The sequence below is a fragment of the Archangium sp. Cb G35 genome, assembly GCF_001896145.1.
GTDB lineage: Bacteria > Myxococcota > Myxococcia > Myxococcales > Myxococcaceae > Archangium > Archangium violaceum.
The window spans coordinates 57554-115224 of record NZ_MPOI01000020.1; the positions used below are offsets into that span (position 1 = coordinate 57554).

At 70.0% G+C, this 57671-nt stretch carries 48 protein-coding genes (2 of these 48 running past the window's edge); 26 read left to right on the plus strand and 22 right to left on the minus strand.

Annotated features, from left to right (window positions below; translation table 11 throughout):
* Positions 1-97, minus strand: partial view of a molybdenum cofactor guanylyltransferase gene (locus BO221_RS46045; protein ID WP_073567298.1) — the 5' end (the start) only. It extends 563 nt beyond the left edge of the window; only the first 97 of its 660 coding nucleotides appear in the window; the start codon lies at positions 95-97; its stop codon lies off the left edge, out of view.
* A 109-nt stretch (positions 98-206) separates the two neighbouring features.
* Between BO221_RS46045 and glp the strand changes: the two genes are divergently transcribed.
* From glp to fdhD, 3 genes are read left to right on the plus strand one after another with little or no spacing between them, the layout of a single operon-like run.
* Positions 207-1448: a gephyrin-like molybdotransferase Glp gene (glp, locus tag BO221_RS46050; protein WP_073567299.1), complete on the plus strand. Its 1242-nt coding sequence runs from the start codon at positions 207-209 to the stop codon at positions 1446-1448.
* Positions 1448-1951: a molybdopterin-guanine dinucleotide biosynthesis protein B gene (gene mobB, locus BO221_RS56820; protein WP_073567300.1), complete on the plus strand. Its 504-nt coding sequence runs from the start codon at positions 1448-1450 to the stop codon at positions 1949-1951. Before glp ends, mobB begins: the two co-directional genes overlap by 1 nt.
* Positions 1948-2832: a formate dehydrogenase accessory sulfurtransferase FdhD gene (gene fdhD, locus BO221_RS56825; protein WP_073567301.1), complete on the plus strand. Its 885-nt coding sequence runs from the start codon at positions 1948-1950 to the stop codon at positions 2830-2832. Before mobB ends, fdhD begins: the two co-directional genes overlap by 4 nt.
* A gap of 3 nt (positions 2833-2835) precedes the next feature.
* Here fdhD and BO221_RS46065 read toward each other — a convergent pair whose 3' ends face one another.
* The 5 genes from BO221_RS46065 to BO221_RS46085 form a co-directional block, all read right to left on the minus strand.
* Positions 2836-3843: an Rpn family recombination-promoting nuclease/putative transposase gene (locus BO221_RS46065; RefSeq protein ID WP_073567456.1), complete on the minus strand. Its 1008-nt coding sequence runs from the start codon at positions 3841-3843 to the stop codon at positions 2836-2838.
* A gap of 196 nt (positions 3844-4039) precedes the next feature.
* Entirely contained in the window at positions 4040-6691 is a 2652-nt protein-coding gene (locus BO221_RS46070; protein WP_143196076.1) for a kelch repeat-containing protein, read from the minus strand.
* A gap of 145 nt (positions 6692-6836) precedes the next feature.
* Positions 6837-7262: a hypothetical protein gene (locus BO221_RS46075; RefSeq protein ID WP_073567302.1), complete on the minus strand. Its 426-nt coding sequence runs from the start codon at positions 7260-7262 to the stop codon at positions 6837-6839.
* A gap of 78 nt (positions 7263-7340) precedes the next feature.
* Complete coding sequence (gene pgm, locus BO221_RS46080; RefSeq protein ID WP_073567303.1) at positions 7341-8978, minus strand: phosphoglucomutase (alpha-D-glucose-1,6-bisphosphate-dependent); 1638 nt, start codon at positions 8976-8978, stop codon at positions 7341-7343.
* An 83-nt stretch (positions 8979-9061) separates the two neighbouring features.
* Complete coding sequence (locus tag BO221_RS46085; protein ID WP_073567304.1) at positions 9062-9655, minus strand: hypothetical protein; 594 nt, start codon at positions 9653-9655, stop codon at positions 9062-9064.
* Between the two features lie 271 nt (positions 9656-9926).
* Here BO221_RS46085 and glgC point away from each other — a divergent pair, with 271 nt between their 5' ends.
* From glgC to BO221_RS46115, 6 genes are all read left to right on the plus strand, one after another.
* Positions 9927-11180 carry a glucose-1-phosphate adenylyltransferase gene (glgC, locus tag BO221_RS46090; RefSeq protein ID WP_073567305.1) on the plus strand — a complete coding sequence of 418 codons (1254 nt, stop codon included), beginning with the start codon at positions 9927-9929 and terminating at the stop codon, positions 11178-11180.
* 55 nt (positions 11181-11235) lie between these two features.
* Positions 11236-12159 carry an energy transducer TonB gene (locus tag BO221_RS46095; protein ID WP_073567306.1) on the plus strand — a complete coding sequence of 308 codons (924 nt, stop codon included), beginning with the start codon at positions 11236-11238 and terminating at the stop codon, positions 12157-12159.
* 61 nt (positions 12160-12220) lie between these two features.
* Positions 12221-12847 carry a hypothetical protein gene (locus BO221_RS46100; protein ID WP_073567307.1) on the plus strand — a complete coding sequence of 209 codons (627 nt, stop codon included), beginning with the start codon at positions 12221-12223 and terminating at the stop codon, positions 12845-12847.
* Between the two features lie 117 nt (positions 12848-12964).
* The gene (locus BO221_RS46105; RefSeq protein WP_073567308.1) at positions 12965-13741 is read left to right on the plus strand and encodes an intradiol ring-cleavage dioxygenase; all 777 of its coding nucleotides are present in this window, start codon (positions 12965-12967) and stop codon (positions 13739-13741) included.
* A gap of 64 nt (positions 13742-13805) precedes the next feature.
* Entirely contained in the window at positions 13806-14255 is a 450-nt protein-coding gene (locus BO221_RS46110) for a hypothetical protein (protein WP_073567309.1), read from the plus strand.
* Positions 14256-14304: 49 nt separating this feature from the next.
* On the plus strand, positions 14305-15207 hold the full coding sequence (locus BO221_RS46115; RefSeq protein ID WP_198956317.1) for an alpha/beta fold hydrolase: 903 nt from the start codon (positions 14305-14307) through the stop codon (positions 15205-15207).
* Positions 15208-15215: 8 nt separating this feature from the next.
* On the opposite strand, the gene BO221_RS46120 is transcribed toward BO221_RS46115, so the two are convergent.
* The 3 genes from BO221_RS46120 to BO221_RS46130 form a co-directional block, all read right to left on the minus strand.
* Complete coding sequence (locus tag BO221_RS46120) at positions 15216-15878, minus strand: ankyrin repeat domain-containing protein (RefSeq protein ID WP_233166565.1); 663 nt, start codon at positions 15876-15878, stop codon at positions 15216-15218.
* Between the two features lie 211 nt (positions 15879-16089).
* Positions 16090-17619, minus strand: a complete 1530-nt coding sequence (locus tag BO221_RS46125; protein ID WP_073567311.1) for a catalase — start codon at positions 17617-17619, stop codon at positions 16090-16092.
* Positions 17620-17949: 330 nt separating this feature from the next.
* Positions 17950-19188: a trans-acting enoyl reductase family protein gene (locus BO221_RS46130; RefSeq protein ID WP_073567459.1), complete on the minus strand. Its 1239-nt coding sequence runs from the start codon at positions 19186-19188 to the stop codon at positions 17950-17952.
* 53 nt (positions 19189-19241) lie between these two features.
* On the opposite strand from BO221_RS46130, the gene BO221_RS46135 reads away from it, so the two are divergent.
* Positions 19242-20042 (plus strand): sterol desaturase family protein, encoded by an 801-nt coding sequence (locus BO221_RS46135; RefSeq protein WP_073567312.1) that lies wholly within the window; start codon positions 19242-19244, stop codon positions 20040-20042.
* A gap of 22 nt (positions 20043-20064) precedes the next feature.
* Here BO221_RS46135 and BO221_RS46140 read toward each other — a convergent pair whose 3' ends face one another.
* From BO221_RS46140 to BO221_RS46155, 4 genes are all read right to left on the minus strand, one after another.
* Positions 20065-21453 carry a styrene monooxygenase/indole monooxygenase family protein gene (locus tag BO221_RS46140; RefSeq protein WP_073567313.1) on the minus strand — a complete coding sequence of 463 codons (1389 nt, stop codon included), beginning with the start codon at positions 21451-21453 and terminating at the stop codon, positions 20065-20067.
* Positions 21454-21465: 12 nt separating this feature from the next.
* The gene (locus BO221_RS46145; protein ID WP_083682489.1) at positions 21466-22602 is read right to left on the minus strand and encodes an aminotransferase class V-fold PLP-dependent enzyme; all 1137 of its coding nucleotides are present in this window, start codon (positions 22600-22602) and stop codon (positions 21466-21468) included.
* Positions 22599-25247, minus strand: a complete 2649-nt coding sequence (locus BO221_RS46150; RefSeq protein WP_158080031.1) for an ATP-binding protein — start codon at positions 25245-25247, stop codon at positions 22599-22601. The genes BO221_RS46145 and BO221_RS46150 overlap by 4 nt, the downstream gene beginning before the upstream one ends.
* Positions 25248-25457: 210 nt before the next feature.
* Positions 25458-26177, minus strand: a complete 720-nt coding sequence (locus BO221_RS46155; RefSeq protein ID WP_233166566.1) for a CHAP domain-containing protein — start codon at positions 26175-26177, stop codon at positions 25458-25460.
* Positions 26178-26552: 375 nt separating this feature from the next.
* Here BO221_RS46155 and BO221_RS46160 point away from each other — a divergent pair, with 375 nt between their 5' ends.
* Together BO221_RS46160 and BO221_RS46165 are read left to right on the plus strand one after the other, a co-directional pair.
* Positions 26553-26885 carry a hypothetical protein gene (locus BO221_RS46160; RefSeq protein WP_143196077.1) on the plus strand — a complete coding sequence of 111 codons (333 nt, stop codon included), beginning with the start codon at positions 26553-26555 and terminating at the stop codon, positions 26883-26885.
* Positions 26882-27529: a hypothetical protein gene (locus BO221_RS46165; RefSeq protein ID WP_073567316.1), complete on the plus strand. Its 648-nt coding sequence runs from the start codon at positions 26882-26884 to the stop codon at positions 27527-27529. The genes BO221_RS46160 and BO221_RS46165 overlap by 4 nt, the downstream gene beginning before the upstream one ends.
* A gap of 151 nt (positions 27530-27680) precedes the next feature.
* Here BO221_RS46165 and BO221_RS46170 read toward each other — a convergent pair whose 3' ends face one another.
* Positions 27681-28109 (minus strand): hypothetical protein, encoded by a 429-nt coding sequence (locus BO221_RS46170; protein ID WP_073567317.1) that lies wholly within the window; start codon positions 28107-28109, stop codon positions 27681-27683.
* Between the two features lie 11 nt (positions 28110-28120).
* Positions 28121-29272 carry a zinc-dependent alcohol dehydrogenase gene (locus tag BO221_RS46175; RefSeq protein ID WP_073567318.1) on the minus strand — a complete coding sequence of 384 codons (1152 nt, stop codon included), beginning with the start codon at positions 29270-29272 and terminating at the stop codon, positions 28121-28123.
* 281 nt (positions 29273-29553) lie between these two features.
* Here BO221_RS46175 and BO221_RS46180 point away from each other — a divergent pair, with 281 nt between their 5' ends.
* The 7 genes from BO221_RS46180 (at position 29554) to BO221_RS46210 (ending at position 41877) form a co-directional block, all read left to right on the plus strand.
* Complete coding sequence (locus tag BO221_RS46180; protein ID WP_073567319.1) at positions 29554-30495, plus strand: DUF3445 domain-containing protein; 942 nt, start codon at positions 29554-29556, stop codon at positions 30493-30495.
* A 97-nt stretch (positions 30496-30592) separates the two neighbouring features.
* Positions 30593-31747, plus strand: coding sequence for a hypothetical protein (locus BO221_RS46185; protein WP_073567320.1), 1155 nt, complete (start codon positions 30593-30595; stop codon positions 31745-31747).
* Between the two features lie 18 nt (positions 31748-31765).
* Positions 31766-32935 carry an AAA family ATPase gene (locus BO221_RS54480; RefSeq protein ID WP_143196078.1) on the plus strand — a complete coding sequence of 390 codons (1170 nt, stop codon included), beginning with the start codon at positions 31766-31768 and terminating at the stop codon, positions 32933-32935.
* A gap of 9 nt (positions 32936-32944) precedes the next feature.
* A complete protein-coding gene (locus BO221_RS46195; protein ID WP_073567321.1) occupies positions 32945-34837 on the plus strand; it encodes a hypothetical protein in 1893 nt (630 codons plus the stop codon).
* A complete protein-coding gene (locus tag BO221_RS46200; protein WP_073567322.1) occupies positions 34834-36090 on the plus strand; it encodes a CHAT domain-containing protein in 1257 nt (418 codons plus the stop codon). Before BO221_RS46195 ends, BO221_RS46200 begins: the two co-directional genes overlap by 4 nt.
* Positions 36080-39655, plus strand: a complete 3576-nt coding sequence (locus BO221_RS46205; RefSeq protein WP_073567323.1) for a metallophosphoesterase — start codon at positions 36080-36082, stop codon at positions 39653-39655. Before BO221_RS46200 ends, BO221_RS46205 begins: the two co-directional genes overlap by 11 nt.
* Positions 39652-41877 carry a hypothetical protein gene (locus BO221_RS46210; RefSeq protein WP_073567324.1) on the plus strand — a complete coding sequence of 742 codons (2226 nt, stop codon included), beginning with the start codon at positions 39652-39654 and terminating at the stop codon, positions 41875-41877. The genes BO221_RS46205 and BO221_RS46210 overlap by 4 nt, the downstream gene beginning before the upstream one ends.
* Before the next feature lie 15 nt (positions 41878-41892).
* Here BO221_RS46210 and BO221_RS55195 read toward each other — a convergent pair whose 3' ends face one another.
* The gene (locus BO221_RS55195; RefSeq protein ID WP_158080032.1) at positions 41893-43122 is read right to left on the minus strand and encodes a hypothetical protein; all 1230 of its coding nucleotides are present in this window, start codon (positions 43120-43122) and stop codon (positions 41893-41895) included.
* A gap of 304 nt (positions 43123-43426) precedes the next feature.
* On the opposite strand from BO221_RS55195, the gene BO221_RS46220 reads away from it, so the two are divergent.
* Positions 43427-43897, plus strand: a complete 471-nt coding sequence (locus BO221_RS46220; protein ID WP_073567326.1) for a hypothetical protein — start codon at positions 43427-43429, stop codon at positions 43895-43897.
* Here the strand turns inward: BO221_RS46220 and BO221_RS46225 are convergent.
* Complete coding sequence (locus BO221_RS46225; protein ID WP_073567327.1) at positions 43848-44321, minus strand: hypothetical protein; 474 nt, start codon at positions 44319-44321, stop codon at positions 43848-43850. The genes BO221_RS46220 and BO221_RS46225 overlap by 50 nt on opposite strands.
* Positions 44322-44338: 17 nt before the next feature.
* On the minus strand, positions 44339-45730 hold the full coding sequence (locus BO221_RS46230) for a PLP-dependent aminotransferase family protein (RefSeq protein ID WP_233166567.1): 1392 nt from the start codon (positions 45728-45730) through the stop codon (positions 44339-44341).
* Between the two features lie 125 nt (positions 45731-45855).
* Here BO221_RS46230 and BO221_RS46235 point away from each other — a divergent pair, with 125 nt between their 5' ends.
* The 5 genes from BO221_RS46235 to BO221_RS46255 all read left to right on the plus strand — a co-directional run bounded on the left by BO221_RS46235 (position 45856) and on the right by BO221_RS46255 (position 50924).
* Positions 45856-46923, plus strand: a complete 1068-nt coding sequence (locus tag BO221_RS46235) for a branched-chain amino acid aminotransferase (RefSeq protein WP_198956318.1) — start codon at positions 45856-45858, stop codon at positions 46921-46923.
* Positions 46924-47021: 98 nt separating this feature from the next.
* Positions 47022-47456, plus strand: a complete 435-nt coding sequence (locus BO221_RS46240) for a PaaI family thioesterase (protein ID WP_073567329.1) — start codon at positions 47022-47024, stop codon at positions 47454-47456.
* Between the two features lie 107 nt (positions 47457-47563).
* Positions 47564-48637 (plus strand): enoyl-CoA hydratase/isomerase family protein, encoded by a 1074-nt coding sequence (locus BO221_RS46245; protein ID WP_073567330.1) that lies wholly within the window; start codon positions 47564-47566, stop codon positions 48635-48637.
* Between the two features lie 332 nt (positions 48638-48969).
* Positions 48970-49509 (plus strand): MarR family winged helix-turn-helix transcriptional regulator, encoded by a 540-nt coding sequence (locus BO221_RS46250; RefSeq protein ID WP_073567331.1) that lies wholly within the window; start codon positions 48970-48972, stop codon positions 49507-49509.
* 26 nt (positions 49510-49535) lie between these two features.
* A complete protein-coding gene (locus BO221_RS46255; RefSeq protein ID WP_073567332.1) occupies positions 49536-50924 on the plus strand; it encodes a cytochrome P450 in 1389 nt (462 codons plus the stop codon).
* Between the two features lie 36 nt (positions 50925-50960).
* Here BO221_RS46255 and BO221_RS46260 read toward each other — a convergent pair whose 3' ends face one another.
* The 4 genes from BO221_RS46260 to BO221_RS46275 form a co-directional block, all read right to left on the minus strand.
* Positions 50961-52019 (minus strand): NusA N-terminal domain-containing protein, encoded by a 1059-nt coding sequence (locus BO221_RS46260; protein ID WP_073567333.1) that lies wholly within the window; start codon positions 52017-52019, stop codon positions 50961-50963.
* Between the two features lie 9 nt (positions 52020-52028).
* Entirely contained in the window at positions 52029-53981 is a 1953-nt protein-coding gene (locus tag BO221_RS46265; RefSeq protein WP_073567334.1) for a transglutaminase domain-containing protein, read from the minus strand.
* On the minus strand, positions 53978-55189 hold the full coding sequence (locus BO221_RS57520; RefSeq protein WP_073567335.1) for a DUF58 domain-containing protein: 1212 nt from the start codon (positions 55187-55189) through the stop codon (positions 53978-53980). Before BO221_RS57520 ends, BO221_RS46265 begins: the two co-directional genes overlap by 4 nt.
* A 313-nt stretch (positions 55190-55502) precedes the next feature.
* Positions 55503-56450: a MoxR family ATPase gene (locus BO221_RS46275; RefSeq protein WP_233166568.1), complete on the minus strand. Its 948-nt coding sequence runs from the start codon at positions 56448-56450 to the stop codon at positions 55503-55505.
* Positions 56451-56528: 78 nt separating this feature from the next.
* On the opposite strand from BO221_RS46275, the gene BO221_RS46280 reads away from it, so the two are divergent.
* Positions 56529-57671 carry the 5' portion of an MFS transporter gene (locus BO221_RS46280; protein ID WP_073567337.1) on the plus strand. 126 nt of this gene lie beyond the right edge of the window, so 1143 of the gene's 1269 nt are visible here — the first part of the coding sequence; it begins with the start codon at positions 56529-56531; its stop codon lies off the right edge, out of view.

Below are 57671 nucleotides of genomic sequence, written 5' to 3' on the forward strand. Positions count from 1 at the left end.
CCTTCGCCACCCCGCCCAGCCGCTCGCCCTTGCCGCCCGCGATCACCGCCAGTGTCACGTCCGCGGACTCCGGCCCGCTTCGTTCCCTATCGCTCACGCCAGGCCTCCTCGCGCCCCGTGCTCCGTCCTCTGGTGAAGGCTACCTCCACTCCAGCCCCCGCTCGCCCCGCCCTTGCGCTAAAGCTCTCCGGACGACGTCTCCTCGTATGTCCCTCTCTCCGCTCGCCACCGCCCGGACGGCCTCCCTCGACGCGATCCAACCCGCGTCCCCCACCCGCGTTCCCCTCCTCGACGCCCTCGGCCGCTTCCTCGCCGAGGAGGTCGTCGCCTCGCGCTCCCTCCCCGGCTGCCCCGTGTCCGCCATGGATGGCTACGCCGTCCGCGCCGAGGACACCTCCGGCTCCAACCGCGATCGTCCCGCCCGTCTGCGCGTCGTCGACACCGTCTACGCCGGCCACCTCCCCTCGCGCCCCCTTCAGCCCGGCGAGGCCTCGCGCATCTTCACCGGCGCCCCCCTCCCCGAGGGCTCCGATGCCATCGTCCGCCAGGAGGCCACCGTCGTCCCCGGTGAGGGGCTCGTCGATGTCTGCGTCGCCGTTCCTCCCGGCAAGGACATCCGCCCCACCGGAGAGGACCTCCTCGCCGGCACGCCCCTGCTCCGCGCCGGTCAGCGCATCGATGCCTCCATGCTCGGCGTGCTCGCCTCCCTGGGCGATACCCACGTCCTCGTGCGTCCCCTCCCCCGCGTCGCCGTGCTCGCCACCGGGGATGAGCTCGTGCCTCCCGGCGCGCCCGCGCTGCCCCACCAGGTGTACGAGAGCAACCTCATCCTCGTCGCCGCCCTGGCTCGCGAGGCCGGTGCCCTCATCGTTGCCCAGGAGCGCGCCCGCGATGACGATGAGGTGTTGCGCTCCGCCCTGCGGCGTCTGGCCAGCGGTGCCGATGTGCTCGTCACCACCGGCGGCGCCTCCGTGGGCGACAAGGACCGCGTGAAGAGTCTCCTCGTCGGCCTGGGCGCTTCCTTCCTCGTGGATGGCGTGGCCCTCAAGCCCGGCAAGCCCGTGGCCGTCGCGAGGCTCGGCACCACCACCGTCGTCGTGCTCCCCGGCAACCCCGGCGCCGCCACCGTCGCCTTCGACCAGTTCGCCCGGCCCCTCCTCCTCCGCTTCCAAGGCGTCTCCGAGGAGCGTCAGCGCCTACGCGTCCGGCTCGACGACGCGCGGCACAAGCAGGCCGGCTTCACCTACCTCATCAGCGGCACCCTGGAGACCCGCGAGGACGGCCAGGTGTGGGCCCGCATCCGCTCGCAGGGCGCCGGGCAGCACCTGCAGAACATCGGCGCCGAGGGCCATGCCATCCTCCCCCCGGGCCGCGCCGACTTCGCCGTGGGCGACGAGGTGGACTTCGAGCGCTTCGACCGGCCCCGCTTCCTCCCCGTGGAGCCCTGATGCGTCCACCCGCGCTCTCCGTGGTGGGCTGGTCCGGCTCGGGGAAGACGACGCTCCTCACCCGGCTCGTGCCCGAGCTGCGCCAGCGCGGCCTGCGCGTGGGCGTGGTGAAGCACTCGTCCCATGCGCATCCGCTGCACCGCGAGGGCAGTGACACCGCGCGCTACGCGGAGTCCGGTGCCGCCTTCGTCGCCTTCGCCAACCCGGCCGGCGTGCAGCTCTCCTTCCCCGAGCCACCCGAACAGGTGCTGGCCCTGCTCGAGCGCTTCGCCGGCACCGTGGACCTGGTGCTCGTCGAGGGGTGGAAGCACGGGCCCCTGCCCAAGCTGGAGGTGTGGCGCGAGGGATTGGGGCCCCTGCTCGCGGCGGAGCGGCGGGACGTGCTCGCCGTGGTGGGCGAGGCCCCCGTGCCCGAGGGAATGCCACGCTTCGGCCCGGAGGAGGTGCAAGGGATTGCCGCCTTCCTCCAGCAGTGCCTGCGCGACGGAGTGCTCTCGCGATGAGCGAAGACAGACACCTGGCCCCCCTGCCTCCCGGCGTCACCCGGCGGCCCGTGCGGCGCTACACCGCGGACGGCCAGCTCGCGCCCGAGGAACAGGACACCGTGGCCCTCGAGGAGCCGCTCGACATCCGCATCAGCGGCGACACGGTGGCCGTCACCATGCGCACCCCGGGCGCGGACCGGTACCTCGTCACCGGCTTCCTCTTCGCCGAGGGCCTCATCCACTCGGCCGATGACCTGGGCGGACTCGCCCACTGCGGCAGGCCCGGCGAGGAGGGGTACGGCAACACCGTCGAGGTGACGCCCGCTCCCGGGCTCGTCATCGACCTGGAGCGCATGGGCGCCACGAAGCGCGGCACGCTCACCACCGCGGCCTGTGGCGTGTGCGGCCGGCGCAGCGTGGACGATTTGATGGCCACCTGCAGCCCCGTGCCCCCGGGCCCCGAGCTTCCCGCCTCCGTGCTCGCCCACGCCACCGAGCACCTGCGCTCCGTTCAGCCCAACTTCGCCCGTACCGGCGGAGTCCATGCCGCCGCCGCGCTCGATGAACGCGGCACGGTGCTCGCCGCCTTCGAGGACGTGGGCCGCCACAACGCCGTGGACAAGGTGGTGGGTGCGCTGGTGCTCGAGCAGGGGTTGCGCTCGGCGCGCGCCTCACGACCGGACGCGTTGCGCCCCACCGTGCTCGTGGTCAGCGGCCGCGTCAGCTTCGAGATCGTCCAGAAGGCCGCCATGGCCCGGTGCCCCTTCGTGGCCAGCGTCTCCGCCGCCAGCTCGCTCGCCATCGACCTGGCCGAGCGCGCGGGCATCACGCTCGCCACCTTCGTGCGCAACGGGCGATTCAACGTGTACACCCACCCCGAGCGCCTTCGCGAAGGCTGAGCGCTACTGGGGCAGGTCTTCCAACACGTCACGGAGCGTGGTGGCGTTCAAGGCACGCTCGAACCAGCGGTCCAGGATCGCCCCATCCATGCAGGAGAGGATGCGCTGCCGGGCCGACTCGTCCGTGGGCACGCCCCTCGCGGTGAGAATCCGGAGCACCACCTCGGCACGCTCCTGGAGCCGACCTTGCACCAGACCCTTCTGGACTCCCCTCTCCATCATGTCCTCGGCCCAGGTTCCCATCAGCTCCTCCGCTCGTTGCTCATCCAGCACTGAATGTAACACCTGCCTCGCCGCTGCGTGGACGGCCGCATCCTTCTCCACCCACAGCATGTAACGGATGACCACCAGCAGATGCTCGGCCCCCTCGGGTGCCGCCTGCACCTGCGCGAAGAGTACCATCCAGTCCGGTAGACGGTGAGCCAGCTCCCCGGTACGTGCATAGCGCAGCACCAGCCACGCCAACCGGGCCAGCGGCGGACCCGAGCGCGCTCGCAGCGCCTCTTCGCGCTCGGCCGTCAGGTCATCGAGCAGGTACTCGAAACGCGGCAACAACGCTCGCCAGCGCTCCCGCGCCTCTTCTTCCTCTGGCAAATCGAAGAGTTCCTCCATCCGGCGTGGCGCCGTCCAGGCTCCGTCCGGCCCGTGGTACATGACGAGCGGGATGATGACAGGCAGCAACGCGCTCTCCGGATGCTCCTGTCTCCAGCGCTCCACCTGCCGCACCACGTAGCGCAGCATGCGCAGCGCCATCCACGAATCCACCGACGACTGGTGTTCCAGCAACACGTACAGCAGCAGCGAGCGGCCCGAGTGCAAACGCGCCGTGAACAGCAGATCGCTCTCGGTCTCGCGCAACTCCGGGTCCACCACGCTCCCGGACTCCTGACGCAAGCTCGACCAGTCCACTTCCGAGACGACATGCGCGGGCAGCACGGCGCGCAGCTCGGCCGCGGCCCGCTCGGGATGGCCAAACGTGTAGCGAGCGAAGAGATCATGGGGTCCGGGCATCGTGAACGGTGCCCTACGCACGGAACGGGCCAGCGGCGCCGCACAGGGCACGCACGCACCCTTCACGTCCACTTCGCCTTCCACCATCCCGGATGCGAGACATCACGGCCCGGTGCCGAGGCGAGCGTCTCTCTCCGCGCCTCACGAGCGAGACCGGCCCGGAGCACTCCCGGACCGGCCCTCACCTGACGGCGGCTCAGGGGGTGTAGAGCATCGCCGGGGCGTAACCCTCGTAGAGGCCGCCCACCACCAGCGCCTGCCCCGAGGGCAGCGCCACCGCCCGGTGATTCACGCGCAACGAGCCGGTGTCCTTCAACTCGCTCCACGTCCCCGTCTCCGGGTCATACAGGTCCGCCCGCACCTCCACGGTCGATGTGCCCACCCAGGGCCATCCACCCACCACCAGCACCTTGCCCGAGGACAACAACGTCGCCGTATGGCCATGGCGAGCGGAGCGCAGTTCGCCCGTCAGCGACCAGGTGTCCGTCTCCGGGTCGTACAGCTCCGCCGCTTCACTCTCGGGGGAGCCGCCCACCACCAGCACCTTGCCCGACGGCAGCAGCGTCGCCGTGTGCTCCCAATGCTCGATCAGCGAGGGAGCCGCCGCGGACCACGTGTCCGTCACCGGGTCATACAGCTCCACCGACCTGGAGCCAGCCGAGAGCCCCCCGCCCACCACCAGCACCTTGCCCGAGGGCAGCAGCGTCGCCGTGTGGTTGACGCGGAGCGAGAAGAGCGGGGCCGCGGCCTCGGACCAGGTGTTCGCCGCCGGCTCGTACAGCTCCGCCGAGTCATTGCACCCCGAGCTGTTGCACCCGCCCACCACCAGCACCTTGCCCGAGGGCAGCAGCGTCGCCGTGTGGGCCGTGCGGTCCACCGCCATCGAGCCCGCCGGAGACCAGGTGCCCGCCTCCGGGTCGTACAGCTCCGCCGAGGCGAGGCTCCCCTCTCTGTCGGTCCCTCCCGCCACCAGCACATTGCCCGACGGCAGCAGCGTCGAGGTGTGCAGGAAGCGGGCGTGCGACAGCCGCCCCGTGGCCGACCAGGAGCGCGTCGCCGGGTCATACACCTCCGCCGAGTCGAGGACCGTGCTCCCCGACTCCCTGGAGCCTCCCGCCGCCAGCACCTTGCCCGAGGGCAACACCACCAACGTGTGATTGGCGCGGTTCTCGGCGCGGCCAGGGGCGGCCCAGGTCCCCGCCGCCGGGTCATACACCTCCGCGAAGAGGCGCTCCCTGCCGCCGCCGAGCAACACCCCCTTGCCCGAGGGCAGCGCCACCAGTGCGTTGTGCTCGCGAATCTCCGAGAGACTGGAGGTGGCGGCCCACGTGCCCGTCTCCGGCTCATACAGCTCCGCCTGGTCCGAGCGCCCACCGGCCACCAGCACCTTGCCCGACGGCAGCACCGCCAAGGGCGCGCTCTGGCGAGGCCACGCCATGCTGCCCGTCGGACTCCACGTGCCCGTCTCCGGGTCATACAGCTCCGCCGTCTGGGCGGCGTCGCTGGACAAGTAGGAGTCGCCCACCACCAACACCTTGCCCGAGCCCAGCAGGACCGCCGAGTGCCACGAGCGGTGGGCGCCCAACGAGCCCGTGAGCGACCAGGTACCCACCGCCGGGTCGTACAGCTCCGCCACGGCGCTGCCGCCGCCCGCCACCAGCACCTTGCCCGAGGGCAACAGCGTCGCCGTGTGGCCCAGGTGGCCCACGGACGTGGAGGCCACCGTGCTCCACGTCCCCGTCTCCGGGTCGTACAGCTCCGCCGAGCTCAGAGTACCGCCCCCCGTATGGCCGCCCACCACCAGCACCTTGCCCGAGGGCAACAGCGTCGCGCTGTGGTCCGAGCGCGACACGGACATCGAGCCCGTGAAGGTCCACGTGTCCGCCGCGGGGTCATACAGCTCCGCCGCGGCCGTCTCGCCTCCGGCCACCAGCACCTTGCCCGAGGGCAGCAACGTCGCGGTGTGAGAGCGATGCGTCCCCTTCAGGAAGTTCGCCGAGAAGGACAGCCCCGTCACCGGGTCATACACCTGCGCCAACCCTGGCCAGGAGAGTTCCCTGTCCAGCACCAGCACCCTGCCCGAGGGCAGCAACGTCGCGGTGACGCGGTCGGAACCCCGGACCAGGCCGCCGATGGCCGCCCACACGGCGGGCGGTGGAGTGCACTCGGACAGGTAGTCGGCGGCGAAGCTGACGGTGTGAGACGTGGACAGCCCCAGCGCGTTGCTCACCGTGACGGTCACGGTCGGCCGCTCCCCGGTGGAATGACACGGCGCCGTCCAGGACACCTGACTCGTCGTGGCGCCATCCACCGGCGTACCCAGCGTGCCCCTGCTCGCCGACCACGCGAAGCCGAGCGCGCTGCCCTGGGGGTCCTCCGCCCTCACGTACAGGCTGATGAGCCCGTACGGTGACACCAGGGTGTTGGTAGACACCACCTCGGGGGGCCGTGGCGACGGCGTGGAAGGCCGCAGGGTGATGGTCACCGGCACCGTCTCCCCGGCGATGATGGAGATGCCCGTGGCCTGACCCGCGTACAGCTTCGCGCCATCCGCGCCAAAGGCCTCCGCGGTGAAGGTGCGCTCCTCCCCCTCCGGAATGCCGTCCATCGTCCCGCCCCACGCCCCCTCCACCTTCTCCAGCGACAGGGTGCGCGAGTCATCCAGGCCCGGCGCCGTGAGCGCGACGGAGACGCGCGTCACCTCACTCCCGGCCAGCGCCGGCTCGAACTGGCCCACGAACCGGGCCGAGCCCTCGGAGCGCTCCTGCTGCTCCGGGCGGCAGCCCGAGACAATCCACACCAACCCCACCGCCAACCAGGGCAGCAGGGAAAAGCTTCGACGTTGCACGAACTCCCCCTAAACGAGGCCGCATGCCGGCCTCACGCGAACCGTCTCAGTCTATGGCTTCACGGGGACGTCATGCGTAGCGGAAACCCGGGAGAGGGATTGGCCCCGCGGACTCCAGGTACTGGCACGGCACACGGATGGTGAATCACGCCGCGTACGGCTGGAAATCCCACGAGAGCGCACGGCCCACGAAGTAGCAGGGGGACTCGTGGTCCGGCGAAGGCGGCTCGTTCCCGTTCGGTCCGTTCCGGTAGTCCGTCCCCGGCAGGAGGTCGAGCCTCACGGTCCCGTCTTCCTTCCACCCGATGTACATGCCGTCGTAGACAACCCCGAGATCCTTCCGCGGGGCCTGCATCACGCGGTAGTGCTGGAGGTCCACGACGGACAGGCGCAGCAGGCCCCACCGCCGGGACTCCTGGCCGTCCCGCGTCTCGATATCGATGTGCGCCTGGTCAAGGGGCTGCCCCCGCCGGGACAGCACGAGCTCGATGCGGTGGATGAGGCTGTCGTAGCAGTAGCCGAAACGCTCCAGCAGCGCATCGGTCTCCCCTGGGGTCAACGACTGAACCATGGCACCTCCGGCGCGGTCACCCGGTCCAAGCGGGGAAGACCCTCACCCTGACCCTCTCCCAAAGGGAGAGGGAATTCCTCAGCCTCGCGCGAAGGCGTCGCTGACGATCTGCCGCGCCTCGTCCACGATGGAGTCCAGGTGCTTCGCGTCCCGGAAGCTCTCCGCGTAGATTTTGTACACGTCCTCGGTCCCCGAGGGCCGCGCGGCGAACCAGCCATTCTCCGTCACCACCTTGAGCCCGCCGATGTCCGCGTTGTTGCCGGGCGCCTTCGTGAGCCGCTGGAGGATGGGCTCGCCCGCCAGCGTCGTGGCTCGCACCGCCTCCGGCGACAGCTTCTTGAGCGCCGACTTCTGCGCCGCCGTGGCCGGCTGGTCGATGCGCGTGTAGAGCGGCGCGCCGAACTTCCGCGTCAGCTCCTGGTAGTGCACGCCCGGATCCTTGCCCGTGCGCGCGAGAATCTCCGTGGCCAGCAGGTCCAGGATGATGCCGTCCTTGTCGGTGGACCACACGGTGCCGTCGCGGCGCAGGAACGAGGCGCCCGCGCTCTCCTCGCCACCAAAGCCGAGCGAGCCATCCAGCAGCCCGTCCACGAACCACTTGAAGCCCACGGGCACCTCGACCACGCGGCGGCCCAGGTCCTTCGCCACGCGGTCGATCATGCTGCTGCTCACCAGCGTCTTGCCCACGCCCGTGCCGGGCTTCCAGCCAGGACGATTCTGGTAGAGGTAGTGGATGGCCACCGCCAGGTAGTGGTTGGGATTCATCAACCCCACGCTCCGGGTGACGATGCCGTGCCGGTCCGAGTCCGTGTCGTTGCCGAAGGCGATGTCGTAGCGGTCCTTGAGCTCGACCAGGCCGGCCATGGCGTAGGGCGACGAGCAGTCCATGCGGATCTTCCCGTCATGGTCCACACGCATGAAGCGGAAGGTCGGGTCCACCGTCTTGTTCACCACCTGGATGGACAGGCCGTAACGCGCGGCGATGGGCTCCCAGTACGCGAGATTCGAGCCGCCCAGCGGATCCGCGCCAATGGACAGCTTCGCCCCTCGCACCACCTCCAGGTCCACCACGTTGCCGAGGTCCTCGACGTACGGGGTGATGAAGTCATACGTCTTCACGGTGGAGGACGTGCGCGCGCGCTCGTAGGGAATGCGCTGCACGCCGGTGTTGCCCGCGGCGAGCAATTCATTGGCGCGCTTCTCCACCAGCCCGGTGATGTTCGTGTCGGCGGGGCCGCCGTTGGGCGGGTTGTACTTGATGCCACCATCCTCGGGCGGGTTGTGCGAGGGCGTGATGACGATGCCATCGGCCAGCCCCTGCTTGCGCCCGCGGTTGTAGGTGAGGATGGCGTGCGAGATGACCGGCGTGGGCGTGGCACCATCGGTGAAACGCACCTCCACCCCGTGGGCGGCGAGCACCTCGAGCGCCGAGCGCTGCGCCGGCTCGGACAACGCATGCGTGTCCATGCCGAGGAAGAGCGGGCCGTCGATGCCCTGCTGCTTGCGGTACTCGCAGACGGCCTGCGTCACCGCGAGGATGTGCGCCTCGTTGAAGGCACGGCGCGCGGCCGAGCCACGGTGGCCGGAGGTGCCGAAGGCCACGCGCTGCTCGGCCACGTTCACGTCCGGACGCTCCGAGTAGTACTGGGAGCGCAGCGTCTCGGGGTTGATGAGGAGGGAGTCGGGAGGGAGCTTGCCAGCAAGAGGATGGGCCACGCGGCGAATCTACCGCCACGTGGCCCCGTCCCAGGCACTTGTTTGTTCCGATGTTGCCTCGTTCACGCCACTCGCGCGGCGCGTTACGGAGTCGGAACCGGAGCGCCCGCGGGCGGAGGCGCCACGGGCTCGTTCACCCGCTCGCTGTCACTCGGGAAGCTGTCCCCCTCGAAGCGCTGGTCGTCCTCGAGGCCCGAGCCGCCCGTGCCGCTCTTGTCCTTCGCCTTGTCCTGGGTGTCCTTGTCCGGGGGCTGCATGGCATCCGGGTCCATGGTGCCGGAGCCGCCCTGCGCCTCGTCGTCCTGCAGGCCGGAGCCACCCATGTTGTCGGGAAGGGTGACGTCATCCTGGATGACATCGTCCTGGATGATGTCGCCGGAGCCGCCCGTCCCCGGGTTCTCCGGGTTCATCGTGCCCGAGCCGCCGTAGTCCTCCGGAACCGTGACGCCCGTATCGGGAATGGGCGCGTCGATGCCGGGTTCCATACCGGCGCCACCCGTGCCGCCAGGAGGAGGCGTCGTGGTACCGCCCTGGTCCGTGGCCGGAGGAGGCGTGGTGCTCTCCGTGGTGGAGGGATCCGTCGGCGGCATCTCCGCCGCCTTGTCCGACTTGCACGCGGTACCGAACGCCATGGCTCCAGCGATGAGGCCCGCCAGGATGAACTTGCTCCGGGTCATGGATTGTCTCCCTTCGAGAAAGTCGCTGTTCGCCGGGAACGTGGGGAGCCATCGGCCTTCGCGCAGGGGGCGCCTTCCTGACCGGCCGCTCATCGGGGCGGCGCGTCAAAACCCTTGCCGCACACCGACTGTCATTTCGATGAACCCGAAAGCCACCCGCTTCATGGTTGGCTTCTCAACACTGCACCGCCATCGAGAGGCGGTCCGTCCGAAACCGCGCCTTTCCCGAGAAGCCTCCTATACTGGTTGCCGGCAGGGGGTTCTCCATCACATGAGCAGTCGTAAACGCGTCCTCGGCATGATTCTGGCGGGGGGTCAGGGCACTCGCCTGGCGCCCCTGACGTCCAAGCGCTCCAAACCGGCCGTCCCGTTCGGCTCCAAGTTCCGCATCATCGACTTCGCCCTCAGCAACTTCCTCAACTCGGGCGTCTACGCCACCTACGTGCTGACGCAGTTCAAGGCCCAGTCGCTCACCGAGCACATCCAGCGCGGCTGGCGCTTCGGCTCGGGCCTGCTGGCCGACTACTTCATCACGCTCGCGCCCGCGCAGATGTACCTCTACGAGCAGCTGGGCAACGTGTGGTACCGCGGCACGGCCGACGCCATCTACCAGAACCTCCATCTGGTGGAGAACTACCGCGCCGACGACGTGGCCATCTTCTCCGGCGACCACATCTACAAGATGAACGTGGCGCACATGCTGGAGCAGCACGAGGCCCACCGCGCCGACATCACCATCGCCGCCTACCCCACACCCCTGGCGGATGCCTCGCGCTTCGGCGTGATGCAGGTGGACGAGCGCGGCCGCGTCACCGAGTTCCAGGAGAAGCCCAAGGAGCCCAAGGCCATGCCGGGCAAGCCCACCATGGCCCTGTGCAGCATGGGCAACTACATCTTCAGCCGCCGCGTGCTCAGCGAGCTGTTGGAGGTGGACTCGCGCACCGACGGCTCGCAGCACGACTTCGGCAAGGACGTGCTGCCGCGCGCGCTGCGTGATGGCTACCACATCCACGCGTATGACTTTCACTCCAACCCCATCCCCGGGCAGACGCGCGCCAACACGTACTGGCGCGACGTGGGGACGCTCGAGGCGTACCACGAGGCCTCGATGGACCTGGTGTCGGTGGATCCGGAGTTCGACGTCTTCAACCCGGAGTGGCCGCTGCGCACCGCCGTGGAGTACAGCCCGCCGGCCAAGTTCGTCCACGAGTCGGGCGAGCGCGTGGGCCGGGCACTCAACTCCATGGTGGCCGGTGGCTGCATCATCTCGGGCGGCACGGTGCGCGAGAGCATCCTCTTCCGCCGGGTGCGGGTGAATTCGTACTCGACGGTGGAGCGCTCCGTCATCTTCGACGAGGTGGACATCGGCCGGCACGCCAAGGTGCGCAACGCCATCATCGACAAGGACGTGCGCGTGCCGCCCAACGCCCGGATTGGCTACGACCTGGCGGCCGACAAGGCGCGCGGCTTCACCGTCACCGACAACGGCATCGTCGTGGTGCCCAAGGGCTACAAGTTCGACTGAGGCGCGGAGCAGGCCGCGAGCGCCCGGCGTAGAATGCCGGGCGAGGCTCCATCGCATGCTCCGCTCTTCCTCGTGGCTGACCTGGCTCGTTCTGCTCCTCGGAGGGTGCACGGCTCCCTCCGCTTCCGTGGGAAGCACCACCGTCACCGGTAGCACCGAGAGCCTCCCGGCTCGGCCCCCGGAGCTGACGCTGTCCCAGATGGCGGAGATCCTCTGCCAGTACCAGCTGCTACCGGAGCCCGTGCTCTCGCGTCTCCCGGAGCACTACCGTCCCTCCGAGCTCATCCGGCAAGAGGACCTCGACTTCCTCCGGCGCCATCCCTCGTACCAGCCGGAGACGGACCTCGACAGGCCCGGGCTCCAAGCCGCGCTGTCCCGGTTCGTCGAGTGCTCGGTGGAACGTGAAGTGGATTACGGCAACGGGCAGGCCGCCGTCTCCGTGCGATACACCCGGCCCCGCTGGGAAGACCTGTCACTGAGACGGCAGCAGATCACCCACCCCTCGTCACCCACGCAGCGGCTCATCGCCCTGAACCAGTGGGTCCTCCGCCATCCCGAGACCACCACCAGCGACCTGACAGTGCTGTTCGAGCGCACCCCCTCGGGCTGGCGCGCCGACTTCCAGCTTCCCGAGCAGGAGAAGCTCCACCCGCGCCAGATCCGCAGCTGCTCCGACGCGAGCCGTCCGGTGGCCCGCTCCGCCGGACCGGGGATGAGCAAGCCCCGGCTGCTCTCGGGAAGCTGGCCCACGTACACCCGGGAAGCGAGCGAGGCGCGCGTGCAGGGGTGGCTCATCGCCCACTGCCGTATCACCGCGAAGGGCGAGACGAAGGACTGCTGCATCAGCAAGCCCCTGCCCCACCTGGAGTGGGCCGTCCTCCGCCAACTCTCCCGCCTGCGCTTCGAGCCCGCGACGTACGCGGGCGAGCCCATCGACGTGGAATACGTGTTCAATCTGCGCTTCAGCCTCCCCCGCTGACGGGCGCTCCGGGCCGCCAAACCCTGGAGGATGCATCCACCGTGGATGATAGGTTCCGGGAATGCTCGCACTGACACTCACGCTCATCCTGTCGCAGATTCCTCCCGCTCCCCCTCCCGCCCCCGCCGAGCTCCACCAGCGGTTCGACAAGCAGCGTCCCGCCGTGCTCAAGGCGCTGGCCGCGACGTACACCTGCAAAAAACCCGGCGCGAAGCCGCAACCGCTGTGCGATGCCGCCCTGTCGGAAAAGCGGGGCACCGCCGCGGACATTCGCGGACAGAATGCGCTGATGGGGCTGAGCTGGATGGTGAAGCGGGGAAAGAACGGCAAGGCCGTCGTGAGCGCACCGAGAATCTCCGCGCTGGCGCTCAACGAGCACGGCACGGGCGTCCTGGCCGCCATCACCGAAATCACCCCCGAGAACGCCAAGGAGCAGAAGCTGCTTGAACAGCTGGTGAAGGACTACGAGGCCTTCTTCGCGGGACAGAAGGCGAACGTGACGGTGCCCGGCTACCTCCTGGCCGGGACCTCCCAGTGGTCGAAAAGCGCCAACCACCCCCTGGAGAAGAAGGACGGCGCCTGGGTCTTCAAGGGAGCATCCGGCACGCTTCGCAAGGTCGGCGAACGCTGGGTGCTGATCGGCCTGATGCCCGGTGAGGCCATCGGCGTGTCGGTCTTCACGCCGTAGCAATGAGGTGCCCCGCGAGGGGCAGCCGGACGAGCGGCTCCCCGGCGGGCCGCGCCGTGCTCTTCAGAATTGCTCAAGGAGTTTCCGGGTACCTTCCAGCCATCACGGGGAGACACCATGCACGACGATACGCATGACCACGACAAGGGCCTCGAACACGACTTGAAGACCCTGGCGGGGATGACGGACCGCAGGCAGCTCCTGCGGTGGATGGCGGGCGCGGCCCTCCTTCCGCTCGTTGGCTGTGGTGGCACCGGTGGCTCGCCGGAGTGCGCGACGATTCCCGAGGAGACCGCCGGCCCCTATCCCGGGGATGGTTCCAACGGGCCCAACGCGCTCGTGCTCGCGGGCATCGTGCGCAACGACATCCGCTCCAGCATCGCCGGCTCCACCGGCACCGCCGAGGGCGTTCCCCTCACCGTCAAGCTGACCCTCGTCAACGGCAACGACAGCTGCAGCCCGCTCGCCGGGTATGCCATCTACCTCTGGCACTGCGACCGCGACGGCAAGTACTCGATGTACAACCTCACCAGCCAGAACTACCTGCGCGGCGTGCAGGAGACGGACAGCGAGGGCACCGTCACCTTCACCACCATCTTCCCCGGTTGCTACTCCGGGCGCATGCCGCACATCCATTTCGAGATCTACCCCAGCCTCGCCAAGGCCTCCTCCTCCGGCAACAAGGTCAAGACGTCCCAGCTCGCCCTGCCCGTGGACGTCTGCAACGCGGCGTATACCGCCACCGGGTACAGCACGAGTGTCACCAACCTCTCGCGCATCAGCTTCGCCCAGGACAACGTGTTCAGCGACGGCACGTCACTCCAGATGGCGAGCGTCACGGGCAGCGTCGACACGGGCTATGTCGCCACGCTGACCGTGGGCATCACGGCGTGACCGGACGCGAGTGGGATAATCTCCCTCCCACGTGCCCCGCGGGTGCGTGAAGGAGGGTGTGCTCATGGCGGGTGATGGACTGCGTCTCCGGTTCGAGCCGGATGACGACGGCACCGGAGAGCTTCATGCCAGCGTCGGTTCCCAGGGCTTCAGCGGGCAGGGCAGTGCCTGGTTCGGAGCGGAGCGGCTCGAGCGCTTCGCCACGGCGCTCGCGGCGTATCCCCTGACCGAGGAGGCCCGGACGGGCATCGCCGGTGGATATTACAAGGACAACCGGTTGGAGCAGGTCCACGTGGCGATCTCCGCCTACCAGCTCGACCAGGCGGGTCACATTGGCGTCCGTGTTCGTGTCGCGACAACCGTCGGTCCCTTCGAGCGCCCGCAGTCCCAGCACATGACCGAGGTCGAAATCCAGACGACCTATCATGCGCTGGAACTCTTCAGCCGGGAGTTCCTGGAACACCTCGCGGGAGAACGGGAGGACGCCGTCCTCCAGGCGGACACGCGGACCTGAACCGCTTTCCGCACTGTGTGCCTCGTGGACGCCGCTATCATCCCCCCGCATGAACCTGGGTGTCACGCCTCCTGAAAGACAGACAACCCTGCGGCTGAACGACGGCCGCTCGCTCGCGTGGTCCGAGTGGGGACCCGTCCACGGCCTCCCCGTCCTGTTCTGCACCGGCGCCGCCATGAGCGGCTCACTCGGCTTCGGCGCGGACGTGCTCCCGGAGCTCGGCCTGCGGCTCCTCGCCATCGACCGGCCCGGCCTCGGCGCGTCCACTCCTCATCCGGAGAAGACCTTCGCCTCCTGGGTGGAGGATGTGCGCCAGCTCGTCACCGCGCTCGGACCGCGGGACGTCACCGCCGTTGGATTCTCCCAGGGGGCGCCGTTCGCCCTGGCCCTCGCGGGCAGCGGGCTCGTGAAGGCCGCGGCCCTCGTGTCCGGGCAGGATGACCTCGCCTGGCCCTCCCTCGCGCCGCGCCTGCACCCCGATGTCGCCGCGATGGTCCGCGCCGCCCGGCAGGACCCCTCGGGCTTCGAGCAGTCCTTCTCTCGGATGGCCACGTGGGACGGCCTGTGGCAGCTCATCATTGGAATGAGTGGTGAGCGTGACCGGGCGCTCTACCTGAGTGACTCGTTCGGCCCGGCGTACCAGCGGTCCCTGCGCGAGGGATTCTCCCAGGGCCCTCAGGGGTACGCGAGGGACCTCGTCAACGCCCTGGGTCCCTGGCTCGTGGAGCCCGAGCGCATCACCATCCCCGTGGACCTCTGGTACGGCGGCGCGGACACCAGCACCGTCCACTCGCCCGATTTCGGCGCTACCCTCGCCACGCGCCTGCCCCACGCCACCCGCTTCCTGGAGCCCCAAGAGGGCGGCTCGATTCTCTGGACTCGCGCCCGGGACATCCTCGCGCGGCTCAGGAGCCACGCCACGGGTTCGGCGGCGTCACTCCACGGCAGCTGAACGGATCCTCACTGGACCGTGGCCGCCGAGCCCACCGCCGACGCTGGCGCGGCGATGGGCGCTGGAGCGGACTGTGTTCGCGCCCAGTCCCCGGCGGTGCGTCCGCTCGCATCCCGCTTCGCCTCCGAGGCGCCGTGCTCGCGCAGACGCTCCGCCACCTTCTCGCGGCCAAAGAGGCGGGCGAACATCAGCGCCGTCTGGCCCACGCCGTTGGACTGGTCCACCGCACAGGGCTGCTTCAGGAGCAGCTCGACGATGTCCGCGTGCCCCTTGAAGGCCGCGCCCATCAGCGCCGTGTTCCCCCTCGAGTCCCCCGCACACGCGTCCGCCCCCGCCGACACCAGCACCCGCACCGCCTCGGTGTGGCCGTGGTACGCCGCGAGGATGAGCGGCGAGAAACCCCGGTCATTCTGTACGTTCACCGGCGTCCCGGCCTTCACCAGCCCCTCCACCAACTCCACGTCTCCTTCCCTCGCGGCGGCCAGCAGGTAGCGCTCCGCATCACTCACGGCCAACACCCGGCCCTCGGCGGGGCGCCCTCCCGTGAAGAGGTAGCCCAATACCAGCGCCGTGCACAGCAACAGCAGCAGGGCCACGGAACCCAGAAACACCATCACCTTGCGCAGCATCGATTCACTCCGTGCGAGCACGTCGGGGGGGAGAAGGGACAAGCAGACACATCCGCGAAGGAGTGCCCCTGTGCACAGCTGCTGCAACGCGGCCATTTCCCCTCGCCCTCCGGGAGAGGGACGGGGTGAGGGTTCCACGCATCCCGGGTTGAACCCCCTGTCCACACTGGGGGACGCGGGTTGGAGAACGGGGACAGGCACCCTCACCCCGACCCTCTCCCGAGGGGAGAGGGGATGTTGGGGATATTGGGGATTACCGCGAGGCCAGGGGCGCGATGGCCGCCTTGGCGTCGTCCACCTTGATGCCCACCGCCTTCGCCAGCTTCGTGCCGTACTCCGCGTTCGCGCTGTAGAAGAAGCCCACCATCCGTGCCTTCACCCGCGCGTCACGCACCTGCCCCAGGTCCGCCGCCAGGTTCTTCACCAGCCGCTCCCTCTCCGCCGGCGACAGCGCCAGGTAGAAGGCCCCCGCCTGCGAGAAGTTGTCCGTCTTCTCGATCGCCGCCTGCTGCGTCGTCCCGCTCAGCGGCGCTCGCGACAGCAGGTACGCCGGCACGTCCTCCGTCTCCCGCGTGATGCTCGGCTCGTAGTTCACGTCCGACTTCGTGTTGCCCCCGTTCATGCTGCCGCCCTGGTTGTTGTTGTTCACCTGGGCCCGCGCACGGTTCACCGGCAACGACTGGTAGTTCGCCCCCACCCGGTAACGCTGCGTGTCCGCGTACGAGAACAACCGGCCCTGCAACAGCCGGTCCTCCGAGGGCTCGATGCCCGGCGGCTGCACCCCGGGCGAGAACGCCGCCTGCTCCGTCTCCTCGAAGAAGTTGTCCGGCATCCGGTCCAGCGTGAACTTCCCCAGCTTGATGGAGGGCACCTTGTCCTCCGGCCACACCTTCGTCGCGTCCAGCGGATCGAACGGGAACGCGTCCAGGTCCTTCGGGTCCAACACCTGCGCGCTCAGCTCCCACGACGGGAACTGCCCCTTCCCAATCGCCGTGTAGAGGTCATGCGTGGCGTGCTGGAGGTCCTCGCCCTGCACCCGCGTGGCCTCCTCGGCCGTGAGCGACTTCACGCCCTGCTGCGACTTCCAGTTGAACTTGACGTAGCGCACCTCGCCCTTCGCGTTGACGAACTTGAAGGAGTGCACGCCGTGCCCGTTCATCTGCCGGTAGTTCGCCGGAATCCCCTGGTCCGAGTACACCTGCGTCAGCATGTGCGTGGACTCGGGCACGTGGGAGAAGAAGTCGAAGAAGCGGTTCGGGTCCTGCCGGTTCGTCACCGGCGACGGCTTCAGCGAGTGCACCATGTCCGGGAACTTGATGGCGTCTCGGATGAAGAACACCGGCAGGTTGTTGCCCACCAGGTCCCAGTTCCCCTCGTCCGTGTAGAACTTGAGCGCGAAGCCGCGGGGATCCCTCACCGTCTCGGGCGAGCCCTGCGGATGGATGACGGTGGAGAAGCGCACGAACATGGGCGTCTTCTTGCCCTTCGCCGAGAAGAGCGACGCACGCGTGAGCCGCGAGAAGTCACCGTAGCTCTCGAAGGAGCCGTAGGCGCCCACGCCCCGGGCATGCACCACGCGCTCCGGAGTGCGCTCACGGTCGAAACGCGCCAGCTTCTCGATGAGGTGGAAGTCTTCCAGGAGGATTCCGCCGCGCGGACCCGCCGTCTTCGAGCTCTGGTTGGAGCCAACGGGCGAGCCCGTATCCGTGGTGAGCGGCGGGGTGCCGGCCAGCGCCGGGGCGCCCGTGAACAGCGCGGTGAGGACCAGGGGTTTCAGGTTCATGCGAGCCTCCGTGGGGGTGGGGAAGACGGAGGCTCCTTGAGCAGGGGCTGTGCCAGGGACACAGCCCCCTTGAAATCAGGTACTTAGCTGCTCATCCCGGGTTGAGCCCACCGAAATAGCGGTGGACCCACCGATAGGACGGTGGAGACGGGCACCGAAATGCCGGTACTCAAAGCCCCACCGAAATCTCGGTGCCAGGGCCGGGTGTTGGTCCTCGCCCCGGTCGCGCTCTTCACGAACTTGTCCAACAGTTGGACAAGTTCCGGAGAAGTCCGCCCGACAGGCTCCCCCTCCTCCCGGGCCGCTCGCGGTTCGCCGCGTGGGCCTCCTTCAAGGGGCCTCGGCCTGGAACGTCATGCCCGCGGCGCGCAACCGCTCGACGAGCTTCATCCCCATGCACGAGGCCGGAGTGAGCAGCCCTCCACGCTCCGGCAGCTCGTCCTCGGCCAGGCACAGCGCGGACTCGCCCAGCATCCACGACGTCGCCCCGTACCCCGGATCCTGCTTCGCCCCCACACGCGCGCGCACCCGCTCCCCCGCCGTCCCCACCCCGTGCAGTTCGATGTCGAAGAACCCGCTCTCCCGCTCCTCACGGCTCGGCCCCTCGCCCGGCGCCGGCAGGAACCGCTCGGCCAGCTTCCGCACCGGCCCGAACACCACCGCTCCCGACAACGCCATGCCCGCGCTCGTCACCGCCGCCCTCGCCAGTCCCGGCAGGCCCCGGCCCACGTCGATCGCCTCGTCGTAACGGAACTCGCGCCCGTAGGCGTAGCCGAGCAGCGCGTTGCTCCGCCTCACCACCCGCGTGTTCACCGGCGCCATGAAGAACGGCGCCAGCCATCGTCCCGTCTCCGGGTCTTTCCGGGGGCGGAGCCAATCCTCGTGCCCGTGCTTGTCGGGCGCTCCCTCCGGGCTCAACGAGAACGGATCCCCGAGCACCCGGCGCACCGCGGGGTCACTCATCCGCTCCGCCGCGAGGAGCCCGCTGGCGATGGTTCCGCCGCTCGCGCCCCCCTTCGCCCGCCGCACCCGGTAATGGGCCTCGGCCAGCCGCCCTCCCTTCGCGGCGAGCTGCTCGTGCAGCAGCAGCACCCCTAGGTCCGACGGGATGGAGTCGAAGCCACACGAGGGGACGATGCGCGCCCCCGTCTCCACCGCGCGGGCATGGTGCGTGTCGATCATCTCCCGGACCCATTGTGTCTCGCCCGTCAGGTCGCAGTAGTCGGTGCCCTGCTCCGCGCACGCGCCCAGCAACACGCTCCCATACCGGGCGTAGGGACCCGCCGTGGTGCACACCACGCGCGTGCGGCTCGCGAGCCCCTCCATGGCCGCCTTGTCCAGGCTGTCTCCCGCCACCAGGGGCAGTTCCTTCGCGGAGGGCTCCAGCGCGGCGAGCTCCTCACGCACCCGCTCGAGCTTGTCACGGCTCCGGCCCGCCAGGGCCCAGCGGAGCGAGGGGCGCTTCTTCACGAGGTACTCGGCGACGAGGCGTCCGGTGAACCCCGTGGCTCCGAAGAGGACGAGGTCGAACTCCCGGGCCCGGGTGCGGCGCTGCTCACGGTCTGTCATGCTCGCGGATGCAAGCACCGCCAGCACCCGGGCGGAAGGAAGGAGTTCGTTCCATGCACCAGGTCATCGACTGGCTGCGCACCGTGCCGCTGTGGCAGGCCGCCCTCGTGTTCCTGGCCAAGAACGCGCTCGTGCTCGTGCTCGCCGTGGCGCTCGGGGAGTGGCTGGTCCGGCGCCATGCCCACCGCCGCGTGGCCCCCGAGGCCCTTCCCCTCCAGCGCGAGGAGTGGGTGCTCGCCACGGTGTGCGTCGTGCTCAACTCGGTGGTCACCTTCGCCGGCCTCCTGCTGTGGCGCGAGGGGCTCATCCGATTCCGGCTCGACAGCGGCCCCGGCGTGCTCGTGGACGTGCTGGTGCTCGTGGGCGTGATGGACCTGGGCATGTACCTGCTGCACCGCACCGCGCACCTGCCGCTGCTCTACGGCTGGCTGCACGCCCCCCACCACCGCTACGAGCGCGCCCGGCCCCTCACCCTCTTCGTCCTCAGCCCCCTGGAGGTGCTCGGCTTCGGCGCCCTGTGGCTCGCCGTGTGCGTGGCCTACGAGTCCTCGTGGGCCGGCATGTTGCTCTACCTCGTCTTCAACACCCTGTGGGGCCTGCTCGGGCACCTGGGCGTGGAGCCCTTCCCGGATGCCTGGGTGCGCTGGCCCGTCCTGCGCGCCGTGGCCACCACCACCTTCCACGCCCGCCACCACCTGGACCTCGCCCACCACTACGGCTTCTACACCGTCGTGTGGGACCGGCTCTTCGGCACGCTCGCCCCCGACTACGAGGTCTCCTTCGCCCGCTCGCAGGTGGTGCCACCCGAGCCCCTCGCACCGCCCCAGCCGGACCTTCCCGGCTCCGGCGTCTGAGGAGACCCACCGCCCGTCCGCGTCAGGCAGCCTTCTCGTTCCCGTACACCCGGGGATGGCGAGGAGCCTGGCCGCTCAACTGCCGCAGCCCCTCCCGGGCGATGCCCAGGCCTCCCGTGGCCACGGCCCGGAGCCACGAGTGGCCCATCGTCCGCTCGATGAACTCACGCATCCTTCGCGGATCCCTCATCAAGGGCGTCAGCAGGTTGGGATCGTTGAAGTTCTCCGAGAAGGCGTTGGCCAGCAGCTGGCGCCCGCTCTGGTTGTCCGTGCGGCCGTCGCTGCCGTACTGGGCGATGAGCAGTTGCAGCGCGGGCGGGGTGATGGGCTCCAGCAGCAGGTTGGTGAAGTCGTGGATGGCCCGGCCATGGCGCTCGTAGAAGCGATCGAAGGTGTCCGTCATCCACGCCGCGTCGAAGGGCCGGTCCTGGTGCTCGACGATGCTCTCGACGAGGTTGCGCACCATCTTGTTGCCATTGTTGGCGCCCTGGCCCGCGATGGGGTCCACCGACATGGCCGTGTCCCCCAGGGCCATCACCACCCGGCCCGAAGGCAGCCGCCCCGCGGGCTTGCGCACCGTGGGCACGAACCTTCCCACCAGCCAGCCGTTGGCATCCGATGTCTCCGCGTCCTTCACCCACGGGTAGTCCCAGGGGAGGAGCTCGCGGATGAGCCCCTTGGCGATCTCCAGCACCTGCCCGGCGCTCTTCGCCTCCTGGAAGCGGTCCAGGGGTCCGCCCGGCAGGGCCTCGAAGAGCAGGTTCCAGCTCGCCCCGGCGTCCTTGTGGAAGTAGGGCACCCAGAAGCACTCGCCCCGGCCGGGCAGCAGGTTGATCTTCACCGGCAACAGGGGAACGCCGTCGAAGCCCAGCGCGGGCCCCTTCACACACACCATGGCCAGGTGGCGCTGGGGCTTGTCGTAGACGCTGCGTCCGGCGTCGCGCTCGAAGAGGTTGCACAGCTCGGCCCGCCCGGCGGCCACCAGCGTGAGGTCATGCGCCGCGGCGATCTCCTCCAGGCGCGGAATCGAGATGGATTCGATCTCCACCCCGCCGCCGCGAGCCTTCAACGCCTGCATCCAATGGTGGCTCTGCAGGCGCAGGTCGATGGCGGCGCAGGGCGCTTGCAGGCGTCCGGTGAGGGTGAGCAGCTGGGTGCCCGGCTTGGGGCACACGGTGATGTGGAAGCCATCGCCGTAGGGAATCCGGTCCGCCCAGGGGTTGAGGTCCAGCTCGTGCTCGAAGCGCAGCGAGAGGTCGAAGCGCGCCGCCGTCCCGGTGGGCCGGCTCTCGTTCAACCACTGCTCGGGCGTCTTGTCCGAGTAGAGCGTCACCCGGTGGCCCGCCTTCAGCAGCGCGTGCGCCGCCAGCAGCCCCGCCTGACCGGCCCCTACGACAGCAATGTTCCTCATGTCTCCCCCCGCTCACACGAGCGCGTCCAGCTCCTCCAGGAGCCGGTCTACATCCGACTCGGTATTATAGAGGTGCGGGGACACCCGGATGCTATCGCCGCGCACGCTCACGAAGACCTTGCGCGCCGCCAGCTTCGCCGCCACGTCCGGCCCGTAGCCGCCCCGCCGCTTCAGCCCCACCATGTGCCCCGCCCGCTGGGACTCGGGCGGCACCTCCAGCGTGAGCGCCCTCGCCCCCTTCGCCACCCGCTCCGTCAGCGCCCGCAGCGTCTCCTGCACGTCCGCCACGCCCCACTTCAGCAACTGACTCAGCGCCGCCATCGCCATCGGCACCAGCACGAAGTTGCTGCGCTCCCCCACGTCGAAGCGCCTCGCCCCCGGCTGGAAGTCGTCCCGGTAGTCCACCAGCCGAGCGAAGTCCTCGCTCCCTCCGCGCATCAGCCAGTTGTGCTCGATGGGCTGTCCCTCGCGGAACCTCGGCGCCACGTACAGGTAGCCCTGGCTGTAGGGCCCCATCAGCCACTTGTAGCCCGCCGCCGCCAGGAAGTCCGGCTTCACCTCCGCCACGCTCAACGGCAGCGCCCCCAGCGACTGCGTCGCGTCCACCGCCAGCGCCGCGCCCACCTCGCGCACCCGCTGCCCCACCCGCACCAGGTCCACCAGCCCTCCGTCCGTCCAGTGGCAGTGCGGCACCGCCACCAGCGCCGTGCGCTCGTCCAGCTCCTCCAGCAGCGCCCGCGTCCAGTCCCCATCCTCCGGCCGGCGCACCGTCACCACCTGCCCTCCCGCCCGCTGCGCCAGCTCGCGCCACGGGTACACGTTGGAGGGGAATTCCTCGGCCAGCACCAGCAGCCGCTGCCCCACCTTCACCGGCACGTTCGCCGCCGCCACCGCCAGCCCGTAGCTCGCCGAGGGCACCAACGCCACCCCCTCCGCGTCCGCGTCCACCAGCCGCGCGAAGAGCTTCCGCAGCGCCTCCGAGTCGTTGAAGAAGTCCTCGGGCCGCAACAACCACGGCCTCGACTTGCGCATCACCGCTTCCTTCCCCACCTCGCTCACCTCGTGCAGCTGCGGGGACATGTACGCGCAGTTGATCCACGTGACGTCGTCGGGCAGGTCGAAGAGGTGGCGCTGGGCGGGAAGGATCATGGCTCCGCGAGCATAGCCCGCGCGCCCTCGTCCGCGGTGTCCCGCGGCAACTCCACGGTGAACGTCGAGCCGTGGCCCACCTCGCTCTCCACGGCGATGGTGCCCCCCAGCGCGCTCACAATCTGCCAGGTGATGTGCAGCCCCAGCCCCAGCCCACCGTAGTGGCGCTCGGACACCGCGCGCTCGAACTTGCCGAAGATGCGGCCCCGGTGCTCCGGCGCGATGCCGATGCCCTCGTCCCGCACCGACAGCCTCGCCACCCCGTCCGCCCACCTCACGTGGACGTGAATCGGCCGGCCCGCCCCGTACTTGAGCGCGTTGGTCAGCAGGTTCGTCACCACCTGCTCCAGCCGCAGCCGGTCCCACCGCCCCACCACCCGCTCCCGGTCCATCAGCTCCACCCAGCAGCCCGTGCGCACCACCTCGGCCGACAACTGCTCGAGCACCTCCCGCGCCACCGCCCCCAGGTCCACCTCCTCCAGGTGCAGCGGCAACCGGCCCTGGGCCAGCTTCGCCACGTCCAGCAGATCATTCACCAGCCCCGCCAGCTTGCGCACCTGCGACTCGCAGCCCCGCACCACCCGGAGAATCCGCTCGGCGGGCACCGGCTCGCCCCCGAGCCCCTCCGCCACCCGCTTCAAGCCCTGCAGCTGCAACCGCAAGGGCGTCAGCGGCGTCTTCAGCTCGTGCGAGGCCACCGCGAGGAACTCGTCGCGCAGCTGCACCGCCCGCTGGGACTCCAGGAAGAGCCGCGCGCTCTCCAGCGCCGCCGCCAGCCGGTGCGCCAGTTCCTGCCCCAGGGACAGGTCCTCCGGTCCATGGGGCCGCCTCGGCTTGCACGCGCCCAGCGTGACGAGCCCCAACGCCCGCTCGTGCGAGCGCAGCGGCACCACCATCACCGAGCACACCTCCCCCGCCTCCATCACCTGCTCCAGCGGCACGAAGCCCGGCGACACCCGCCGCCACGCCTCGGCGCGGAAGTCCTGGAAGAGCAGCGGCTCGCCCGAGCGCAGGGCCTCCAACAACGGGCCCCCGGAGCCGTTCATCGCGGGCGTGGGCCAGGCCCGCACCAGCCGAGGCACCCGCTCGAGGTCCTCGTGGGCCGCCGCCGCGCGCCGCAGCCCGCCCTCGGGCGTCACCAGGTCGATGACACACCACGAGGCCACCGACACGCTCGCCAGGCACGCCACGTGCTGGAGCGTGGCGTCCGGCACCTCCAGCGACTGGCCCAGCACCCGGCTGGCCGTGGCGAGGAAGCGCACCGCCCCCTCCGCGCGCTTGAGGTCCGACATGTCCAACACGAAGCTGAGGGTGCTCTCCCGCTCCTCCACCTCCACCTGCGCCGCGCCCGTCAGCACCGGTACGCGGCTGCCATCCCCACGCACCAGCTCCATCTCGAAGGCGGTGACCACCCCGCGCGACCACAGCTCCCGCTGCTTGCGCAGTCCGGCCTCCGCGCCCTCGGGAGGCACCAGCACCTGCCACCGCAGCGCGCCCCGCCCCATCTGCTCGCGGCTGTACCCCACGAGCGACAGGAAGGCCTCGTTGGCCTCGTGGATGAGCCCGTCCCTGTCGGTGAAGGCCAGCCCCATCATCTCCGACTCCATGATGCGGCGGAACACGGACTCCCCCTGGCGCAGGGACTTCTCCAGGCGCAACCGCTCGGTGATGTCCTCCATGAGCGCCACGGCGGCCGTCACCCGGCCCTCGGCATCGCGCACCGGCCCCGCGCTCACCGACAGGCTGTAGCGCGAGCCGTCCCCGCGCCGCACCTCCATCACCTCGCCGCGCACCAGCTCGCCCCGGGAGAGGGCCCGCACCAGCGGCCACTCGTCCGGGGAGTAGGGCCGCCCGTCCGGGTGGAAGCCGGTCCTGGCGACCGTGTACTCCTCCTTGCCCCAGTTGGCGGGCACGGACTCTCCGTGGATCCGCGCCGCCTGCGTGTTGCCCATCACCAGCCGGCCATCCGGGGCCTCGGCGAGGATGACGGCCTGGGGCAACTGTTGCAGCACGGCCTGGAGGCGCAGGTGCTCCAGCTCCACCTGGCGGCGGTGCGCCTCGGCCTCGGCCCGGGCCCGCTCGGCCTGCTCGCGCAGCTCGCGCTCACGGGCGTAGAGGTGGGCGCGCTCCAGCGCCTGCGCGCACTGCCGCGCGACGAGGCGGGCGAAGTCCCTGTCCTCCTCCGCGAAGCCCCGCTCCCGATCGAAGCCGAGCGTCAACACGCCCAGCACCCGCCCCTCCACCTCCACCTCCAGCGGCAGGCTGGCCCAGGCACGCCCGTGGCTCAAGGGCAGGCGGCTCATCGCCGGGTAGCGCTCGAGCACGGCCTCCCGTGACTCCAGCCACACCGGCTCGCCCAGGCGCACCGCATCGGTGACGGGCAGCGGCACGTCCAGCGTCAGGCACGTCCACGGCTCGAGCTCCCTCCGGGACATCCCCACCAACTGCACGAGCCGCAGCACCCCGGGCTCCTCCAGCAGGAAGATGGAGCAGTCGGCCGCGTCCATCGCCGGCCCCGCCTGCTGGACGATGACGTGGGCCACCTGCTCGGGCGTGAGCGCCTGCGACAGCTTGCTCGTCACCTTCTGGAGGCGCAGCAACCGCTCCATCGTCCGTCGCGCACTGTGCGGCCGCGTGTCGCTCACCCGTACCCCAGAAGCGGAGTCTACACGTTCAACAGCGCCCGCGCCGTTGCTTCCTCCTGCCCCGGAGGGTGGGTAGGCATACGGGACGGTGGAGGGCACGGGCCCCCGGCCGGGTGCACGCATTCAACCCACGGGACGTAGCACCCTCACCCCGACCCTCTCCCGGAGGGCGAGGGGAGAGTGGGCGCCGTGGGGACAGCGGCTCGCGGGTTACAGCCGCGACACCGAGGCGTAGCCGCTGAAGAGCTCGCTGGCCAGTTTCGCGCGCTCTCCGCCCTGCGCGGCACGGATGTAGTCGTTCAACACGCGCTCGCCCTGGCTCCGCTTGCCGGGGAAGCCCAGGTTCATCCGCGAGCGCTTCACCCCACTGCTCCCGCGATGCACGAAGACCACCGTGCCGTCGCGCTCCACCGACTCGATGACGCCCACGTGTGTCAGCCCATCGTTGCGCACACCGTCCCGGTTGCGGTCATACGTCTCGCGGAAGAAGACGATGTCCCCGGGCTTCGGCGTGCGCTTGTGCAGGGCACCCGCGCGCTGCGCACGCCGGTGGATGGCGCTCACCGCGTTCTCCCCGGGCAGCGTGCCGTGAGAGAGCAGCTCGATGCCCACGGCCTGGTAGGCGGCGCGCACCAGCCCGGAGCAGTCGTCCGGAACGCGGTACGCGGATAGCGAGGCGCCCACGAGCTTCCCGGCGCGGGTGGCCACACGGCGCCCCTTGGGCGGGGGAGCCGCGGGCCGCTTCTTCTTGGCGGGCGTGGCCTTCACCACGGGCTTCGTGGGGGCACGGGTGCGCGAGGGTGTGGGGGTGGAGGCCGTGGCCTTCTTCGACTTCGCCGCGGGCTTCACCGGTCCACGCGGCGCGGCCACGGCCGGAGCCGTGCCGAGCACCGCGAGCATCAATGGCAGCAGGAGCTTGCGAAGCATCATCCGGGCAGACGAGCGTACCGCCCGGCGCATTCACCCGCGAGGCGCCGGGACTCCGCCCACATCCGCCTGCCTGTTCACCAGACCACGGCTCGCAGGTAGGTGAGTGAGCGTGGGCGTGAGTGAACCCAACACCCCGGAAGGCAACCAGGCAACTCCCGTTGACATGACTTCAGAAGTAGGGTTCTCCTGGGGGTAATCAACTGCGGGAGCCAAGCAATGCACGTACCCTCTCAGGTGGTTATGTATGATGGGCGGTCTGGAGAGCCACCCATGGGAGGCGCCGTGTTCCGTCCCGATGTCATCGTGCGGGGAACAGATCGTCCCTTGCCTCGCCTCGCTGTCGGAATCAGGTCCCAAAGGGACGACCTGGAGCAGGTGGCACGGCAGCTCCAGCAGTACATGATCGGCGAGGCCTGCCCCCTCGGTCTCCTGGTCACTCCCGAGAGCGCTCACGTCTACCAGAAGACCTGCTCGGATGCCCCCGACTCCATCCAGGAGCTCGCGGCCGCCGAGACGCCTGTTCTCCTCGATACTCGCGGTGCCCTCGAGAACGGTCCAGAGCTGGAAAGGGCCGTCAGGCAATGGCTGGAGACCCTGATCCGGCAGCCGGGCCTCCCCCTTCATCGCGCGGGTGAGGCGGCCCGGCTCGAGGACCATCTACTGCCCGCCATGGTGGATGCGGAAGTGACGGTGGTTGGCTTCCGATGAGGCACGTCTTCGTCGAGAGCAACTGGGTGTTCGCGTGCTGCGCACCCAGGCATCTGAGGAGCCCCTTCGCCGAGCAGCTTCTCCAGAAGGCACGCGCTGGCGAGTTGACGCTCCACCTTCCCGCCATCTGTCTGAGAGAAGGCGGAGACGCCATCCGCAAGAAATGCCAACCCCGCGTTCCCGAGGAGATGAGCGACTTCCTGACCGCGGCGCGACAGCAAGGTTCGCTCTCGCAGGAGAACGCCCATACCGTTACCCAGGCACTCAACCTGTACCGGGCCACGGTGCGCCGGGAGCTCCAGTCCTTGAATGACACACTGGACTCGATCCGGACGGCGCCCGGAGTGGAGGCATTCGCCCTCTCCGAGCCCATGCTCGAGCGCGCCATTCAATTGCGCGCCGATGGACCTGGCGGACTGAAGCCCTTCGATGAAGCCATCCTCGCCGCCATCTTGGTCAGGGCCCGCGCTCTCCGCGAACACCATGCGAGCGACACGGACTTCGGCCTGGCCTTCTGCACACGCGATGGAGACCTCCAACCCTGGACCCGGGAGGGGCTCCCGAGAGAGCCCCTCTTCTCCCTCTATGAGCGGGAAGGTGTCGGGGTCTACGGCGATTTCTCCGCCGTGGCTGGCAGCTCCTGACGAAGTGTCTCCAGCCACTCGCGGCGCGGGCACGGTGGGGAACCCGGGGCCCCGATACCCTCACCCCGTCCCTCTCCCGGGGGGAGAGGGGATGTTGCCGCGGGTGGTTGCAGTGGGGTGAGGGATGTTGGGCTCCCCACGTGTCTGTCTTCTACGTGCGCAGCTTGCCCAGCAGCCAGCCGCCTCCCACCATGCCCAGCACCGCGCCCAGTGACTTCGCCGGGCTGCGCAGCACCCGCGACTCCAGCACGTCCACGCGGTCCGCCACCAACAGCAGCATCACGTGCCGCACCCGGTTCTCTGGTATCGCGTACGCCACCCGCCTCAGCACCCCGCTCAGCCCCTTGGGCGGCACCGCCGTGCCGAACGCCGGCGTCAGCTCGTCCAGCTCCGCCCGCTTGAGCACCGGGAAGTCCGGCGGCGGCTGGCGCTCCGGCCTCTCCCAATGCGCTCCCCCGCGCCGCTCCGGCTTCAACAACATGGGCACTCCGGGCCGGGTCTCCGGGTCTCCGTCCACGCCCCAGCCCGGAATGTCCGCGTGGATCCGCTCGGCCGTCGTCATCTCTTCTTGCTCAGCCATGCCGTGTCTCCTCACGCATGCCCGTGCGGCAGCAGCACGCACTTGATGCACCCATCCAGCTTCTTCTCGAAGAGCTCGTACGCCCGCGGAAGCTCGGCCAGCGGGAAGCGGTGCGTGATGATGCCCTTGGCGTCGATGCGCCCCGCCCGGATGTGCTCCAGCAGGTGCGGCATGTAGCGCTTCACGTTGCACTGGCCCATCCGCAGCGTCAGTCCCTTGTTCATCGCCGTGCCGATCGCCACCATGTTCCACGGCGGCCCGTACACGCCGATGATGGACACCGTCCCGCCCTTGCGCGCCGACTGAATGGCCCAGTTGATGGCCGTGGGCGAGCCCGCCTCCAGCTTCAGCTTCACGCCCAGGATGCTGTGCATCGCCGAGCCCTCGGCCTCCAGGCCCACCGCGTCGATGCACACGTCCGGCCCGCGCCCCTTCGTCAGCTCCTTCAAGGTGGCGACGATGTTCTCCTCGTCCTTGAAGTTGAGCGTCTCCACCTGCGCGTACTTGCGCGCGAACTCCAGCCGGTACTCCAGGCTGTCCACCGCGATGACCCGGCCCGCTCCCAGCAGCCACGCCGACTTCATGGCGAACATGCCCACCGGGCCCGCGCCGAACACCACCACCGTGTCCCCCGGCTGGATGTTGCCCATCTCCGCCCCCTGGTACCCCGTGGGCAGGATGTCACTGAGGAAGAGCACCTCCTCCTCGTCCATGTCGTCCGGAATCTTCATGGGCCCCACGTCCGCGAAGGGCACCCGCACGTACTGCGCCTGGCCTCCCTCGTAGCCGCCCGTGGTGTGCGAATACCCATACACCCCCGAGGCCATCTCGCTGTTGGGGTTGGTGTTCTCGCAGCACGCCGTCAGCCCGCGCTGGCAGTAGAAGCACGTGCCACACGAGATGTTGAAGGGCACCACCACCCGGTCCCCCGGCTTGAGCGTGCGCACCGAGGTGCCCACCTCCTCCACCACGCCGGCGAACTCGTGGCCGAACGTGCACCCCACGCGCGTGTCCGTGATGAAGCCGTGCAGCAGGTGCAGGTCCGAGCCGCAGATGGCCGAACGCGTCACCCGGATGATGGCATCGTTGGGGTGGAGGATGACCGGGTCCGGCTTCGTCCCCACCGACACGCGGTAGGGCCCTTCGTAGATCATGGCTTGCATTGTCCGCTTCCCTCCCTGTCGCCGTCCCTCGGCCCACGGCGATGCACCGGACAAGCTACGCACCCCCCCAGCGAGTGAGCGCCCGGGTGCGATCGGGCCCCGCAGCCCGCTCCGTCCCAGCAACGGCCACCAGAGGGCTCCCCTGCCCGGCCGCCCGCTTGCGCGCCCCGGCGCTGGCGCGCAGGGAAGCCCCATCCGTTCAATGACGCGCTCTGGCCCCTCGGATTGGCTGTTCCCAGAGAGAGCCCAGGCCGTAGAATCGGAAGCCGGAGAGCCACCCCGTGTTGCCCTACTTCCCCTTCGAGCAGGACAGCTACGCGATGACCCTGGGCGTGCGCGCGCTGCGGCCCGGCGAGTCCCTCATCGAGGTCGACGAGGCGCACTACGCCCGGGAGCTCGCGCTCAAGCAGGCCCACCTCTCCGCCAACCTACGTGCCCGCTTCCAGGCCTTGCCCGGCACCGAGCCCCACCAATGGGAGACGGTGACGGAGCTGCTGCCCCTCATGGCGCAACAGCTCCCCCGCTACTTCGCCCTGGAGGTGGAGGGCGGACGCTGGCAATGGCGCAACCTCCTGCTCGGCACCGAGACGCGCTTCACCCCGGGGGACACGGGCAGCCTGCCGCTCGCGCCGCTGGACTGGCTGGGCCGGCAGGTGCAGGAGGACCTGTTGCTCATGGACGGCACGCGCGAGGGCCTGCCCATGATGGCCGGGCAACTGTGCTTCCCCTCCATGTGGAGCCTGGACGAGAAGATGGGGCGCTCGCTGCTCGACATCCACGCGCCGGTGCCGGGCTTCGTCGAGAAGCTGGGCACGGCCACCACGCGGCTGATGGAGGGACTCAAGCCCGGGCGCACCGTCACCCGCTGCAACTGGGCCATCACCGTCACGGACCGGATGGACCTCGAGCCGTGGAGCTTCCCCGAGTGGCGGCACCTCTTCGAGGGCATTACCGCGGACAACGCGGGGGAGCGGTGTTTCCTGCGGCTGGAGCGGCAGACGCTCTCGTTGATGCCGCGCACGGGCGCCATCCTCTTCACCATCCACACCTACCAGGCCCCGGTGGCCACCGAGGTGGAGGATCCCGCGCGCCGCCGCCGGCTCGCCAACGTCCTGCGCACCGTGCCCGCCGGCATGAGCGCCTACAAGCGGCTCACCCCGTTCCTCGCGCCGCTCCTGGCCTGGCTCGACGCCGAGCCCGTGCCCCGCGCGGTCAACTCCTGACGGGAGGGCGCAAACAAGGCTTCCCGTCGCACTGGAGTCGAGCAGATGATGCGCCAGCCGGAGGACGGCCAGCATCGACGACCAGGGGAGGCCCCGCATGCCCGGGCAGGATGGTGACGACGAGCTCCTCGCCTTGCAGCTCGCGGTCTATCAACAGGAGGATCCCACCGCGGATGAGGCACTCCTCACGCGGCTGATCGAAACGGTCCGCGCCCGCTCCACTCCGGAGCCCAAGCCCTCCTTCCCCTCGGCGGACCGGAGCTTGAGGCTGGGCCCGGACACCACCGGCCTCACGGTGGAATCCGTCATCCGCTTCCCCGAGCTTCCAACCGCCCTCTACCCCCTGCTCGACCCGGCGCAGGAGCCCCTCCTGCTCGTCCACGTCCGCAACACCTCCAACCTGCCCCGGCGCGTCCGGGTGATGGCCTGGCTCGAGGGACTCTCCGCCCAGGTGGTCAAGACGGTGGAGCTCCGCCCCACCGAGTCCGCCCTGCTCCAGTTGTCCCCCACGCTGTTGCCGGACACGCTGTCCACGCTCGACAGGCTCCAGTGGGCCACGCTGCACGTCGTGGCCGATGACCTCGATGGGAAGCAGGAGCGGCACGACACCTTTCCCGTGCTCTGTCTGGCCCGGAGCGCCGGCTTCACCTCCGCCGTGGTCGACCCGAAGACGGGCCAAGCGCGCGACCTCACGCGCTATTACGGCGCCTGGGTCACGCCCTTCGCGGAGCCGGTGCAACAGCTCATCCGCCAAGCGGCGGAGCTGCTCCCGAACGGACGGATGCGAGGCTACCAGCCCCCCCCGGCGGGGCTCACGGTGGAGCAGTCCACCGAGGACCAGGTCCGCGCCCTCTACCAGGCGCTCCAGAAGCTGGACATCGCCTATGTCCACTCGGTCATCAACCACGGCGTCCCCCGGCGCTACGTCGCCCAGCGCACGCGGCTGCCCCGGGAAACCCTCCAGACCCGGAGCGCCAACTGCCTGGACGCGGTGGTCCTGATGGCGAGCCTGCTCGAAGGCGCCTCCCTGGAGCCCGCGCTGGTGTTCGTCCCCGGCCATGCCTTCCTCGGCTGGCGGACCGAGCGGGGCGTGGAGTCGTGGCACTTCCTCGAGGTCAGCATGCTCCGCACCAAAGACTTCGACGCCGCCCGCGAGTCCGGAGAGAAGCAGTATGCCCACTGGAAGAACGTCAACCTGCGGTTCCACCCGGTGGCGAAGCTGCGCGAGGAGCGCATCTGGCCCATGGAGTAGGACGCGGAGGAGCCCACCATGACCGTGACCATCAAGAAGCCCCGGCGCTTCCCCATCCTCCCCTACTCGCGCATCGTGGGGCAGAGCCAGCTCAAGCTGGCGCTGGAGCTCGCCTTCATCGACCCGGACATCCGGGGCGTCCTGCTGAGCGGCGAGCGCGGCACCGCCAAGTCCACGGCGGTGCGCGCCTTCTCCCAGATGATGTACGGCAAGCTGCCCACCACGCTGCCCATCAACGCCACCGAGGACCGTGTGGTGGGCGGCTGGCGCATCGACGCGCTGATGAGTCAAAAGGACGAGTGGCAGCCGGGCCTGCTGCAAGAGGCGGACGGAAAGCTGCTCTACGTCGATGAGATCAACCTGCTCGATGACCACCTGGTGAACATCATCCTCGACGTGGCTTCCACCGATGTGCTGGTGGTGCAGCGCGAGGGGAAGTCCATCGAGACGCCCGTGCATTTCACGCTCGTGGGCACGATGAACCCCGAGGAGGGCGGGCTGAGGCCGCAGCTGCTCGACCGGTTCGGGCTGATGGTGGCCGTCCCCTCCGAGGAGAGCGAGGAGCGCCGCCTGGAAATCCTTGAGACGATGCTGTGCTTCGATCGCGAGGCTCAGGACCTGGCCCGGGCCCGCGAGGACCTGGCCCGGGCTCGCGAGGTCCTGGAGCGGGACAGCAAGGCCCCCACGAACCAGGGGCCCGGCAAGGCGGACATGTACCACAGGCAGAGGCTCCTCCACACGCTGCGTACCGGCTTCAAGGCCCGAGCCCGGGAAAGCGAGGCCACCGCGGCCCAGGAACCCGACGAGGGGGACACGCACCGCAAGCAGGTGCTCCTCCGCGCGCGCGAGCTGGTGAAGGATGGGCAGGTGGATCTCTCACGGGAGGCACTGGTGCACTGTGTGAAGATCTCCCGTGCCTTCGCTGCGGAAGGACACCGGGGCGAGCACGTGATGGCCCTGGCGGCCCGGGCCTTCGTCGCGCGCGAGCTGGCCGAGATCGAGCACGGTCCCGCGCCAGAGCTCCCGCGCCCGTACCAGGTGCGGGTGGAGGACGTCCTCCCGGTGGCGCGGCTGGCCATCCAACACCGCCGCCACGATGAGCTCCGGGGAGAGCCCCTGCGCTGGCGAAAGGAGGATGACGAACTCCTCCAGAACCCGGACCGGAAGCCCGCCCCCCAGGGCAAGTGAGGGCGCGCGATGAACTCCCAAGCGCGGCTCGTCCGGGCCCTGGCCTGCGCGGCCATCACACCGGGGCTGCGGACGATCCTGGTGTTCGACGCCACGCCAGAGAGGCTGGACGCCATGGCCCGGCTGCTCGGACGGATGCTGGAAGCAGTCACCGGGCAGGCACCCGTCCGGGCATCGCTCCCTGCGACCGATGACGAGGATGCGCTCTGGGGCCACCACGGGCTCGCCCACGGCCCCGAGGGAGCCCGGCTCGTCTGGAGACCCGGTCCCTTCGAGCCCGCGCCGGACGAGCACGCGCCGCGCCTCGTGGTGATTCCAGACCTCACGAGGCTCGGACTGGCGGCGGTGCGGGCTGGAGTCGCGCTGGCGGGAGCGGACGTGGCGCAGCTGGAGCGTCACGGCCAGAGCCGGCACTGGCGCCCGGAGCTGTGCTGGCTCGCCGCATGTGCCCGGAAGGACCTGGGGAAGCTGTCTCCCCACCTGCTGGACCGCTTCGTCCTGCGCCTGGACGCGGCGGGGCTCCAGCCAGCCGAACCGCTGGAGGCAATCGAGCACGCCCTGCAGGGGGCTCCCGGGGGACACGAGCTCGCCCCGGAGGAGTCCGCGAGGTACCTCTCCGGAGACAGGCTGGCGCGGGCCGTCCGGCACCAGCCCCGGCTCGATTCCAGGGCACTGCGGCGCGTGCTGGCGTACTTCTCCACGAAGGGAGGCCCACCGAGAGGGGCCCGTCGAGAGCTCGCGCTCGCCCGGTTGGCGGAGGCGCTCGCGCGGCTGGACGCGGCGGAAGAGGTGCTGCCCGCGCACGTGGACGCGGCGGCGGAGCTGGTGGGACTGCTCTCCCCGGAAGCACGGGCCGAGCGCGAGCGGACGCCCGTCCCACCTCCCCCGGCCGCCCCGGAACCGAAGACCCATTCGGAGGGAAAGGCGACGTCCGCGCGGCCGGTGACGCCTCCTCGAACCTGGGAGGCACCGGGAGAGGCGCCCGAGCCGGATGCGACCATCCACCCGCCAGGAGAGGCCCGGATCGCTCCGGCCGGACCCATGACGGCGACACCTGCCCCGGGCTCGCGAGAGCCCTACCCCGAGGACGCCGCCCCCGTGGAGCGCGCGCCGGAGTCGCTGCGTCCGCTTCCGAGGCGCCGCACGGCCGGCATCGGCTCGCGGCGTGGCACCATCATCGGGGTGACGCAGGCGCAGAACCTGAGCGACCTGGCGCTGAGCGCCACCCTGCTGGAGGCCATGAAGTACCAGGCCCTGCGGCGCAAGCACCACCCGGAGCGGCGGGGGCTGCTGCTCTCGGCCTCGGACCTGCGCGCTCACGTGCGCGCCGCGCCCCCCGACTCCCTGCTGGTGCTGGTGGTGGACCACACGGCGCTCCGGGACTGGGACTGGGGCACGGCGGTGCTGCCCTTCCTCAAGAGGGCCTACGTGCAACGAGCGGCGGTGTGCGTGGTGCAGGTGGGCGCGGCGGACGCGGAGAACGAGCTGTGCGCGCACCGGGTGATGAGCCGCAACGCCCTGGCACCGCAGCTCTACCGGGCGCTGGCCGCCGGGCCCGGGAAGGCGACACCTCTCGCCCACGGGCTGGAGCTGGCCCTGGAGACCCTGCGTCATGCCCTGCGCCACGGCCGGGGGACCGTCACGCGCGCACGGCTGGTGCTCGTCACCGACGGACGCGGCAACGTCCCCCTGGAAGCGAGCCGCTTCCGGGAACGTCCACCGCTCGTGCGGGACGAGGGCGTGAAGGACGCGCTGCAGGTGGCGGAGCGGCTGCGCGAGCTGGAGCGGGTCGAGTCGGTGCTCATCCACTCGCGCCCACGCTTCTATCCAGAGCTGCCCTCCTCGCTGGCGGAGGCACTCGGTGCGCGCCAGCTAGCTCCGCGCAAGGAGAAGGACGCGTGAGTGAGCGAGCTCCCACTCCAGCGCAGGTGGTGGATCACTCCACCGCGGGCACGGAAACGGCGTTGGAGCCCGTCACCCCGGTCCCCGAGCCCGAGCCCCCGCCGGGGGTCGAGATGTCCACGCCCGAGAGGACCATCCAGGACCGGCTCTCCGCGCTCGACACGACACCACCTCCAGAGCTCGCGCTCGTCCACATCCAGGCGCGCGGCGAGTCCTTCGTCATCCACGCCTTCGAGAATGGACGCGGCCAGGAGCTCGCCACCGACAAGCCGACGAAGAACCCCTTCGAATCCGGGATGGATCCCGAGAACTTCCTCGGGTTGATGGACATGCTGAAGGACAACCCGGCCCTGCGGAAGCTCGTCCGCTGGGTGGAGAAGCGGCTGGCGGCCCATCCACGGCTCTACCTCGCCATCCAGGAATATACGAACGCAAACGTCCCCTGGGAGATGTTGAGGCTCCGGGACGACTCGTTCCTCGGGGCGCGCGTCAACGTGGCTAGGTGGGAGGGAGAGGAGGAGGGCGCCGAGGCCCTCACGGAGATGAGCCAAGCGAAGTCCTGCGAAGGCGAGGTGCTGACCTACATCGCACCGGGACTCCTGGATGAGCTGCCCCTGGCCTCGCAGGATAAGCAGACGCTGGAGAGCGCGTTGCAGACCATCCACGGGGGCAAGCCGCTACGGAAAATGGAGGAGCTGCTCGGGGAGTTGGAGAAGACACACCCGGGCGTGAGCATGGTCTACCTGCTGTGCCATGGCCTCGTCTCCCCCGATGCGAGCTACTCCGAGCTGGGTGCGAGTTCCGCCAAGTACCCGGAGGACAAGCTCACCCTCTTGAAGCTCCGGACGAAGAAGCTCAAGCGGCTGAAGCACTCGGGCGCCATCATCTTCCTCGACGCATGTGCCGGGGGACAGGTGAGACAGGGAGTCAACTACCTGCCGTCGGGCACCCGGGTGGGCTTCCCCCAGGCGTTCCTGAGCAAGGGAGCGCGAGGGGTGATTGGAGCCATGGCACCGTTCGACCTGCCGCATGCGGCGAAGCTCGCCCAGGAGTTGCTGGAACTGGCCCGGAAGGAGCCGCGCACGGTGCCCGAGCTGCTGCGGGAGCTGAGGGCGAGAGCCGCCGCGAGATTGCAGGACGAGGCGGATCCGCAACGGTGGGAGGGCTGGTACCACACGTTCCTGTACGTCTATTACGGCCATCCGTTGACGACGCTGTCACTGGGGCAGGGGGAGGCCGGCCATGGCGGCTGAGGCGTCACGAAACCTGGAGTTGGAGTTCGTCATCGCGTACCCGCGCGAGGCGGAGGTGGGCAAGCGCTACCTGATGACGGTGGACGTGCGCGCGCGAGGTCCAGTGACGGAGTGGCCCTACGCGCAGGAGGAATACGAGCTGTACTGCATGGTGGACAGCGAGCCCGCGTTCACCAACGAGCCAGTGGGCCAGGCCGCCGTGGTGCTGCACCGTTTCGGAGGCACATATGGGCCAGCGCGGTTCGTGCTCACCGCGCGCGAGCCGATGGACGAGGCAAGCATCCGCCTGACGCTGGTGAACGCGGCTGGGTTGCCCCTGCGCAAGCTGGAGCTGACGGACATCCGGGTGACGCCACCCGCCCCGCGCCAGCACCTGCCCCCCATCGAGGTCTGGGTCGAGCTGTGGAAACAAGGCATCGATCAGTATCGGGTCCGTCTCACCTCCGACGTCTTCGGAGAGCTCGAGCACGGGACATCAGCGAGCTTCTCACAGCCGGCAATCTTCGATGAGCAGCACGAGGGATACTCCGAGGCCAGGGCCCACCTGGGCACCGAGCTGTTCCGGAAGATCTTCGCGACGACGGAGGCCCTACGCGGATGGCGGGCGGTGCGCGAGCGAGCCCGCCAGGAGCGACGTTCGATCCGGCTCCTCGCTCCCCTGGATGAGGCGCTCGACATCGAGCAGCTCTTCGACCCGGAAGCGGGATTCTTGCTCATGAGCCGGGAGCCCCGGATCCGGATCGTCCGCATCAACAGCAATGTCTCGTCAAGGCAGTTGGAGCTTCCTTCCCGCCCGCGAATGTTGCTCGTGGCGCTCGCGCTCCAGGACCCCCGTGAAGCCGCGTCCATATTGATGAAGCTGGCGCTGGAGACCGCAGATGCCTACGACATCTCCCTGTTCGGCCCCAACGGACCGACGGCGCTGCGGGAAGTCGTGTCCACAGTGTCCCCGAAGGCATGGACGCTCGAGGACTTCCTACCATTCTGCGACACGAAACCGACGGACCTGCATTCGCTCAGCCGACTCAAGGGCTGGGAGCTGCTGCACCTGCTCGTGAGCGGACTGGAGAACGTGCACGCGGAAGAACCGCGACACCCGGTCCACAGCGCCGTGTATGGGTTGTTGTCGCGGGAGTTGCAGCTCTCGGGACACTTTCAGCTCGTCTTCGTCCAAGCATGCCGCCCATACGAGCGGCACCCGCGCGGTGTCATCTACGGGCATCAGAATTTCTTTTCCGGCGAGTTCCATCCGGAGCCGGAGCCCAGCACGCTGGCGGCGGTCATCGAGCCGCTCGTGCCGCTGGATGCCGAGGGGAGCACGTCGCTGGCGGCGTCGTTCTACCGCCGACTCGCTGAAAGCCAACCGTTGGACGACGCACTCCAGGCACCCCGCACGGAAGACATCATCCCCGTCTTCATGCATCTCTGGGCCCGCCCGGGCGCACTGGATCCCGTCCGTCTGGCGGAGGCCACGCCGCCCCCCAAACCACAACACACTTCGAGGCAGGCCCCCGCGAATTCCATTGGCTGGCTCTTCCTGTCCAACGTGCTCGCCGGGAGCAGACCGGACACCTGGGAGCACGACATCCGAGCGCTGCTGGAAGACATGGAGCGGCTCCACGAGAAGAGCGGCCCCTGGGACCTCGTGCTGTGCGCGGGAGACATCACGCTGACCGGGGATCCGCGGGAGTTCGAGCTCGCGTCAATGTTGTTCACCGCACTCCGGCGACGGCTCGTGGAGATCGGGATGGAACCGCTGATCCTGACAGTGCCAGGCAACCACGATGGCCGGTTGGATCTCCTCCGCCAGGCCGAGCAGACCCTGCCCGTCGATCTCTCCATCACGAGCTGGCAGCCGCTGCTCGCGGACGCGTTCCAGAACTACTCCAGGGCCTGGCAGAACCACTGGCCACCTGGCCAGGAAGAGGCTTTCCGTCGAGGCTTGGTTCCCGGCGACTTCTCGATGACCCTGCGCCGGAACGGCATGCGCTGGGGAATCATCGGGCTCAACGACATCCTGACGCCCCGGGGTGACCCGAAGAACCTGAGCAGACAGCTCGACGCTGTCTGCGACGGAGGCTTCGCGGCCTGGTCCCGCCAACACGACGCGTGCTTGCTGCTCGCGCATGATGAGCTCCGAGGTTTCGAGGACGAATGGCTGAGCGATGCGCCGGAAACGCCGTTCATCCTTCACCTGACCGGGCGCTCTCCCGGTCCGTTCGCCATGGTCTCCTCCAAGTCGTTCGTCATCTGGCAGGGAAGGACGCTGTTTCCGCAGCGCTCCCCCAGGGGCATCACCTCGGGCTACTTCGCTGGGCGGCTCACACTGGAGGGCGAGGAAAGCCGGGTGCGAGCCTGGCCGCGGCGCACCGAGGGGAGCGGCGAGGGTCCCGTGTCCGTGGGGGCGGATCGGGAACAGTTCAAGCTCGCGGAAGATGAGGGTTTCGAGCTGGCTCACACGGTGCGCCGGGCTCCGGCCTCTCGAAACTCCGAGGACTGGGCCATCGTGGTGGGCATCTCGCACTACCCGGAGCTGGGGAACCTGGAGGGGCCCGAGAACGACGCCAGGGCGTTCCGTGATTGGCTGCTCGAGAAGGCAGGTGTCCCGTCAGAACAGCTCCAGCTGCTTCTTTCATCGGATTTCAAGTCCACGAACATGGCCCGCGACGCCATACCCACCGTGGAGAATGTCGAGAGCCTGTTCGATCAATTCATCCTCATGGGCGAGGAGAATGAAAAACTCGGGTCGCATCCCCGAGTGGGCCGGCGGCTCTATATCTATCTGGCGGGCCGTGGCTTCATGTCCGCGGATGGGTACCCGGCGCTACTGACCGCCAATGCGCGTCGTCGCGTGCCCCATCACATTCCCGGATGGACTTACGCCACCTATCTCACCCGGGCGCGATGCTTCGACGAGATCCTCTTGTTCATGGATTGTGCCTCACAGGGTCCCATCCAGACAGCCCTGCGATTTCCCCCTTACAACATGCCCCTGACCGAAAGCGGAACCCCGGCGAAGGTCTTCTGCGCCTTCTCCACGCTGCCCTTGCCCAGCCGCGAGCACCTCACGGCGAACGGACAGGTGCAGGGGGTCTTCACCCAGGCCCTGCTCTCCGCGCTCAATGGCCGTGCAAGTAATGAGCACGGAAGGATCACCGGCACGTCCCTCGCCAACTACCTCAATGACAGCATGCGGGAGTTCCTGGCACCCGAGGAAATGGAGAACCCCGACATCTTCAAACACCCGCAGATCATCTACGACCCGTCGCCGGACGCGGAGCTCGTGATCGTCACGGAGTTTGAGGCCTCCTACTGGCTGGCCTTCCGGTTCGCTCCCTCCTTGCGAGGACAGCGCGTCCGCTTGATGCACCCCCAACTCGACGTCGTGGGTGAATTCCAACTCCTCGATCCGACCATGCAATTCAAGTACAGAGGAGGACCCTACCTGATCGATGTCTCCGGAGAGCTGCGCATGTTCACCTTGCGTGAGGACTCGGTCATCCGGCTCAGCCAGGATGGAGAGAGGATTCGCATCCAGCTGGAGCCATTCGGAGGAAATGCATGAGACGGACGACGGGCCTGATTCCCCTCTGCCTCGCGCTGTGGCTCGCGGCCCCGGCCCTCGCCAGGGACCTGGTGGAATTGCCGGCGGGCCGGGTCTACTCGGTGAAGGTGGACGCGGACGCACGGACCCTGTGGATCGCCCTCGCCGCGCCCCCGGGCGGCATCCTGGACGGACTGGACGTCGGCCAGAAGCCCATCGACGTGGGGCTCGGTGACTGGCACGACAACTCGCTGCGCGAGGCCTTCAGCGCCACCCTCTCCGAGTCCGCTCCGGGGCAGCATCCCGGCATCTCCCTGGAGGTCCAGCTCGCGAAGCTGCCGCAGCCCGGCACCTATGACGTGCAGCTCTCCCTGCGGCAGGGGCAGGAGCAGCAGTTCCTCAAGCTCCAGGTGCTCGTCCCCGAGGCCCGGCTCCGGGCGCAGGCCACGCCGCTGGTGGAGCGGGTCATCGGCTTGCTCAACGGCGTCGAGGACACTCCGGGCCTCTTCACCCTCTCGGAGACCAGCGGGCGCTCGCGGGTGACGAACCTGTCCATCCAGCCCGTCACCGCGGCCACCTCGGGAGACACCACGCTCACCGGGCACCTGCGCTTCGACACGGCTCCCGGCACGCCGCCCGTCCCGGTGGTCATCCCGCCGGGAGGCTCCGCGGACATCCGCTACACGGTGAGCGGGGACTTCCCGGTGGGCACCGCGAAGGGCACCGTGGAGCTGCTCTCGCCCCAACTCCAGACGCCGCTCACCGTCACGTACGAGGTGCGCACCCGCAGGACGGTGCTCTGGGTTCCCCTGCTGCTCGTGCTGGGCCTGCTGACGGGCTACCTGCTGCGCACCTGGCTCAAGTACCAGGTGGAGCTGAACGAGAAGCGCGTGGCCGCGGAGGCGCTCCGGTTGAAGCTCGAGGAGGAGCGGCGCCTGCGGCCCGATCCGATCTACCTCGCGTCGCTGGCGGAGGTGGACGCGCCGCTCGCGCAGTTGCAGACGCTGGACGTGAAGGGCCTCTCCGAACAGCTCCCCCAGGTGGAGCAGCGGTTCGAGGCGGCCCGCGCGGAGTTCGACAAGCGTCAGGCCGAGGCACAGGCCCGGCTCGCCGAGGCGGAACAGCTCCTCTCCGTCGCCTGGTCGCTCCCGCCCTCCACCCAGGAGGCGATGGGAAAGGCGCGCGAGGCACTCGGCGCCAGCCGGAAGCTGCTCGAGTCCAACTCCGTGGCGGCGGCGGACCAGCAGCTCAAGAGCCAGCTCGCGTCGCTCGCCCAGGAGCTCCGGGAGAAGCTCCGGACCTGGCGGGGCGCCGTGGACACCCAGCTCGCCCGTTTCGATGATGCGCCGTTGCCACTGCGGGAGGAGGACCAGAAGACCCTCTCCACGCAGATAGAACACCTCCACGACGCCTTGAGGCGGATTCCCCTGGACGCGGCCCAGCTCGAGCTGCGTGCCGTGCTCTCGGGTGCCCACGATGCGCGCACGATGTTGCTCAACACCGAGCCGCAGCTCCGAGCCCAGCTGCTGCGGATCCTCTACGGCGTGCGGGACGTGTTCGACGCGGGGGGCGTGCCCCTGGGTGGCCTGGAGCAGGAGCTCCAGGAGTGGTCCCGCCCGCGGAACGGCACGGTGGAGGACGAGCTGGCGTGGCTCATCGATCGAAGCCGCCCCTTGGAGCGGGTGTTGAAGCAGGTGACGGTGGGGCGGCTCGGAGGCCCACCGGATGAGGCGGCGCGGGGGCTCATCGACCAGCGGCGCTATGTGGACCTCGCGGCCCTGGTGGTCCAACACCAGCAGGCGGAGGCCCAGCGCGGCTCGCCGGTCCTGGAGTCCTTCAGCGAGCCATTCGGCGTTCCGCACGACACGCCACCGCCCGCCGCCGGGATTGCCCTTCCCACCGTCCCCGCCATCCCGCTGGTGAGCTTCCCGGAGTCCCCGCGTGGATTGCTCGGTGCGCTGCCCGAGGCCCTGAGCCGCCTGCTCGAGCGGGTCCGGCAACCGGCGGCCCCCGTGTCCCCGGCCGTTGGCCATGCGCTGGCCTTCAAGGCGCTGCTACGGGCCAGGGCCGCGCGGACGTTCATCGCGGGCATCGGCATCCTCGCGGTGGGATACTTCCTGTTCGCCGGGAAGTTCACCGGCACCGCCCAGGACATGGCCGCGGTGTTCGTCTGGGGATTCACCATCGACGTCAGCGTGGATGCCCTGGTGGACGTCCTGTCCAAGGGGCTCAAGCAGGCGTAGGACGGAGCGCCGTCCTCAATGACAGACGCCAATCGGGATGTACCGGCACATGCCATCCGACCCGCAGGTGTCCGTGGTGCACGCCTTCCCGTCATTGCACCGGCTGTTGTCCATGGCATCGTTGGGACACGTGGTACTCGTGCCCGTGCACTTCTCCGCGACATCGCAGTTCCCCCGCGCCGCGCGGCAGACGTAGCCCGAGGGATGGAGGCTGTTCGCCGGGCACACCGGGTTCACCCCATCACACGTCTCGGCCGGATCGCAGGCGCCCGCCGAGGCATTGCACACCGTCCCCGCCGCTACCTTCCGGTCCCCCGGGCACGCGGCGCCCTGGCCATCACACCGCTCCTCGACATCACACGCGCCCCGTGAGGGCCGGCAGACGATGTCGTTGCCGATGCGCTTGTCCGCCGGGCACATGCCCGCGGTGCACACCTCCTCCTGGTCACACACGCCCGCCGCCGCGCGGCACGTCCTGCCCTGGCAATCCGGGTCCACGCAGTCCACGAGCCCATCGCAATCGTCGTCCTTCCCGTCCCCACACGTCAGCTCGGTGGCGCCTCCCGGGCAGGCACAGCTCGCGCCCGAGCACACCTTCCCGTGGGCCCCGCAGGTCTTCGCCCCGCAGTCCGGGTCCGCGCAATCCACGAGGCCATCACAGTCATTGTCCTGCCCGTCGGTGCACCGGCTCTCGGCCTGCTCCGTCTTCGCACACACACACGTGCCCGTCGCCGTGTCACACCGGGGCGTGGGGCCCCCGCACTGCGCATCCCCCACGCAGCTCACACAGGTGCGCCGGGCCGCATCACACAGCCCGGAGCAGCTCTCACAGGCCGCGCCTCCCTTGCCGCAGGACGCGTTCGCCGTGCCCGGCAGACACGTGTTCCCCTGGCAGCAGCCGTCCGCACAGGACCTCGCATCACAAATGCACTGGCCCCCCACGCACCGCTGCCCCTGCCCGCACGTCTCGCACTCGCCCCACGTCCCGTCCGCTCCGCACGTCTGCACTCCCGCGCACCCTTCCTCGCACGAGCGCTTCGCCCCCACCGTGCACTTCTCCTCCTCCTCCGGTTCCTCGGCACACACGCCGTCGACGCACTGCATGCCCCGGGGACACTCCCAGCCCTGCTCGGGTGCGCACCGCAGTTCCGCGGGCTCCACCGGCCCGCAGGCCATCACCCCCAGCAACCCCACGCAGCACAGCAGCCACTGCGCGCCCATCCCTGCTCCCACGCCTCGACCCATGACGATGACTCCCCCAACCCTGGCACCACGCCAGCGAATGTTTCGGAGAGCCGCTCGAAGCAACCCGCCTGCCAACGCCGTCCCCAGAGGAGAGACACGCTCCTGTCCACCTCCCTGGCCATCCTCCGCGAGAGATGCTCATCCCATTGTCCGGAGGGAGCCATCCCCCACGTGACTTCTCCAGTCTATCCACCGGTGTGACATTTCAGGTAGGGTAGGGTCTCCTGGCGTGATGGGGCAACCAGCCAGGGCAACCGGCCGCCGGGGCCACGAGCCACGAGCCGCCCGCATGGGAGACATGAGAATGATCGACGGACTGGAAGGGGATTGCGGAGAGACGAAGGCACACCACCGCCCTGGCATGTTCATGGGCACCCGGGCCCGCGCGATGGCTGCGCTCGCGGGGAGCGCCGTGATGCTCTGGCCTCGTCCCCCCGAGCCCTCCGAGCCGAAGCACGCGCCCACCGTCGCCACGGCGGCCCTCCTGGAGCCCGTCATGCGGGCCGGCCCGGAGTACGAGGCTCCGGTGAGCATCGGCTGCCCGCTGCTGGAGACGCCGCCCATCCAGGGACAGCGGAAGCCGCCGTGCAAGGCGCCCGCGGTGGAGTTCCGGGGTCATTGCTGGGTACGGCTCTCGCACGAGTGGCCCTGCCCCCGGGGCACGGCCATGCACGAGGGCAGGTGCTACATGCCCCTGAGCGAGAGGACACCCGGGCCGGGCGCGCTCAGTCCCCGGAAGAGTCCGAGGAACGCCTCTCGTGGTCCGCGTGACTGAGCTCCAGGCCCACGGCCACGCCCATCGGAACCAGCAGGAACAGGTGGACCATGACGCCACCTTCCGGCAGGGACAGCTTGAGCCCCGGCGCCGCTCCCAACACGAGCGCGCCGAGCCCCGCCTTGAAGGAGCCACGTCCCGACATCATGGAGTGGCCCCCGAACGCCCCCAGCGCCGCGCCCAGGGGCGGTGCCAGCAGGAGGCTCGCGATGCTCAGGAACCCCATGCTCAGGAATCCGCCGGATTTGCCCATCGGGTAGCCCAGGACCATGTCCAGGGCCAGGCCCCCGAACCACCCGAGCGCCCCCCCGAGCGCCGCCCCCGCCAGGCACGCCACCGCCGAGACGACGCAGCGCAGCCCGATGAAGAACCTGGATTCGGGCTCCTTGCGCTTCCCTTTCCTTCCCGGCCTCTGGAGTCCCATGCTCGAAGTCCTCCGGCTCAGACAATGGCGGCGAGTGGCTCGGGCCCGGCGTCGAGCACCTCGCGCAGCCGCTTCAGGCCCCGCTCCAACTGCGCGCGCGTGCGCGGGGCGCCGATGCACACCCGCACCGCCGCCGGCACCGGCCCCATCCCCGCGGTGAACAGCTCCGCCGACGACACCGACACCCCGTTGCGCCGCGCCTGCGTCACGAACTCCTCGCTGCGCCGGCCCTCGGGCAATCCCAGCCACAAATGGTAGAGCGGTGCCAACGCCGCCCTCGGCAGCTCGCGCCCGAGCAGTCCCCGCGTCAGCGCCAGCCGCTCGCCCACCTCCTGCCGCTGGCGCACCACCAGCTCGTCCGCCGTCCCGTCCTCCACCCAGCGCGCCAGCACCTCCGCCATCAGCGGCGTCGTCATCAGCGAGGCCAGCCCCACCTCCTCGGCCAGCCGCTCGCCCCGCGCCCGCGCCGGCGCCACCAGGTAGCCAATCCGCAGCCCCGGCGTGAGCAGCTTGGACACCCCGGCGATGAAGTAGCTCGACTCCGGCAGGAAGCTCGCCAGCGGCGGCGGCCGTGACTCCGGCAGCAGCCCGTACGCGTCGTCCTCCAGCACCGCCACCCCGTACTTGCGCGCCACCTCCGCGATCTTCCGCCGCCGCTCCTCCGGCTGCACCGCGCCCGTCGGGTTGTGGCACGTGGGCTGGGTGTAGAGCAGCTTCACGCCCACCCGGCACGCCGCCTCGAAGGCCTCGGGCACCAGGCCGTGCGCGTCCAGGGCCACGCCCTGCAGCCGCAACTGGAAGCGCCGCGCGAGCACCTTGATGCCCGGGTACGTGAGCGCCTCGGTGGCGAGCGTGTCTCCCGGCCGGGTGAGCGCCGCCAGCGCCACCTCCATGGCATGGTGCCCTCCCGCGCACACCACCACCTGCTCCGGCTTCGCCCGCAGCCCGAAGCGCGCGGCCCAGGCCGCTCCGGCGACGCGGTGCGCCGTGGTGCCCGCGGCCGGCTGGTACCCCAGCAGCTCCGACAGCCGCGGCGTCCGCCCCAGCTCCTCCAGCGAGCGGCGCAGCGCCTGGCTGGCCGGGTCTCCCTCCGGTGTCGCCGGGGCGTTGATGCCCAGCTCCACGGGCGAGTCGTCATGCGCCAGGTCCACCGGCGAGGGCATGTGCGCGGGCACCTCCCGGTCCCTCACGTACGTGCCGCGCCCCACCTCGCCATTCACCAGGCCGCGCTTCTCGGCCTCGGCGTACGCGCGCGTCACCGTGCCCACGGTGACCCCCACGCGCTCGGCCAGCTCCCGGTGCGTGGGCAGCCGCGTCCCCGGACCCAGACGCCCCGCGTCAATGTCCTCCGAGAGAGCGTCCGCGATGGCCCGGTACAGGGGGCCATTGCGTCCTCGTAGCTCCGGCATCCAACTTGTCATGGTGACAATCGATACACTTGACGGAATAGGGCCGCCAACGTAACTGATTGTCTCGATTCTACCCTGGATTGTCACGACTTTACGGGGTGGAAGCGCGAACCGAGGAGTCGAGCATGTTGCCCATCGAGGTCCAACGCGCCCCCACCCTGAAGCCCAAGCCCGCGTCCGAGGGGCTCGGCTTCGGCAAGTACTTCACCGACCACATGTTCCGGATGGACTACTCGCCGGAGCGCGGGTGGCACCAGGCGCGGATCCTCCCGCACGGGCCGCTGGGGTTGGACCCGGGCGCGGCGGTGCTGCACTACGCGCAGGCGGTGTTCGACGGCTCGAAGGTGTTCCGGGGCAAGGACGGGCAGCTGCGCGCCTTCCGCATCATGGACCACTGCAAGCGCCTGTACACGAGCGCCGAGCGGCTGGCCATGGCGCCGGTGCCGCCGGAGCTGGCGCGCGAGGCGATTGAATCGCTGGTGAAGCTGGAGGCGGACTGGGTGCCGGGCGCGCCGGGGACGGCGCTGTACGTGCGGCCGACGCTGATCGCCTCGGAGGCGTTCCTCGGGGTGAGGCCGGCGGACAAGTACATCTTCTTCGTCATCCTGAGTCCGGTGGGCAGCTACTTCGCGGGAGGCGCCGAGCCGGTGCGCATCTGGGTGGAGCAGCAGGCCACGCGCGCGGCGAAGGGAGGCCTGGGCGGCGCGAAGGCGGCGGCCAACTACGCGGCGGGCCTGCAGGCGTCGATGGAGGCCAAGAAGCGGGGCTACGCGCAGGTGCTGTGGCTGGACGCGGCCGAGCACCGGTACATCGAAGAGGTGGGCACGATGAACCTCTTCGTGCGCATCGGGGATGAAGTCGTCACCCCGCCGCTGGATGGCACGTTCCTGCCTGGGATTACCCGCGAGAGCGCGCTGGCGCTGATGCGGGACTGGGGCATGAAGGTGAGCGAGCGCAAGCTGTCGGTGGACGAGATGCGCGAGGCGCACAAGAAGGGCGAGCTGCGCGAGGTGTTCGGCACGGGCACGGCGGCGGTGATTTCGCCGGTGGGCGCGCTGGGCTTCCGCGAGGGCCAGCTGGTGATCGGCGACGGCAAGGTGGGCGAGGTGTCCCAGCGGCTGTACGACACGCTCACGGGCATCCAGTACGGCACGCATCCGGACCGCCACGGCTGGATGACGGTCATCAAGTAGTCGAGGCCGTGCGGTAGTAACGTGAGGACCCGGGGAGGCGAGCGCCCCCGGGTCCCCGCCAGGCAGCAAGGTAGAGACCCCCACGTGAGAGGTCACCGATGCAGCCGAGGAATCCCGAGTACGCCCAGCAGGTCGCGGAGATCTTCCGCCAGGCGGCGTTCGTCATGGACGTGGGCTACGAGCTGGTGAGCATCACCCCGGGACGGGTGGCGACGCGGCTGGCGGTGAAGCCAAAGCACCTGCAGCAGGACAGTGTCATCCACATGGGCGTGCAGGCGACGATGGCGGACCACACCGCGGGCGCGGCGGCGGGCTCGCTGATCGCCGCGGACCAGCTGGTGCTGACCACGGGCTTCACCATGAACCTGCTGCAGGCGGCGGTGGGCGAGGAGCTGCGGTGCCGGTCCCAGGTGCTGCGCGCGGGGCGCACGCTGTCGGTGGTGGAGTCCGAGGTGTTCGCGGTGGCCCGGGGCGAGGAGACGCTCGTGTCGAAGGCCACGGTGACGCTGGCGGTGCTGCCGCGGAAGCGCTGAGCTCCGGGCGCGGTGTTCACGAACTTGTCCAACAGTTGGACAAGTCTGGAACGAGCGCCCCCGGCAGGCGGGGGGACTGGCCGCGCGGGTTCTGCTATGGCGCGGCCATGAACACGGATGTGCTGTTGGAGACGCGCGGGCCGGTGGGACTGGTGACGCTCAACCGCCCCAAGGCGCTCAACGCGCTCGACCTGGGGATGATTCGCGCGCTGCACCCGGCGCTCGAGGCGTGGGCGAAGGACAGCCAGGTGAAGGCCGTCGTCATCCGCGGCGCCGGGGGCCGGGCCTTCTGCGCGGGCGGTGACGTGCGCGCCGTGGCGCTGTCGCTGGGTACGCCCGCTCCCGAGGGACAGGAGCCGCTCTCGCGCGCCTTCTTCCTCGAGGAGTACCGGCTCAACCACCTCATCCATCATTACCCCAAGCCGTACATCGCGCTCGTGGACGGCATCAGCATGGGCGGAGGGCTGGGGCTGTCCGTGCACGGCTCGCACCGTGTCGTCACCGAGCGGCTGGTGCTGGCCATGCCGGAGACGGCGATCGGCCTGTTCCCCGATGTGGGCGGTGGCTGGTTCCTCCCGCGCTTCCCGGGCGAGGCGGGCACGTACCTGGGACTCACGGGCAACCGGTGCAACGCCGCGGATGCGATGTGGCTCGGGTACGGGACGCAGCACGTGACGCACGACAAGTTGGACGCCGTGGTGGAGGCGCTCGCGGCGGCGGACTGGAGCACGGGCGAGGCGCGCCAGGTGGCCACGCGGGTGCTGAATGGCTTCGCGTCCGAGCCGGGGACTTCTCCCCTGGGCGCGCACGCGGAGGTCATTGACCGGTGCTTCGCGAAGGACCGCGTGGAGGAGATCCTCGCGGCGCTGGAGGCCGAGGGCACGCCGTGGGCCCAGGAGACGCGGGCCACACTGGGGCGCATGTCGCCTACGAGCCTGAAGGTGACACTGCGTCAACTGAGGCTGTGCCGGGGCAAGCCATACGACGAAGCCGTCACCGTGGAGTACCGGCTGAGCCAGCACGTCACGGCGCTGCCGGACTTCCGCGAGGGCATCCGCGCGGTGCTCGTGGACAAGGACAACAAGCCCACGTGGAACCCGCCCACGCTCGCCGGGGTGCGTGAGTCCGACGTGGAGGCGTGCTTCGCGCCGCTCGGCGCGCGGGACCTCGTCCTTCACTGAGTCCCCACGGGAAGGTCCGCGAAAGAGTGCCCCCGAGCACATGAGCTGACCCTCGCGGACATTTCCCCTCGCCCTCCGGGAGAGGGACGGGGTGAGGGTGCCACGCATCCCGGGTTGAACCCCCTGTCCACACCGTGGGTCACGTTGTGGAGAACAGGCACAGGCACCCTCACCCCGACCCTCTCCCGAGGGGAGAGGGGATATCCGGTCACATTTCCGCACGGCCCACGGCCAGCCCTCCTCACCCACGGGTGTTGCGGATTCTTTTTCTTCCGATACCTTTTGCCTGGCTAACGAATCGGGCCCGTCAACTCGAGCCCCGGAGCGGAACCATGCCCAGGAACAAGCCTCCGCTCGACCACGCCCTGCGCACCCTCGGGCTCATCCCCCGTCTGTACCGGTGGGCCATGTCGAGCGTGCAGGCCAACCACCTCGGCCGGGAGCTGAGCCTGCGCCAGCTCGGGGTGCTCTACTCCCTCCGTGCGGGCCCCTTGTCTCCCGGGCAGCTCGCGCAACGGCAGCGCGTCACCCCCGCCGTCATCACCGGCCTGTTGGATCGCCTGGAGCAGCGCGGCTATGTGCGCCGCGAGGCCGACCCCGAGGACCGGCGGCGCTTGCGCCTCGTGCTGACGGAGAGCGGCCAGGAGGTGAGCCAGGAGGTCCGCCAGGCACTCGCCGGGGAAATGGCCGCCCAGTTCGCGAGCGCTTCCCCCACGGAGCTGAAGGAGCTGGACCGGAGCCTGGACCTGCTCGAGCGCGCGCTGGCCGCGATGGAGGCCCGCGCCCCCACTCCCCTGGAGACGAACCCGGACGAGGACACCGAAGCACCACCGGACCGGGCCCCCCGCCGCCGGAGCACGAAACGACGTTGAGCCGTTGAGAAGAGAGAGAGGACGCCATGGCAACCACCCCCCCGAACGAGCCGAAGCAAGAGACCGCCCCCGTCACGCCCCCGCACGAGGCCCCCCGCGCCGACGCCGCGCACCTGCTGGACAGGACGGACCCCGAGTTCTTCGCCCGGGCCCACGGCCTCTATTCCGACCTGCGCGCCCTCGGCCCCGTCGTGCGCGCCCCCATGCGCGGCGACCTCACCGCGGGAGCCCACGCCGAGGGCTCTCCGGAGCGCAAGGCCCGCGAGGCCGGGGACGAGCGCTACTTCATCACCCGCTACGACGAGTCCGTGGCCGCGCTGCTCGATGACCGGCTCTCCTCCGACTTCCGCACCGCCCTGCCTCCACAGCAGCGCGAGTTCCTGTCCAAGAACATGCCCGAGGAGTTCAAGCCCCTCGCGTTCAGCATCATCATGCTGGACCCGCCGGACCACACCCGGCTGCGCAAGCTGGTGCAGCCCAACTTCACCGCGCGCGCCATGGAGCTGCTCGAGCCCCGCGTCCAGCGCCTCGTGGACGAGCTGCTCGACAAGGCGGAGCAGGCGGCCGCCGCCCGGGGCGAGTCGGCACCGGAGCGCGGCATGGAGTTCGTCGAGTCCTTCGCCTACCCCCTGCCCGTGCGCGTCATCAGCGACATGCTCGGCATCCCGGAGGAGGACCGGGCCCAGGTGCATGCCTGGGCCGAGCGGCTCCTGCATGCCGAGACCGCGGCCGCTCGGACGGATCCGGAGGTGCGCGCCGGGCTGAAGTCCTTCGCCAGCTACCTGGAGGGCCTCTTCGAGCGCAAGCGGCGCCAGCCCGGCGAGGACATGATCAGCCAGATGGTGCACGCCCAGGAGGACGGAGACCGGCTCAACCACCAGGAGCTGCTGTCCATGGTGTTCATCCTCTTCTTCGCCGGGCACCTGACGACGGTGAACCTGCTCGGCAACGGCGTCGTCGCGCTGCTGGAGCACCCCGAGCAGCACGCGCGCTTCCTCGCGGACCCCGCCGGGATGAGCAAGGGCATGGTCGAGGAGACGCTGCGCTACTGGGGCCCCGTCGACTACCTGAGCACTCCGCGGATCGCCAAGGAAGAGCTCGCGCTGGGAGACACCCACGTGCCCCAGGGGGCGAGGGTGTCGGTGGGCCTCGCCTCGGCCAACAGGGATCCGGAGCGCTTCGCGAATCCCGATGCGTATGACATCTCGCGCCCGGACGCCCACCGGAACATCGCCTTCGGCAAGGGCATCCACGTGTGCATCGGAGCGCCGCTGGCCCGGCTCGAGGCGCGCATCGCCTTCGAGACGCTCTTCCGGCGCTTCCCGAAGCTGCGGCTGGCCGTGCCCTCCAGCGAGCTGCGCTGGGGCGCCGGCGCGGCCATGCGCGGCTTCCACCGCATCCCGCTGTTCTTCTAGCGGACCCCCGGTGCCGGTACTGGCCCTCGCGCATCCTCAACGGTGCGCGAGCAGGCCCTCGCGCAGGGCCCGAGAGGACCAGCGCAGGAAGCGGCCGAAGGTCTTCAGGTCGAGGATCTCTCCATACTGATAGTCCTGGGCCTTGGACTCGGGGGCGTCCTCCGGGCGGTAGAAGATCTGGAAGACGAGCTCATCGCCCGGCTCGACGTCCATCCCGAGCTGGCGCACCTGCTCGAGCAGCCGCTGGTTCGCGGCCACGGCCGGGTCGTCGTCGAGCCGCTCCACGACCGTGAGAGCCTGGAAGACCTCCACGAGCCTCTTCTCCGGGTCGTAGTGGGCCTCGAGCCGGCGCTCCTCGCCGTAGTGTTTCAAGGCCTCCTCGAGAATGAAGGCCTCGAGGGCCGCGATGGCCTCTTCCTGGGACAGGCCCTCCTCCTGCATCACGTTGCGGAGGACGCGCTCCAAGAGGGACTCGGTATCCGCCGGAGGGGTGTGCCGGGCCCGGAGGGACTGGCGGCGCTTGCGCCACTCGAAGGGAGGAATCTGGATGCGGGTCTCCAGGCGGCCATTCCACTCCGTCTCGATGCCGTGCCGGGCGAGCGTCTCGCGGACCTCGCGGGCGATGGCGAGGCTCGCCTCGTCGTGCAGCGCCGGATCGTCCTCGAAGGCCCCGAAGGCGAGCATGAGGCCCGCGCCCAACACACCGCGCTCGACGTCCTGGCCATGGAAGAAGGTGGCACCCCGCATGCGCTCGGAGCGTTTCGCGGCGGCGGCCTTCACCTCGCCCCAGCCATCCGACAGCGTGTAACCCGCGTTCTGCAGCGCGAGGATGCCGTTGCGGGTGAGCTCCTGGAAGGCGCGGTCGAGCGCGTCGTTCACCGTGGGCTCGGTCCAGCTGGACTCCTCCACGCGGTGCTCCTCGAGCCGGCGCCGGGCCAACGCCAGGAGCCGCTCCACTTCCGCGTCGTCACCCAGCTCGTGTCTCGCGAGCTCCTCAAGGGAGGTGAGCACCTGCTTCTCGTTCTGGTAGCCCCCCACCACCGCCGCCTCCAACTGCTCGTGGAGATAGGCCCGGAGATCCTCATCAGTCGCCATGGACAACCCTCACCCCAGCCCTCTCCCAGAGGGAGAGAGGGTTTCACGCAGCTTCGCGTCCAGGTGCTCCACCAGTGTGTTTCCCTCCGGGCCCATGGGTACGCCCCGGTAGCGCGCCTCGCGGTAGTGCGCGAGGAACTCCGCCGCCACCTGGGCCACCGCGTCGCCTCGTGCCTCGCGCAGCCGAGACAGCAGCTCGTCGTCCGTCTCCGCTGGCGCCGGCACCAGGCCCGCCCGCTTCTTCAGCGTCTTGAGGTAACGCGTGTACAGCGCCGCGAGCCTCACGTCCCGCGTCCCCATCACCTCGCGCCGCGTCTTCGTCCGCCCGCCCCCCTTCCCCTTGCGCAGCCGCCACAGCAGCACCCCCGCCGCCAGCACCCCGAACAGCGGCGAGCCCACCAGCGCCTTCACCTGCGCCAACGGCTGGTAGCGCAGCCCCGCTCCCACCTCGCGCAGGAACGTCCCCACCGCCCCCACCACGTTCCCCCAGAAGCCCTTCTCCTGCTGCGTCAGCCCCAGCGCATCGTCCCGGCTCCGCCACGGCGTCGGATCGAACGCCACGAAACGCCCCTCGTCCTCGAGGAACACCTCCACCCAGGCGTGCGCGTCCCGCTCGCGCACCAGCGTCGCCCCCGTCAGCGGATTGTTGTCCTCCGGCGCGAAGCCTCCCACCACCCGCGCCGGTACCCCCACCGTCCTCAGCATCACCGCCATCGCGCTCGCGAAGTACGTGCAGTACGCCGGCCGCTTCTCCTTCACCATCACCGCCAGCGGGCTCCCCTCGCCCCTCAAGTCCACGTACAGCGAGTACTCGAAGTGCTCGTGGAAGTACGCCTCCAGCTTCCGCGCCTTCTCGCGCGGCGTGCGCGCCTCGCGCGTCAGCTCCTCCGCCAGCGGGCCCAGCTCCGCCTTCAGCTCCTCCGGCAACGCGGTGAGCGTGTCCCCCGCGACCTCCTCCGGCGGCAGGTGCTCCAGCTCGGCCGTGCGCAGCGCCAGCGTGGTGCCCTCCAGCTCCTCCGCCTTCCACACCCAGCCGCCCCGCACCTCGGGCCGCACGCCCTCCACCGCCCGTGTCCCCGCGGGCGCCGGCAGCCAGGCCCCCACCGGCGACAGCACCGTCAGCGCCAGCGTCCGCGCGGCCTCCGCGTCTCCCGGGGGCAGTGACAACCGCAGCTCCTCCAACTCCTTCGACGTCGTCCACCGCAGCCCGTCGAACCGGTCGAACACCCGCGTCCGCAGCCGCGCGGGCGCCGCCCCCGAGAGCACCAACAGCGGCCGCTCCGAGCCTCGGGCCTTGCGCTCCAGGCTGCGCAGGCCCACCTCCGACTGGAACTCCGCGGCGGTGCCCGGATTGGAGCCGCTCGTCATCCGGTACACGGCGTCCATCAGCACGCCCTCGCTGGCCCAGATGGTCCGCGTCAGCCACAGCGTCATCCCCAGCAGCAGCACGGTGAAGACGCCAAAGCCCGCCGCCGCCCGGAAGCCCGAGCGCCTCAGCCCTCCCTCCAGGAAGGCCACCACCAGCACGCTCAGCACCAGCCCGCCCAGCACCCACTCCACCGCCCGCATCTCGCGCACGCGCAGGCTGAGCGCCACCAGCAGGCCCGCGTACGTCCACGCGTAGTACCGGTTGCGGCCCAGCCCGCACAGCACCGACAGCCCCACCAGCGCGCCGCACAGCGGGCCGAAGATGTTGGGCGGAAAGGGCGCCGTCGGCGGCTCGCTCACCCAGAGCATCGCCGCCCCCGTCCCCAACCCCAGCACGCCCGCGAGCAGCAGCCGCGCCGGCGAGTAATCCACCCTCACGCCCGTGAGCCCCGCCCACACCAGCCCCACCATCACCGGCGCGCACAGCAGCCACCGCCCATGCGCCACCGCATGCACCACCAGGGCCGCGAACACCGGCAGCAGCTCGACGAGCCGGCCGTACCGCGAGACGTCGTTGTCCGAGGGCTCGCTCATGCCAGCGCCACCACCTCTTCCGGCGCCAGCCCCACTGGTGCCCGGTCCGGCCTCACCGAGAGCACCCGCACCGCCACCCCGTGCGCCTTGAGCTTCTCCACCAGCGCCGCCCTCGACGGCTCCCAGTCCATCACCACGAAGATGACCGCCGACAGGTGGCTCGCCTCGGGCAGCAGCGCCGCCTCCAGCGCCTCCAGGTCCAACCGCTCCCCCGACTCGATGGCCGCGAGGATTTCGAGGATGTGATCGAAGTGCGCCAGCGCCCGGCCCGCCTGGAAGTGGAACACCTCGGGGCCCGCGGCGAACAGGTCGATGATGTACTCCTGCCGCGCCAGCACGTCCGCCATGCCCGCCGCCAGCGACAGCGCCTTCTCCAGCAGCGCGTCCTCCTTCACCGAGCGCGACTGCACGTCCAGCACCATGGCCAGCCGGACGAAGAATTCCTCCTGGAACTCCTTCACCACCAGCCGGCCCGTGCGCGCGAAGGACGGCCAGTGGATGTCCCGCGTGCGATCCCCGTCATGCCAGTCGCGCGTGCCGAAGAACTCCGTGGACTCGCCCACCTGCGAGGCCACCGAGATGCCTCCAGGCTGGTAGTTGCGTCCGTGCGGCACCTCCAGCGACTCGAGCGGGGTGAAGCGCGGGTACACCAGCACCCGGTCCTTCGCGGCCGAGCGCCTCGGCCACTTCACCAGCGCCGAGGGGAAGAGACTCGCGGCCTGGAGCGCTCCCAGTTCGTAGACGCCGCGGGTGGTGCACTGGAGGCGCAGCGTCACCTCGGTGCGCTCGCCGGGTGCCAGGGAGTCGATGACGGGGGGCTCGCCCACGCGACGGAGCTCGGAAGGCAACAGGCGCTCCTCCACCACGAGGTGGCGCACGGGGCGCCGGCCCGTGTTCTCCACGCGCACGCGGTAGGTGAGCGTGTCTCCGGCGGACACGGGGGGAGGGAAGAGACGCGTGAGCGAGACGCGCGGACGGAAGGGCAGGCCCACCACGGCCGCGGCGGCCAGCGCGCACACGGTGAAGGAGAAGAAGAGGATGAGCGGCGCCACCAGGCCGCCCAGCAGGAGGAAGCCCGCCGCCAGCGCCGACCACATCACCACGCGCCCCACCGGCGTGAGCAGCCCGAAATACCGGTCCTGGAGGAAACGGATGAATCCGTGGTCCTCGGGCGGCATCAGGAAGGACCAGCGGCGACGGCGGGCCATGCGCGGGGGTGTCCTCGGCAGCGGGGTGGCCTCACGCCAACCACCGGCGCGAGTACGTGCACTCTATCAAGCTCCGGATTCCACTCCTCGGGGGCCCCACCTCCCGGACACGAAGTGCGCCAACTGGTCCGATTGTTGGACCAGTTGCTCGACCGCGCGCCCGGAAGCCCCCCTGGGCCCGGTCTTCCACAACTTGTCCAACTGTTGGACAAGTTCGTACAGCTCGCGCCCGGGAGGTGCTCGAGCCGGAGTGGTGAACACGGATCCGGGCACCCTCACCCCGTCCCTCTCCCGAGGGGAGAGGGGATAGTGGTCAGCGCGGCACTGGCACGGCGCCGACCAGGTCCTTCGTGAGCGCTCGCTTGTCCGCTCCCGCGTACCTCGCCCTCGTGTCCAGCACCAGTCTGTGCGCCAGCACCGATACCGCCAGCACCTTCAGGTCCTCCGGCAGCACGTAGTCCCTCCCCTGCATCAGAGCCCTCGCCCTCGCCATCCTCCCGTACAGCAGCGCCCCTCGCGTCGACACGCCCAGCCGGATGCTCGGGTGGCCTCGCGTCGCCTGCACGATTCGCAGCAGGTAGTCCGCCACCGTCTCCTCCAGCCTCACCTCCTGCACCCGCTGCTGCAGCTCCACCACCTCCTCCACCGTGCACACCGCCTTCATCCCCTCCAGCGGCGGCGGCCCCGAGCGCGTCATCAACAGCGTCCGCTCCTCCCCCTCCGGCAGGTACCCCAGTGACAACTGCACCGCGAACCGGTCCAGCGAGGCCTCCGGCAACGGGTACGTCCCGTGGAACTCCACCGGGTTCTGCGTCGCGATGCACAGGAACGGCGGCGACAGCACATGGGTCCGCCCGTCCACCGTCACCTGCCCCTCGCTCAACGCCTCCAGCAGCGCCGACTGTGTCCGCGGCGAGGCCCGGTTGATTTCGTCCGCGATCAGCACGTTCGCGAACAGCGGACCCTCGCGGAACCGGAAGCTCCCCTCCTGCGGGTTGAAGATGGACGCTCCGACAATATCCGTGGGCAGCAGGTCCGGCGTGAACTGCACCCGCTTGAAGCTGCCTCCAATGCTCAACGCCAGTGCCTTGGCCAGCGTCGTCTTCCCCGTGCCCGGCACGTCCTCCAGCAGCACGTGGCCTCCCGCCGCCACCGAGCACAACACCAGCTCCAGCGACTCGCGCTTGCCGCGGATGACACGCTCCAGGTTGTCGGCCAGCCGCGTCACCAGCGCGCGCACACCGGCCGCACGCTCCGTCACAGGAACCTTCACGGGAGAAGAAGACATTCTGGCCGCGCAGCGTACCAGCACCGCTCCGGATAGGCTCCCCCCACCCCCATGGCCGCCTCCGCCTCCGTCCGCAATGTGCTGCCCCTCCTGCGGCACAACCCGGACTACCGCCGCCTCTTCCTCGCCACGGTCGTCTCCCTGCTCGGCGACTGGTTCGCCTTCGTGGCCATCAGCGGCTTCGTCACCGAGTCCACCGGCCGCCCCGGCTCCGCCGCCGTCATCCACGCCGCCAGCGTCCTCCCCGTCTTCTTCCTCTCCCCCCTCGCCGGCCTCGTCGCCGATCGCGTCGACCGCAAGCGCCTCATGGTCTCCGTGGACCTGCTGCGCGTCCTCCCCGCCCTCGGACTGCTCGCCTCCCTGCGTCTGCACTCCCCCACGCTCGCCATTACCTGCGTCGCCCTGCTCGCCGCCCTCTCCTCCTTCTTCGACCCCGTCGCCGAGGCCTCCGTCCCCAACGTCGTCCCCCCCGGGCAGCTCTCCATCGCCCAGGCCGCCCTCGGCGCCGTCTGGGGCACCATGCTCTTCATCGGCGCCGCCGTCGGAGGCCTCGCCACCCTCGCCTTCGGCCGCGAGGCCAGTCTCCTCCTCAACGCCGCAACCTTCCTCCTCTCCGCCTTCTTCGTCGCCGGCATCCGCCGCCCCCTCCAACACCACGAGCCCCCCTCCTCCCATGGCGTGCGCGCCCAGCTCGGCGAGGTGTGGACGCTCGCCCGCCAGAGCCGCATCACCCTCTCGCTGCTCGCCACCAAGGCGGGCGTGGGGCTCGGCAATGGAATCGTGGGCCTGCTGCCCGCCTTCGCCACCGCCCGCTTCGCCTCCGGAGACGCCGGCGTGGGCATGTTGCTCGCCGCGCGTGGACTGGGTGCCCTCCTCGGACCCTTCCTCGGCCAGCGCTGGGCCGGCGACGACGGCCGCCGTCTCTTCCTCGTGTGTGGCGGCTCCATGGTGACGTACGGGCTCGCCTACGTGCTGCTCCCCTTCGCCCCCTCGCTGCCCCTGGCCGCCCTGTGCGTGCTCCTGGCCCATCTCGGCGGCGGCGCGCAGTGGGTCCTCTCCACCTACGGCCTCCAGGTGTCCACCCCCGACAGGCTCCGCGGCCGCGTGCTCGCCATCGACTTCGGCCTCGCCACGCTCGCCGTCGGGGTGTCCTCACTCGTGGCCGGTGGCGCCGCCGAGCTCGTGGGGCTCGCC

Coding starts and splice junctions, on each gene's coding strand:
- BO221_RS46115 (WP_198956317.1), top strand. CDS start 14,305: ATGAACCTGGGTGTCACGCCTCCTGAAAGACAGACAACCCTGCGGCTG.
- BO221_RS46155 (WP_233166566.1), bottom strand. CDS start 26,177: ATGATGCTTCGCAAGCTCCTGCTGCCATTGATGCTCGCGGTGCTCGGC.
- BO221_RS46210 (WP_073567324.1), top strand. CDS start 39,652: ATGAGACGGACGACGGGCCTGATTCCCCTCTGCCTCGCGCTGTGGCTC.
- BO221_RS46175 (WP_073567318.1), bottom strand. CDS start 29,272: ATGCAAGCCATGATCTACGAAGGGCCCTACCGCGTGTCGGTGGGGACG.
- BO221_RS46130 (WP_073567459.1), bottom strand. CDS start 19,188: ATGACAGACCGTGAGCAGCGCCGCACCCGGGCCCGGGAGTTCGACCTC.
- BO221_RS46250 (WP_073567331.1), top strand. CDS start 48,970: ATGCCCAGGAACAAGCCTCCGCTCGACCACGCCCTGCGCACCCTCGGG.
- BO221_RS46095 (WP_073567306.1), top strand. CDS start 11,236: ATGCTCCGCTCTTCCTCGTGGCTGACCTGGCTCGTTCTGCTCCTCGGA.
- BO221_RS46105 (WP_073567308.1), top strand. CDS start 12,965: ATGCACGACGATACGCATGACCACGACAAGGGCCTCGAACACGACTTG.
- BO221_RS57520 (WP_073567335.1), bottom strand. CDS start 55,189: ATGGCCCGCCGTCGCCGCTGGTCCTTCCTGATGCCGCCCGAGGACCAC.
- BO221_RS46065 (WP_073567456.1), bottom strand. CDS start 3,843: ATGCCCGGACCCCATGATCTCTTCGCTCGCTACACGTTTGGCCATCCC.
- BO221_RS46170 (WP_073567317.1), bottom strand. CDS start 28,109: ATGGCTGAGCAAGAAGAGATGACGACGGCCGAGCGGATCCACGCGGAC.
- BO221_RS46195 (WP_073567321.1), top strand. CDS start 32,945: ATGAACTCCCAAGCGCGGCTCGTCCGGGCCCTGGCCTGCGCGGCCATC.
- BO221_RS55195 (WP_158080032.1), bottom strand. CDS start 43,122: ATGGGTCGAGGCGTGGGAGCAGGGATGGGCGCGCAGTGGCTGCTGTGC.
- glp (WP_073567299.1), top strand. CDS start 207: ATGTCCCTCTCTCCGCTCGCCACCGCCCGGACGGCCTCCCTCGACGCG.
- BO221_RS46265 (WP_073567334.1), bottom strand. CDS start 53,981: ATGAGCGAGCCCTCGGACAACGACGTCTCGCGGTACGGCCGGCTCGTC.
- fdhD (WP_073567301.1), top strand. CDS start 1,948: ATGAGCGAAGACAGACACCTGGCCCCCCTGCCTCCCGGCGTCACCCGG.
- BO221_RS46245 (WP_073567330.1), top strand. CDS start 47,564: ATGAACACGGATGTGCTGTTGGAGACGCGCGGGCCGGTGGGACTGGTG.
- BO221_RS46185 (WP_073567320.1), top strand. CDS start 30,593: ATGCCCGGGCAGGATGGTGACGACGAGCTCCTCGCCTTGCAGCTCGCG.
- BO221_RS46140 (WP_073567313.1), bottom strand. CDS start 21,453: ATGAGGAACATTGCTGTCGTAGGGGCCGGTCAGGCGGGGCTGCTGGCG.
- BO221_RS46165 (WP_073567316.1), top strand. CDS start 26,882: ATGAGGCACGTCTTCGTCGAGAGCAACTGGGTGTTCGCGTGCTGCGCA.
- BO221_RS46110 (WP_073567309.1), top strand. CDS start 13,806: ATGGCGGGTGATGGACTGCGTCTCCGGTTCGAGCCGGATGACGACGGC.
- BO221_RS46230 (WP_233166567.1), bottom strand. CDS start 45,730: ATGCCGGAGCTACGAGGACGCAATGGCCCCCTGTACCGGGCCATCGCG.
- BO221_RS46255 (WP_073567332.1), top strand. CDS start 49,536: ATGGCAACCACCCCCCCGAACGAGCCGAAGCAAGAGACCGCCCCCGTC.
- BO221_RS46240 (WP_073567329.1), top strand. CDS start 47,022: ATGCAGCCGAGGAATCCCGAGTACGCCCAGCAGGTCGCGGAGATCTTC.
- BO221_RS46225 (WP_073567327.1), bottom strand. CDS start 44,321: ATGGGACTCCAGAGGCCGGGAAGGAAAGGGAAGCGCAAGGAGCCCGAA.
- BO221_RS46100 (WP_073567307.1), top strand. CDS start 12,221: ATGCTCGCACTGACACTCACGCTCATCCTGTCGCAGATTCCTCCCGCT.
- BO221_RS54480 (WP_143196078.1), top strand. CDS start 31,766: ATGACCGTGACCATCAAGAAGCCCCGGCGCTTCCCCATCCTCCCCTAC.
- BO221_RS46135 (WP_073567312.1), top strand. CDS start 19,242: ATGCACCAGGTCATCGACTGGCTGCGCACCGTGCCGCTGTGGCAGGCC.
- BO221_RS46260 (WP_073567333.1), bottom strand. CDS start 52,019: ATGGCGACTGATGAGGATCTCCGGGCCTATCTCCACGAGCAGTTGGAG.
- mobB (WP_073567300.1), top strand. CDS start 1,448: ATGCGTCCACCCGCGCTCTCCGTGGTGGGCTGGTCCGGCTCGGGGAAG.
- glgC (WP_073567305.1), top strand. CDS start 9,927: ATGAGCAGTCGTAAACGCGTCCTCGGCATGATTCTGGCGGGGGGTCAG.
- BO221_RS46125 (WP_073567311.1), bottom strand. CDS start 17,619: ATGAACCTGAAACCCCTGGTCCTCACCGCGCTGTTCACGGGCGCCCCG.
- BO221_RS46085 (WP_073567304.1), bottom strand. CDS start 9,655: ATGACCCGGAGCAAGTTCATCCTGGCGGGCCTCATCGCTGGAGCCATG.
- BO221_RS46235 (WP_198956318.1), top strand. CDS start 45,856: ATGTTGCCCATCGAGGTCCAACGCGCCCCCACCCTGAAGCCCAAGCCC.
- BO221_RS46220 (WP_073567326.1), top strand. CDS start 43,427: ATGATCGACGGACTGGAAGGGGATTGCGGAGAGACGAAGGCACACCAC.
- BO221_RS46075 (WP_073567302.1), bottom strand. CDS start 7,262: ATGGTTCAGTCGTTGACCCCAGGGGAGACCGATGCGCTGCTGGAGCGT.
- BO221_RS46145 (WP_083682489.1), bottom strand. CDS start 22,602: ATGATCCTTCCCGCCCAGCGCCACCTCTTCGACCTGCCCGACGACGTC.
- BO221_RS46205 (WP_073567323.1), top strand. CDS start 36,080: ATGGCGGCTGAGGCGTCACGAAACCTGGAGTTGGAGTTCGTCATCGCG.